General features: G+C 63.3%; 63 protein-coding genes, 1 tRNA gene and 1 riboswitch (2 of these 65 only partly in view). Of the genes, 13 read left to right on the top strand and 51 right to left on the bottom strand.

Translation table 11 applies throughout. The features are described 5' to 3' along the window. Window positions 1–193, top strand: the 3' portion of a protein-coding gene (locus tag CJU94_RS07320; protein WP_095418121.1) for a DODA-type extradiol aromatic ring-opening family dioxygenase. Its footprint begins 593 nt before the window's first position; 193 of the gene's 786 nt are visible here — the last part of the coding sequence; the start codon falls outside the window, past its left edge; the stop codon is at window positions 191–193. Window positions 194–319: 126 nt separating this feature from the next. Here the strand turns inward: CJU94_RS07320 and CJU94_RS07315 are convergent, their stop codons facing one another. Beyond that, a complete protein-coding gene (locus tag CJU94_RS07315) occupies window positions 320–1,915 on the bottom strand; it encodes an APC family permease (RefSeq protein ID WP_095418120.1) in 1,596 nt (531 codons plus the stop codon). Between the two features lie 482 nt (window positions 1,916–2,397). Between CJU94_RS07315 and CJU94_RS07310 the strand changes: the two genes are divergently transcribed. After that, window positions 2,398–2,601 carry a cold-shock protein gene (locus tag CJU94_RS07310; RefSeq protein ID WP_007180251.1) on the top strand — a complete coding sequence of 68 codons (204 nt, stop codon included), beginning with the start codon at window positions 2,398–2,400 and terminating at the stop codon, window positions 2,599–2,601. Window positions 2,602–2,711: 110 nt separating this feature from the next. Here CJU94_RS07310 and CJU94_RS07305 read toward each other — a convergent pair whose 3' ends face one another. Next, complete coding sequence (locus tag CJU94_RS07305; protein WP_095418119.1) at window positions 2,712–3,962, bottom strand: Hsp70 family protein; 1,251 nt, start codon at window positions 3,960–3,962, stop codon at window positions 2,712–2,714. 188 nt (window positions 3,963–4,150) lie between these two features. Here CJU94_RS07305 and CJU94_RS07300 point away from each other — a divergent pair, with 188 nt between their 5' ends. Beyond that, window positions 4,151–5,626, top strand: coding sequence for an MFS transporter (locus tag CJU94_RS07300; protein ID WP_095418118.1), 1,476 nt, complete (start codon window positions 4,151–4,153; stop codon window positions 5,624–5,626). 58 nt (window positions 5,627–5,684) lie between these two features. Here CJU94_RS07300 and CJU94_RS07295 read toward each other — a convergent pair whose 3' ends face one another. The 4 genes from CJU94_RS07295 to istA all read right to left on the bottom strand — a co-directional run bounded on the left by CJU94_RS07295 (window position 5,685) and on the right by istA (window position 10,220). After that, on the bottom strand, window positions 5,685–6,278 hold the full coding sequence (locus CJU94_RS07295; protein WP_208645351.1) for a nitroreductase family protein: 594 nt from the start codon (window positions 6,276–6,278) through the stop codon (window positions 5,685–5,687). A gap of 188 nt (window positions 6,279–6,466) precedes the next feature. Then, entirely contained in the window at window positions 6,467–7,750 is a 1,284-nt protein-coding gene (locus CJU94_RS07290; RefSeq protein WP_095418117.1) for an MFS transporter, read from the bottom strand. 161 nt (window positions 7,751–7,911) lie between these two features. Next, window positions 7,912–8,730, bottom strand: a complete 819-nt coding sequence (gene istB, locus CJU94_RS07285; RefSeq protein ID WP_095418116.1) for an IS21-like element helper ATPase IstB — start codon at window positions 8,728–8,730, stop codon at window positions 7,912–7,914. Then, complete coding sequence (gene istA, locus CJU94_RS07280) at window positions 8,727–10,220, bottom strand: IS21 family transposase (protein ID WP_095418115.1); 1,494 nt, start codon at window positions 10,218–10,220, stop codon at window positions 8,727–8,729. The genes istB and istA overlap by 4 nt, the downstream gene beginning before the upstream one ends. Before the next feature lie 235 nt (window positions 10,221–10,455). On the opposite strand from istA, the gene CJU94_RS07275 reads away from it, so the two are divergent. Further along, window positions 10,456–11,106, top strand: coding sequence for a TetR/AcrR family transcriptional regulator (locus CJU94_RS07275; RefSeq protein ID WP_095418114.1), 651 nt, complete (start codon window positions 10,456–10,458; stop codon window positions 11,104–11,106). A 103-nt stretch (window positions 11,107–11,209) separates the two neighbouring features. Then, complete coding sequence (locus tag CJU94_RS07270) at window positions 11,210–11,764, top strand: DUF1415 domain-containing protein (protein ID WP_095418113.1); 555 nt, start codon at window positions 11,210–11,212, stop codon at window positions 11,762–11,764. A gap of 37 nt (window positions 11,765–11,801) precedes the next feature. Here CJU94_RS07270 and CJU94_RS07265 read toward each other — a convergent pair whose 3' ends face one another. Next, complete coding sequence (locus tag CJU94_RS07265; protein WP_095418112.1) at window positions 11,802–12,644, bottom strand: class I SAM-dependent methyltransferase; 843 nt, start codon at window positions 12,642–12,644, stop codon at window positions 11,802–11,804. 386 nt (window positions 12,645–13,030) lie between these two features. Here CJU94_RS07265 and CJU94_RS07260 point away from each other — a divergent pair, with 386 nt between their 5' ends. Beyond that, window positions 13,031–13,351, top strand: coding sequence for a type II toxin-antitoxin system HicA family toxin (locus tag CJU94_RS07260; RefSeq protein ID WP_007180243.1), 321 nt, complete (start codon window positions 13,031–13,033; stop codon window positions 13,349–13,351). Between the two features lie 82 nt (window positions 13,352–13,433). Here CJU94_RS07260 and CJU94_RS07255 read toward each other — a convergent pair whose 3' ends face one another. Then, window positions 13,434–13,643, bottom strand: coding sequence for a DUF1059 domain-containing protein (locus CJU94_RS07255; protein ID WP_095418111.1), 210 nt, complete (start codon window positions 13,641–13,643; stop codon window positions 13,434–13,436). 384 nt (window positions 13,644–14,027) lie between these two features. On the opposite strand from CJU94_RS07255, the gene CJU94_RS07250 reads away from it, so the two are divergent. Continuing rightward, on the top strand, window positions 14,028–15,320 hold the full coding sequence (locus CJU94_RS07250) for a TIGR03862 family flavoprotein (protein ID WP_095418110.1): 1,293 nt from the start codon (window positions 14,028–14,030) through the stop codon (window positions 15,318–15,320). Between the two features lie 30 nt (window positions 15,321–15,350). Here the strand turns inward: CJU94_RS07250 and CJU94_RS07245 are convergent, their stop codons facing one another. The 8 genes from CJU94_RS07245 to CJU94_RS07210 form a co-directional block, all read right to left on the bottom strand. After that, the gene (locus CJU94_RS07245) at window positions 15,351–16,475 is read right to left on the bottom strand and encodes a methyltransferase (protein ID WP_095420248.1); all 1,125 of its coding nucleotides are present in this window, start codon (window positions 16,473–16,475) and stop codon (window positions 15,351–15,353) included. A gap of 739 nt (window positions 16,476–17,214) precedes the next feature. Beyond that, window positions 17,215–17,290, bottom strand: a tRNA-Thr gene (locus CJU94_RS07240). Window positions 17,291–17,309: 19 nt separating this feature from the next. Beyond that, complete coding sequence (locus CJU94_RS07235; protein ID WP_095418109.1) at window positions 17,310–17,819, bottom strand: ClpXP protease specificity-enhancing factor; 510 nt, start codon at window positions 17,817–17,819, stop codon at window positions 17,310–17,312. Between the two features lie 70 nt (window positions 17,820–17,889). Then, complete coding sequence (locus CJU94_RS07230; protein ID WP_006052302.1) at window positions 17,890–18,501, bottom strand: glutathione S-transferase N-terminal domain-containing protein; 612 nt, start codon at window positions 18,499–18,501, stop codon at window positions 17,890–17,892. 95 nt (window positions 18,502–18,596) lie between these two features. Beyond that, the gene (locus CJU94_RS07225; RefSeq protein WP_095418108.1) at window positions 18,597–19,352 is read right to left on the bottom strand and encodes a cytochrome c1; all 756 of its coding nucleotides are present in this window, start codon (window positions 19,350–19,352) and stop codon (window positions 18,597–18,599) included. Window positions 19,353–19,374: 22 nt separating this feature from the next. Next, on the bottom strand, window positions 19,375–20,754 hold the full coding sequence (locus tag CJU94_RS07220; RefSeq protein ID WP_095418107.1) for a cytochrome b: 1,380 nt from the start codon (window positions 20,752–20,754) through the stop codon (window positions 19,375–19,377). Next, a complete protein-coding gene (gene petA, locus CJU94_RS07215) occupies window positions 20,754–21,374 on the bottom strand; it encodes a ubiquinol-cytochrome c reductase iron-sulfur subunit (RefSeq protein WP_095418106.1) in 621 nt (206 codons plus the stop codon). The genes CJU94_RS07220 and petA overlap by 1 nt, the downstream gene beginning before the upstream one ends. Window positions 21,375–21,605: 231 nt before the next feature. Beyond that, window positions 21,606–22,352 carry a Nif3-like dinuclear metal center hexameric protein gene (locus CJU94_RS07210; RefSeq protein ID WP_095418105.1) on the bottom strand — a complete coding sequence of 249 codons (747 nt, stop codon included), beginning with the start codon at window positions 22,350–22,352 and terminating at the stop codon, window positions 21,606–21,608. A 19-nt stretch (window positions 22,353–22,371) separates the two neighbouring features. On the opposite strand from CJU94_RS07210, the gene CJU94_RS07205 reads away from it, so the two are divergent. Next, window positions 22,372–23,595 (top strand): Do family serine endopeptidase, encoded by a 1,224-nt coding sequence (locus CJU94_RS07205; RefSeq protein ID WP_095418104.1) that lies wholly within the window; start codon window positions 22,372–22,374, stop codon window positions 23,593–23,595. 24 nt (window positions 23,596–23,619) lie between these two features. Here CJU94_RS07205 and CJU94_RS07200 read toward each other — a convergent pair whose 3' ends face one another. The 31 genes from CJU94_RS07200 to CJU94_RS07050 all read right to left on the bottom strand — a co-directional run bounded on the left by CJU94_RS07200 (window position 23,620) and on the right by CJU94_RS07050 (window position 46,768). After that, window positions 23,620–23,970, bottom strand: a complete 351-nt coding sequence (locus tag CJU94_RS07200; RefSeq protein ID WP_095418103.1) for a DUF1493 family protein — start codon at window positions 23,968–23,970, stop codon at window positions 23,620–23,622. A gap of 8 nt (window positions 23,971–23,978) precedes the next feature. Then, on the bottom strand, window positions 23,979–24,398 hold the full coding sequence (locus CJU94_RS07195; protein ID WP_095418102.1) for an STM2901 family protein: 420 nt from the start codon (window positions 24,396–24,398) through the stop codon (window positions 23,979–23,981). Window positions 24,399–24,613: 215 nt separating this feature from the next. Continuing rightward, entirely contained in the window at window positions 24,614–25,393 is a 780-nt protein-coding gene (tatC, locus tag CJU94_RS07190) for a twin-arginine translocase subunit TatC (RefSeq protein ID WP_095418101.1), read from the bottom strand. A 34-nt stretch (window positions 25,394–25,427) separates the two neighbouring features. Beyond that, on the bottom strand, window positions 25,428–25,955 hold the full coding sequence (gene tatB, locus CJU94_RS07185; protein ID WP_095418100.1) for a Sec-independent protein translocase protein TatB: 528 nt from the start codon (window positions 25,953–25,955) through the stop codon (window positions 25,428–25,430). 39 nt (window positions 25,956–25,994) lie between these two features. Then, a complete protein-coding gene (gene tatA, locus CJU94_RS07180) occupies window positions 25,995–26,234 on the bottom strand; it encodes a Sec-independent protein translocase subunit TatA (protein ID WP_095418099.1) in 240 nt (79 codons plus the stop codon). 236 nt (window positions 26,235–26,470) lie between these two features. Continuing rightward, window positions 26,471–26,836: a histidine triad nucleotide-binding protein gene (locus tag CJU94_RS07175; RefSeq protein WP_095418098.1), complete on the bottom strand. Its 366-nt coding sequence runs from the start codon at window positions 26,834–26,836 to the stop codon at window positions 26,471–26,473. Between the two features lie 81 nt (window positions 26,837–26,917). Continuing rightward, window positions 26,918–27,313, bottom strand: coding sequence for a DUF4870 family protein (locus CJU94_RS07170; protein ID WP_095418097.1), 396 nt, complete (start codon window positions 27,311–27,313; stop codon window positions 26,918–26,920). 108 nt (window positions 27,314–27,421) lie between these two features. Next, window positions 27,422–27,817, bottom strand: a complete 396-nt coding sequence (locus tag CJU94_RS07165; protein ID WP_095418096.1) for a phosphoribosyl-ATP diphosphatase — start codon at window positions 27,815–27,817, stop codon at window positions 27,422–27,424. Continuing rightward, window positions 27,814–28,224: a phosphoribosyl-AMP cyclohydrolase gene (hisI, locus tag CJU94_RS07160; protein ID WP_177205060.1), complete on the bottom strand. Its 411-nt coding sequence runs from the start codon at window positions 28,222–28,224 to the stop codon at window positions 27,814–27,816. Before hisI ends, CJU94_RS07165 begins: the two co-directional genes overlap by 4 nt. Before the next feature lies 1 nt (window position 28,225). Next, the gene (gene hisF, locus CJU94_RS07155) at window positions 28,226–28,999 is read right to left on the bottom strand and encodes an imidazole glycerol phosphate synthase subunit HisF (protein WP_095418095.1); all 774 of its coding nucleotides are present in this window, start codon (window positions 28,997–28,999) and stop codon (window positions 28,226–28,228) included. Window positions 29,000–29,219: 220 nt separating this feature from the next. Continuing rightward, on the bottom strand, window positions 29,220–29,972 hold the full coding sequence (hisA, locus tag CJU94_RS07150) for a 1-(5-phosphoribosyl)-5-[(5-phosphoribosylamino)methylideneamino]imidazole-4-carboxamide isomerase (RefSeq protein WP_042329166.1): 753 nt from the start codon (window positions 29,970–29,972) through the stop codon (window positions 29,220–29,222). A gap of 214 nt (window positions 29,973–30,186) precedes the next feature. Continuing rightward, window positions 30,187–30,828, bottom strand: a complete 642-nt coding sequence (hisH, locus tag CJU94_RS07145; RefSeq protein ID WP_095418094.1) for an imidazole glycerol phosphate synthase subunit HisH — start codon at window positions 30,826–30,828, stop codon at window positions 30,187–30,189. Further along, window positions 30,825–31,445, bottom strand: coding sequence for a YchE family NAAT transporter (locus tag CJU94_RS07140; protein WP_007180209.1), 621 nt, complete (start codon window positions 31,443–31,445; stop codon window positions 30,825–30,827). The genes hisH and CJU94_RS07140 overlap by 4 nt, the downstream gene beginning before the upstream one ends. Before the next feature lie 67 nt (window positions 31,446–31,512). Then, window positions 31,513–32,100 (bottom strand): imidazoleglycerol-phosphate dehydratase HisB, encoded by a 588-nt coding sequence (gene hisB / locus CJU94_RS07135; protein ID WP_007180208.1) that lies wholly within the window; start codon window positions 32,098–32,100, stop codon window positions 31,513–31,515. A gap of 114 nt (window positions 32,101–32,214) precedes the next feature. Beyond that, window positions 32,215–33,285 carry a histidinol-phosphate transaminase gene (gene hisC, locus CJU94_RS07130; protein WP_095418093.1) on the bottom strand — a complete coding sequence of 357 codons (1,071 nt, stop codon included), beginning with the start codon at window positions 33,283–33,285 and terminating at the stop codon, window positions 32,215–32,217. A gap of 170 nt (window positions 33,286–33,455) precedes the next feature. After that, complete coding sequence (gene hisD, locus CJU94_RS07125) at window positions 33,456–34,778, bottom strand: histidinol dehydrogenase (RefSeq protein ID WP_095418092.1); 1,323 nt, start codon at window positions 34,776–34,778, stop codon at window positions 33,456–33,458. 53 nt (window positions 34,779–34,831) lie between these two features. After that, a complete protein-coding gene (gene hisG, locus CJU94_RS07120; protein WP_011489996.1) occupies window positions 34,832–35,530 on the bottom strand; it encodes an ATP phosphoribosyltransferase in 699 nt (232 codons plus the stop codon). After that, on the bottom strand, window positions 35,527–36,789 hold the full coding sequence (gene murA, locus CJU94_RS07115; protein WP_095418091.1) for a UDP-N-acetylglucosamine 1-carboxyvinyltransferase: 1,263 nt from the start codon (window positions 36,787–36,789) through the stop codon (window positions 35,527–35,529). The genes hisG and murA overlap by 4 nt, the downstream gene beginning before the upstream one ends. A gap of 111 nt (window positions 36,790–36,900) precedes the next feature. Further along, on the bottom strand, window positions 36,901–37,140 hold the full coding sequence (locus CJU94_RS07110; protein WP_006052280.1) for a BolA family protein: 240 nt from the start codon (window positions 37,138–37,140) through the stop codon (window positions 36,901–36,903). A gap of 15 nt (window positions 37,141–37,155) precedes the next feature. Continuing rightward, window positions 37,156–37,911 (bottom strand): ABC transporter permease, encoded by a 756-nt coding sequence (locus CJU94_RS07105; protein WP_095418090.1) that lies wholly within the window; start codon window positions 37,909–37,911, stop codon window positions 37,156–37,158. Further along, on the bottom strand, window positions 37,908–38,840 hold the full coding sequence (locus CJU94_RS07100; RefSeq protein ID WP_095418089.1) for an ABC transporter ATP-binding protein: 933 nt from the start codon (window positions 38,838–38,840) through the stop codon (window positions 37,908–37,910). Before CJU94_RS07100 ends, CJU94_RS07105 begins: the two co-directional genes overlap by 4 nt. Window positions 38,841–39,011: 171 nt before the next feature. After that, window positions 39,012–39,305 (bottom strand): STAS domain-containing protein, encoded by a 294-nt coding sequence (locus tag CJU94_RS07095; protein ID WP_095418088.1) that lies wholly within the window; start codon window positions 39,303–39,305, stop codon window positions 39,012–39,014. Further along, entirely contained in the window at window positions 39,302–39,934 is a 633-nt protein-coding gene (locus CJU94_RS07090) for an MlaC/ttg2D family ABC transporter substrate-binding protein (protein ID WP_095418087.1), read from the bottom strand. Before CJU94_RS07090 ends, CJU94_RS07095 begins: the two co-directional genes overlap by 4 nt. A 115-nt stretch (window positions 39,935–40,049) precedes the next feature. Then, entirely contained in the window at window positions 40,050–41,093 is a 1,044-nt protein-coding gene (locus CJU94_RS07085; RefSeq protein ID WP_095418086.1) for an MlaA family lipoprotein, read from the bottom strand. Between the two features lie 11 nt (window positions 41,094–41,104). Then, complete coding sequence (gene mlaD, locus CJU94_RS07080; protein WP_095420247.1) at window positions 41,105–41,644, bottom strand: outer membrane lipid asymmetry maintenance protein MlaD; 540 nt, start codon at window positions 41,642–41,644, stop codon at window positions 41,105–41,107. A gap of 90 nt (window positions 41,645–41,734) precedes the next feature. After that, on the bottom strand, window positions 41,735–42,502 hold the full coding sequence (mlaE, locus tag CJU94_RS07075; protein ID WP_095418085.1) for a lipid asymmetry maintenance ABC transporter permease subunit MlaE: 768 nt from the start codon (window positions 42,500–42,502) through the stop codon (window positions 41,735–41,737). Beyond that, a complete protein-coding gene (locus tag CJU94_RS07070) occupies window positions 42,499–43,320 on the bottom strand; it encodes an ABC transporter ATP-binding protein (protein ID WP_095418084.1) in 822 nt (273 codons plus the stop codon). Before CJU94_RS07070 ends, mlaE begins: the two co-directional genes overlap by 4 nt. 95 nt (window positions 43,321–43,415) lie before the next feature. Continuing rightward, the gene (thiE, locus tag CJU94_RS07065) at window positions 43,416–44,519 is read right to left on the bottom strand and encodes a thiamine phosphate synthase (RefSeq protein WP_095418083.1); all 1,104 of its coding nucleotides are present in this window, start codon (window positions 44,517–44,519) and stop codon (window positions 43,416–43,418) included. Further along, window positions 44,516–45,331 (bottom strand): thiazole synthase, encoded by an 816-nt coding sequence (locus CJU94_RS07060; protein WP_095418082.1) that lies wholly within the window; start codon window positions 45,329–45,331, stop codon window positions 44,516–44,518. Before CJU94_RS07060 ends, thiE begins: the two co-directional genes overlap by 4 nt. A 42-nt stretch (window positions 45,332–45,373) precedes the next feature. Then, window positions 45,374–45,571: a sulfur carrier protein ThiS gene (gene thiS / locus CJU94_RS07055; protein WP_095420246.1), complete on the bottom strand. Its 198-nt coding sequence runs from the start codon at window positions 45,569–45,571 to the stop codon at window positions 45,374–45,376. Between the two features lie 66 nt (window positions 45,572–45,637). Next, window positions 45,638–46,768, bottom strand: coding sequence for an FAD-dependent oxidoreductase (locus tag CJU94_RS07050; protein ID WP_095418081.1), 1,131 nt, complete (start codon window positions 46,766–46,768; stop codon window positions 45,638–45,640). A gap of 217 nt (window positions 46,769–46,985) precedes the next feature. Next, window positions 46,986–47,109: riboswitch (TPP riboswitch) on the bottom strand. A gap of 375 nt (window positions 47,110–47,484) precedes the next feature. Between CJU94_RS07050 and CJU94_RS07045 the strand changes: the two genes are divergently transcribed. From CJU94_RS07045 to CJU94_RS07025, 5 genes are all read left to right on the top strand, one after another. Beyond that, window positions 47,485–49,236, top strand: coding sequence for an ABC transporter ATP-binding protein/permease (locus tag CJU94_RS07045; RefSeq protein WP_095420245.1), 1,752 nt, complete (start codon window positions 47,485–47,487; stop codon window positions 49,234–49,236). Beyond that, a complete protein-coding gene (locus CJU94_RS07040; RefSeq protein ID WP_095418080.1) occupies window positions 49,233–50,033 on the top strand; it encodes an SDR family NAD(P)-dependent oxidoreductase in 801 nt (266 codons plus the stop codon). The genes CJU94_RS07045 and CJU94_RS07040 overlap by 4 nt, the downstream gene beginning before the upstream one ends. A gap of 295 nt (window positions 50,034–50,328) precedes the next feature. Next, window positions 50,329–50,796 (top strand): hypothetical protein, encoded by a 468-nt coding sequence (locus CJU94_RS07035; RefSeq protein ID WP_095418079.1) that lies wholly within the window; start codon window positions 50,329–50,331, stop codon window positions 50,794–50,796. Between the two features lie 68 nt (window positions 50,797–50,864). Then, complete coding sequence (locus CJU94_RS07030) at window positions 50,865–51,506, top strand: hypothetical protein (RefSeq protein WP_095418078.1); 642 nt, start codon at window positions 50,865–50,867, stop codon at window positions 51,504–51,506. A gap of 92 nt (window positions 51,507–51,598) precedes the next feature. Further along, a complete protein-coding gene (locus CJU94_RS07025) occupies window positions 51,599–52,336 on the top strand; it encodes a response regulator (RefSeq protein ID WP_095418077.1) in 738 nt (245 codons plus the stop codon). 71 nt (window positions 52,337–52,407) lie between these two features. On the opposite strand, the gene CJU94_RS07020 is transcribed toward CJU94_RS07025, so the two are convergent. The 4 genes from CJU94_RS07020 to CJU94_RS07010 form a co-directional block, all read right to left on the bottom strand. Further along, complete coding sequence (locus tag CJU94_RS07020) at window positions 52,408–53,076, bottom strand: flagellar basal body L-ring protein FlgH (protein ID WP_095420244.1); 669 nt, start codon at window positions 53,074–53,076, stop codon at window positions 52,408–52,410. Between the two features lie 89 nt (window positions 53,077–53,165). Further along, window positions 53,166–53,879: a hypothetical protein gene (locus CJU94_RS07015; RefSeq protein WP_095418076.1), complete on the bottom strand. Its 714-nt coding sequence runs from the start codon at window positions 53,877–53,879 to the stop codon at window positions 53,166–53,168. 3 nt (window positions 53,880–53,882) lie between these two features. After that, complete coding sequence (locus tag CJU94_RS40780) at window positions 53,883–54,050, bottom strand: DUF6726 family protein (protein ID WP_341868369.1); 168 nt, start codon at window positions 54,048–54,050, stop codon at window positions 53,883–53,885. Window positions 54,051–54,095: 45 nt separating this feature from the next. Continuing rightward, window positions 54,096–54,160 carry the 3' end of a hypothetical protein gene (locus tag CJU94_RS07010; protein ID WP_095418075.1) on the bottom strand. Its footprint extends 118 nt past the window's final position, so only the last 65 of its 183 coding nucleotides appear in the window; the start codon falls outside the window, past its right edge; its stop codon occupies window positions 54,096–54,098.

Here is a 54,160-nt window from a genome sequence, read left to right as displayed (position 1 = left end):
CGATATCGATGCGCTGTTCGACTACCGCCGCCAGGCGCCGCACGCAGTGCTGATGCACCCGACCGACGAGCATCTGCTACCCGTCTTCGCGGCATTGGGCGCGGCGGACGACGATTATTCGCTGACCATCCAGTCGCTTGGAACGTATCAGCGCTCGCTTGCCATGACGAACTACGTGTTCGGCACCGCCTGATCCGGCGGGCGCTTCTAGCGCATGACCTCACGGCTGCAAACAAAAACCCCCGCCTGGAGCAATCCAGACGGGGGTTTTCTACAGCGGATCCGGGAGCGATCCCGCTAGCAGACTCAGCGCGGCACCTTAGTGAGCACCGATGCCTTCGAGCACTTCGTCATGCTCCTGGCGCTCATCCAGATATTCCGAGCGATAGCCGCTATTCACGCCCCAGTAGTAAAACACTAGCGAAAACGCGATAACCACCAGCATGTCCCAGCCGTAAGGGATCAGGTCGTGACCGCCGAACTGCTTGCTGCCGATCAGCGACAGAATCGCCATCACCGGCAGATAAGCGACCAGCCACCACGCCGCCTTCAGATCACGTCCCCAGCCGGCAAAACCCGACTTCGCCTGAAAGTAGAAGTACACCGGCAGAGCGACGACCATCAGCAGAATGATCTCGCCGGTCAGCGGCCACTTCGCCCAGTACAGGATCAGCGACGCGCAAACGAACGCGAACGGCGCAATGATCTTCATGCCCGGAATGTGCAACGGACGGTCGAGGTCCGTTGCCGCGCGGCGCAGGGACATCAGGCTGATTGGGCCGGTCAGGTACGAAATCACCGTGGCGACCGAGATCACCGCCGCCAGCGAACTCCAGCCGCGGAAGAAGAACAGGAAAATGAACGACACCAGCAGGTTGAACCACATGGCCTGACGCGGCACGCCGTAGAACGGGTGCACGTTGCCGAACATCTTCGGCATCGTGTTGTTGCGCTCCATCGCGTAGATCATGCGGCTGGTGGTCGCCATATAGGTCGTACCGGTGCCGCTCGGGCTAACGAATGCGTCGACGTAGAGCAGGATTGCCAGCCAGTTCAGGTTCAGCGCGATCGCCAGTTCGGCGAAGGGCGACGCGAAGTTGAAGTGGCTCCAGCCTTTCACCACGTCGCTCGGGTTCACCGCGCCGATATACGCGACTTGCAGCAGCACGTAGATCACCAGGGCGAGCAGGATCGAGCCGATCACCGCGAACGGCACGCTCCTCGCCGGATTGCGCGCTTCGCCGGCAAGGTTGATCGGGCTCTGGAAGCCGTTGAACGCGAACACGATGCCGCTCGTCGCCACGGCGGTCAGCACCGCCGACCAGCCGTACGGTGCGAAGGTGCTCACCTCGCCGAAGTTTTCCTTGTGAAAGCCCGTCAGCATCAGGCCGAGAATCGTCGCGCCGGGGATCAGGAACTTGAAGATCGTGATCGCCGAATTGGCGCGCGCGAACAGCTTCACGCCCCAGTAGTTCAGCAAGAAGTAAATGATCACGAGTGCCGCGGAGAGCAATAACCCGTTGGTGGTTAATGACCCGTCGACGAATAGCGCGTGCGCCCATGGATAGGGCCACGTACTCATATATTGAATGGATGCTTCAGCTTCGATGGGAATAACCGAAACGATTGCGATCCAGTTCGCCCATGCGCTGATGAAGCCGACCAGCGCCCCGTGCGAATAGCGCGCATAACGGACCATGCCGCCGGATTCCGGGAACATCGCGCCGAGCTCGGCGTACGTCAATGCGATCGCGAGAATCACGACCGCGCCGATCACCCATGCACAAATGGCAGCGGGCCCGGCAATTTTTGCAGCCTTCCACGCGCCGAACAGCCAGCCCGATCCGATGATCGAACCCAAGCCGGTGAGCATTAGCGCAAACGGCCCGATGTTCCGTTGTATAGAACTTTTCACATCTTCTCCTGTGTCGGCCAGAGGTAGTGCTTAGCATTTGCTCCGGCCCATGCAAGTTTGCAGCAGAACCATGTCGGCACCGCGTGACAACGCCTGTGGCGTTGGGAGACGGGGTGACGCACATGTTTGCGCGACGTTCCATCCCGATCAGGTGCAACCGACGCGCGGCGCGTAGTTTAACGGTTGCACCCAGGCCCTGCAGCGAAACTAAGGGTTCTCCCTAGCAAAAAACTCGGACGAATAGCAAGGTTTGTAAGCAATTTTTGCGCCTGTTCCCCGAAAGTACGTAAAGTTGTGTGGAGACTGTTGACCTTCTCTCAAAATCGCCGTATAACGTTCGGGCAGGATTTCAAGCGGCGAGTGAATTGGTCTTTCGTAGTTCGCCCATCAACGGTACTCCGGTTGGTCCCATTACCCCCTTCCTTGATTTTCATGCACTCTCTGGGCTTCGGCCTTATTTACCATCTTTAGGAACAAGTAATATGGAAACCGGTACCGTCAAGTGGTTCAATGACGCAAAGGGCTTTGGCTTCATCACGCCGGACGGCGGTGGCGAAGATCTGTTCGCGCATTTCTCGGAAATCCGCACGGAAGGCTTCAAGACGCTGCAAGAAAACCAAAAGGTTACGTTTGAAGTGAAGACGGGCCCGAAGGGCAAGCAAGCTGCTAACATCAAGCCGGTGTAAGCGACACGCTTCCTTCTGGACGCAAAAAACCCCGCCTCGGCGGGGTTTTTTTATATCTGCTGCAACAGCAGAAGCGATTATCTTCGCTAATTGCGATTGGTAATCTTTGGTTATCCGAACAGACGACGCGCGTGAATACCGAGCCCGGTTGCCACACTCGCGAGACGGTCGCCGAATACCGCCTTGGCATCGGGAAACGCCGCCGCCAATGCGCTCGATAAAAACGCCAGACCCGTCGAGCCGCCGGTGAAATAAATCGCGCTGAGTTCGCGTGTCGTGACACCGGCCGACTGCACCGTGTCGCGCGCCGCCTGCACGATGCGCCGCGTTTCCTCCTGCCCGGCCTGGATGAGTTGTGCTTCGTCGAACGCGAGGCGCAGGTCGTCTTCCACTTCGTCGAGATCGATCACGGTCTCGCCGCCCGCCGCCACGCCGATCTTCGCCTCTTCCGCATGCGCCGCCAGCGCGTGGCCCAAACGACGGTCCACGACCCGCATCAGGCGGTCGTGATGCTTGACCTCGGTGAACAGGTGCCGCATCAGCGCGAGTTCGCTGACGCGCTTCGGGGCGTAGACGGTGTTGATCAGATGCCAGGTCGCTAGATCGAAATAGACCCGGTTCGGGATCTCGCGGCCTTCCGGGTCCAGCGTCTGATAGCCCAATTCGCGCAGGATCGTCGCCAGTTCCACGCGACGGTCGAAATCCGTTCCCGCGACGTGCACGCCATGATGGGCCAGCACGTCGTCCTTGCGCTCGACGCGCTTCATGCGTTCCGGTCCGACCCGCACCAGCGAGAAGTCCGAGGTGCCGCCGCCGATGTCGGCCACCAGCACGAGCCCTTCTTCCGTCAGATGCGATTCGTAGTCGAACGCGGCCGCGATCGGCTCATACTGAAAGTGGATCTCCTGCAGACCGACCGAGCGCGCCGCCGCTTCGAGTTGACGCTGCGCCATCTGGTCGGCGCGCGGGTCGTCGTCGACGAAAAACACCGGGCGGCCCAGCACGGCGCGGCTGATCGGGCCGCCGGCGCTTGTTTCGGCCGAGCGCTTGAGGTGATCGATGAAAATCGCGATCACGTCGGTGTACTTGATCGCGGAGCCGTCGCCCAGATCGGTGGAATTCTCGGCGAGCGGCGAGCCGAGAATGCTCTTCATCGAGCGCATCAGGCGGCCGTCGAAGCCGTCAATGTACGCGGCGAGCGCGGCCCGCCCAAATTCGCGGGTGTTTTCGTCGGTGTTGAAAAAGACCGAGGTGGGCAGCGTCGTGTAGGCGCCCTCGACCGGCGCGAGCTTGAGCGCGCCGCCGTCAGGAACGGCCACGGCCGAGTTGGAAGTACCGAAGTCAATCGCGCAATAGTTCATGGCAGGAATCGCCGCTCACGGCTGGCGCGGACAGAAGGGGAGCGGCTTTGTATCACGAAAGGCCAATCAGCATCAACTGACGTTTCGGGTGCGGCCGCAAGAACGGAGAAGCCTGGCTCGACGGAACGAATATTGCTCATTTCGACAGGATACGCCGCCAATTTTCGGAATTCAGGAGACTTCAAGCAATGAGCGCGCCGCCTGCTGCCGCTGTCCACGAAAAAACCGCCGCGGTGGTCGATACGGACCTGCCCTCGCGGCTCGACCGCTTGCCGTGGGCTCGCTTTCACTCCTTGATCGTGGTGGCGCTGGGTGTGACATGGCTGCTCGACGGGCTGGAAGTGACGCTCGCGGGCGCGGTGGCAAGTGCGTTGAAGTCTAGTCCATCGTTGCACTTTACCAACGCCGATGTCGGTCTGGCGGGCAGCGCGTACATAGCCGGCGCGGTGCTGGGCGCACTCGGGTTCGGCTGGCTGACCGACCGGTTCGGCCGTCGCAAGCTGTTTTTCATCACGCTCGCGCTTTATTTGGCGGCGACCGCGGCCACCGCGCTGTCGTGGAATCTGGCCAGCTTTCTGCTGTTCCGCTTCCTGACCGGCGCGGGCATCGGCGGCGAATACACGGCAATCAATTCGACGATCCAGGAGTTCACGCCGGCGCGTGTGCGAGGCTGGACCGATCTGGGCATCAACGGCACGTTCTGGATCGGGGCAGGGCTCGGCGCGGCCGGCTCGCTGGTGCTGCTCGATCCGCATCTGCTGCCGGCCGACTGGGGCTGGCGCGCCTGCTTCTTCATCGGCGCGGTGCTCGCGCTGGGCATTCTGCCGATGCGCATCTGGGTGCCCGAAAGCCCGCGCTGGCTGCTCACGCACGGCAACGAGCGCGACGCGCGCGCAATCGTCGAAGGGATTGAAACGCGCTTTCGCCACGAAGGCCACACGCTATCCGACGACGACCTCATGCGTCTGCGGCTGCGCGCTCGCGGACATACGCCGCTGCGCGAGGTGTTCCATACGCTCTTCAACGTACATCGACGCCGCGCGCTGGTCGGCCTGTCGCTGATGACCGCGCAGGCATTCTTCTACAACGCGATCTTCTTCACGTACGCACTGGTGCTCACCGATTTCTACCACGTGCCGGGCGACCGCATCGGCTGGTATCTGCTGCCCTTCGCGCTTGGCAATTTCCTCGGCCCGCTGCTGCTCGGCCGGCTGTTCGACGTGATCGGCCGACGCAAAATGATCTCGGCAACTTACGCGATGTCCGCCATCCTGCTGACGCTGAGCGGCTACCTGTTCGAGCAGCAAATGCTCACGGTCGTCACGCAGACGATCGCGTGGATGGTGATTTTCTTCTTTGCGTCGGCGGCCGCGAGTTCGGCCTATCTGACCGTTAGCGAATCGTTCCCGCTGGAAATTCGCGCGCTGGCGATCGCGGTCTTCTACGCATTCGGCACGGCGCTCGGCGGCATTGCCGGACCGGCGTTCTTCGGCCGGCTGATCGACACGCATCAGCGCGGCGCAGTGTTTTCAGGCTATCTGGTCGGCTCGGGGCTGATGCTCGCAGCGGCGGTAATCGCGGCGATCTGGGGCGTGGATGCGGAGCGCAAGTCGCTGGAGAGCGTGGCCACGCCGCTGTCGAGCGTCGCGGAGGGCGAAGAATAGAAAAACGCGCGGTTCTCGCCGCGCGTTCTTTCTGCCTCGACGGACGAACTCAAGCTGCTTAGAACGCCTTCTTCCAGCCGCCGCCATAGGCGATTTCCGCGAGCGGCAAACGCTGGCGCACGGACTTCTCGCGCTCGCGCAACACCGGATCCAGCTTGTCGACTTCGCCGTAGTGACCGAGCGAAATAATCGCGATCACGTCGACGTCGCTCGGCAGCTTGAACACCGTGCGGAACGCGTTCGGGTCAAAACCGCTCATCTGGTGCGCGGCCAGACCGAGCGCATGCGCCTGCAACACGAGCGCCATCGCCGCGGCGCCCGCGTCGTAGGGTGCGCAGCGATTCACGTCGCCCTTATTGGTGAGCGTGTGCGTGGTCACCGCGATCAGCACCGGCGCCGACACGTTCCAGCCCTGGTTGAACGGCACCAGCGTGGCAAAGGCCTGCTTGAACGAGACTTCATCGACGCTGCGGTCGAATACGAGAAAACGCCACGGCTGCGCGTTGTACGAAGACGGCGCCCAGCGTGCCGCTTCGAGCACGGATTGCAGATGCTCGCGGCTCACCGGCTCGCTCGAATACGCGCGCGGGCTCCAGCGGCCTGCAATCAGCTCGTGAATGGCGACTGCGGTAGGGGCGGGTTTGTTGGTCATGCGCTTCTCTCGGTCGAAATTCATGATCGACGGGCGGGTGCCCGGGGTCACATAGCATAACCGGGCTTCGGCGCGCATGCTCCATCGAGCGAACAGTTTGTTTGCACGCCGGCATCCCCAGCGAAACGGCCCCATACGGAGCCGCGGTTCCCAACAATCGTGCAGTGCTCCGCTCGCGACGTGCGGCCTCACACCGCCTGCGCTGCCGGCGCTCTGGCGGGCCTGTTGATCCGCAACACGATCACCGCCGCCACGAGGCACAAGCCGCCCGAAATCATCGACGCCACCGTGTAGGTGCCAAGGCTCGCGCGCAGCATGCCCGCGCCAAGGGCCGCGAACGCCGCGCCGAGCTGGTGGCCGGCGACGACCCAGCCGAACACCACCGGCGCCGCTTCCTTGCCGTAGACGTCGGTGGCCAGACGCACCGTGGGTGGCACGGTGGCGATCCAGTCGAGGCCGTAGAACACGGCGAACAGCGGTAGACCGAAGAAGTCGATGCCGAACGCGTGCGGCAGATACATCAGCGACAAGCCGCGCAGGCCGTAGTACCAGAACAGCAGCACGCGGCTATTGAAGCGGTCGGACAACCAGCCTGAGAGCGTCGTGCCGAACAGATCGAAGATGCCCATGGCGGCGAGCAGCGAAGCGCCCTGCACTTCGGTCATGCCGTAGTCGCCGCACATCGCGATCAGATGGGTGCCCACGTAGCCGTTGGTGCTCGCGCCACAGATAAAGAAGCTGAAAAACAGCAGCCAGAAGTCGCGTGTTTTGCTCGCCATGGCGAGTGTGCCGAACGCGATAGCCAGCGGATTCTGTTTGGTGACGGCGCTGTTGATGGGCGTATCGTGCGGCTCGCCGTACGGACGCAGCTTCATGTCGGCCGGCCGTTCGGGCAGCAGAAACGCCACCAGCGGAATCACGATCGCGGCAGCGATGGCGACGACCCACACCACTTGCCGCCAGCCGTAATGCTCGGCGATGGCCGCGAGCATCGGCAGGAACACCAGCTGGCCGGTCGCCGAGCTGGCCGTGAGGATGCCCATGACGAGGCCACGCCGCGTGGTGAACCAGCGCGTCACCACGGTCGCCGACAACGACAGCGCCGCGACGCCCGTCGAGCCGCCGACCATCACGCCCCAGATCAGCACCATTTGCCATGGGTGAGTCATCAACGACGAGAGCGCCACGCCCGCCGCCATCGTGCCGAGTGCGGCCAGCAGCGTGGGACGCACGCCGAACCGCTGCATCGCCGCGGCCGCGAACGGCCCCATCAGACCGTACAACGCGATGTTCACCGAAATCGCCAGTGAGATCGTTGCGCGGCTCCAGCCGAACTGGTGCTCGAGCGGCACCATCATCACACTCGGCGTGGCGCGCGTGCCCGCCGCCGCCAGCAGCACCAGAAACACCACCGCGACGGTCAACCAGCCGTAATGAAAACGCCCGCCAATCAGTTTCGCTGCCCAGTTCATCGGTTCTCCAATCGACGCCTGCCTTGCAGGCCGCGCCGCTCACATTCTTACGACTTCGGTAAAGGACTTGTGACAGATCAGTCACAATCTAGACAGCGTCAAGCAGCACGGCCGGTCAGCGACAACTATTTTGGCCGGTCAACGGGTGTAGTTGTCGCTGGCTAATTCATAGTTGTCGCGCCTCCATCGTAATTGTCGTTGGGTAATTGTCGCCGGCGCGCGCTCTGTTTGTCGCTGGCCTTTCGACGGCGATAGCTTTCTACATTCAGTTCAAAGATCGTCGAGTGATGGACGAGCCGGTCGATGGCTGCGACCGTCATGCCGGGGTCGGGGAACACATCATTCCAGCCAGAGAACGGCTGATTGGCCGTTATTAAAAGACTTTTGCGCTCATACCTCTCGGCGATCAGTTCGAACAGTACGCTGGTTTCGGCCTGGTCCTTGCGCGCGTACGACAGGTCATCCAGGATGATGAGATCGAAGCGATCGAGCTTCGCGAGCGCGGATGGCAGTTGCAGGCTCTGGCGTGCAGCCTGGAGCTTCTGGACGAGTTCGCTGGTGCGCGTGAACAGCACCCGGTAGCCAGCGTCGATCAGCGCGTGTCCGATAGCCGATCCCAGATGACTCTTGCCGGCACCAGGCGGCCCGAACAGGAGAATCGTGGCGCCTTTCTCCAGCCAGGATTCCCCGGTTGCCAGCGCAGTGACATGCGCCTTCGAGACCATCGGCACCATGCCGAAGTCGAAGGTAGCAAGTGTCTTGGTCGGGTCCAGATGCGACTCGGTTCGGTGGCGCTCGATGCGTCGTTTGGCGCGCTCGGCCAGTTCGTGCTCGAGCAATGCGCCGAGCAGCCGTGAAGCCTGCCAGCCTTCCTTGTCAGAGCGTTCCGCGAACTCGGGCCACAACCTGCCGATCGTCGGCAGGCGCAGCTCGTTGAGCATGAGGGCCAGACGACCGTTCTCATAGGCGGGTGCGTTCATGCGGCCGCCTTGTCGAGCAGTTCGTCATAGACTGCGATGGGAGGCATCTCGACCACCACCTCGGGACACAGCGCCTCACGCGGAGCGAATTCGTCGCGCAACTGTTTCAGGTCGGGCAGTTCGCCGACTACGAGCAACGCATCAAGCCGCTGCGCCAGCAACGCTTCAACGCCGTGGTGCCCTGCAAGTTCGAGCAACCCCACCATGGTCTTGCATGCCTGACGTTGCGTCAGTTGCGCCTCCAGCCGCTCCCAGGTCCGGCGGTAGGCATCGCGCGGAAACAGCGCGTCGCGAAACGCAAGTCCCCTGAACGCCTGAGGCTTGCGCTTGAGAGAGTCAATGAAGTGACGGTAATCCAGTGCGTGGCGGTTGTCGGCGGCACGGGAGCCTCGCGGCGTACTGTGCACCAGCGCGCCCGACAGATAGCAGTCGAGCCGGTCACCGTAGAGACGCACCTTCAGGCGGTGGCCGATCAGGCGCGACGGCGCGCTGTACAGGATGCCGCGCACGGTGAACGTGCTGCAACGGGTCACGAGCGCCTCTTCCTCGACGAAGTCAGTGGTACGGCGTTCAGGCAAATCCTGCAACTGTGTGCGCTCAATGCGAAACGCCGCGGCGTTGCGCCGGTTCCGGCGCATCACCACCTCACGGATGAATTCATCGTAAGCCGCCCGGTCAGCGAAGTCGCGATGGCCGCGCAGCATCAGAGCCTGGTCGACCGCTTCCTTCAGATACCGGTGCGAGGATTCCACGCTGCCGTTCTCGTGGCCCAGCCCGCGGTTATTGCGCGTGCCCTCCATGCCGTAATGGTCGAGTAACGCCGCATAACGCGTCGTTAAGTCGTCCTGCTCCTGCAAGTTCTTGAAGGCGGCCGACAGGCTGTCAGAGCGATGTTCGTGCGGGCTGCCGCCCGCCTGCCATAGCGCGTTCTGCAATCCCGCAGCGAGGGCCTCGAAACTCTCGCCACCCTCAACAACGTTCGCATACTCCCAGCGCGAGAACGCCAGTACGAAGTGATACAGGCGGTGGCCAAACGGGGCGCCGCCGATCGTCACGCACAGCTTGCTCATATCGGTGAAGTCCGACAGTCCGCGCACGCCGGGCTGATGCTCCTGGGGGAAGAACACCTCCAGGCTAGGCCCTTCGAGTGCCCGCCACTGGCGGATACGTCGCTCCAGCGTGCGACGCATGCTATCGGGATATCGATCCGGGTGATCATCCTGCAGCTTGCGCAGGACCGTGATGCCCATCAGGTTGGGCGCGTTGCGCAGCAGTGGTACGACTTCGCTGTCCCATACGTCGACGAAGGGATCAGGGCGGGTCCGCCATGATTGACGCGGCTTCTGGGAGGGCAACGTGGCATCGCGCTCGATGCGGCGTGCCGTACGCACGCTGATACCGGTCTTGGCGGCCGCGACTTCCTGCGGATGGTGTTTGCGCTTGTTCATGTAGAGACGAACCTGTTGGTCGGTAATGCGGGTTCCAGACATGAGCTGACCGCTTTTTATTTAAGCTTCGATCAGCCCATCCTAAAGCCCCGTCGACCTGGCGCCGCCGGTGGTTCGTCGTCTCCGGCGGCTACGCCGCCTCCAACTCCTCACCACCGGCCAAAACAATCGTCAACGACCGGCCAAGACAATTGTCGCCGCCCACACAATCGGTGTTGCGATATTAGTTACTGGTCGGTAACATGTCAAGGCATCACGTTTATTCAGGTGGTCACCCATGTCCGACAGAGAAACTCCCAAGCCGGCCGGCGCACGGCGTGCGCGCGGCACGCAGACGGCCGGGCCGCAGGCGCAGCAGAACCTGCTGCGGGCCGCGGACGAGTTGTTCTATCGCGAGGGCGTGCGAGCCGTCGGCGTCGACGCGGTGGTCGAGCGGGCCGGCGTGAACAAGATGAGCCTGTACCGCCAGTTTTCGTCCAAGGACGACCTGGTCATCGCTTATCTGGAGCGCAAGGACGAGCAGTTCTTCGGCTACGTGGAAAGGAGCTTCGCCAAACATCCCGGCGAACCGGCTAAACAGCTTCAGCAATATTTCGAGGACCTCGCGGGACGCGCGTCGATCGACGACTATCGCGGCTGCCCTTTTGTGAACGTGTCGGTGGAGTTTCCGGATGCGGCGCATCCGGCGCGGCAGTTCGTGTTCCGCAACAAGGCGCGGTTGATGGCCCGACTCAGGGAGCTGGCCGCGGCGGCGGGCGCCGACGATCCGGAAGCGCTGGCCGATGCGCTCGCTTTGATGATTGAAGGTGTGTACGCGGCCAGTCAAACGTACGGCCCGGGATGCGGGCCGATTCGGGCCGCGCCGAAAGTCGCCGCGCAATTGATCGCCGCCGCATGCGGCCCGGCAGCCGCGCCTTCTAACGAGTGAGATTTCACCTTCGCGCCGTGTTTGTGCGAGGCTGTGCGCAACGCGCGAATTGCGCCGATCCGCGCCGTTAGAATGGCGTTTATTTTCCGCGCCGCCACCTGCCATGTCTTTGTCCGCCGAATCCCACGATGCAGTCATTGCCGCCACCCGTCACTGGCTAACCGAGGCGGTGATCGGCCTCAACCTGTGTCCGTTTGCAAAAGCGGTGCACGTGAAGGGCCAGATTCGCTACGCAGTCAGCGATGCCGTGGACATGGAAGGCGTGCTGGCCGATCTGGACACCGAGCTTCAGACGCTAATGGCGGCCGACCCCGAAGCTGTGGATACGACACTGTTAATCATGCCGCAAGCACTCAGCGATTTTCTCGATTACAACGACTGCCTGTTTTTCGCCGACCGGATGCTCAAGCAGCTTCGGCTCGAAGGCGTCGTCCAGATCGCCAGCTTTCATCCTCGGTATCAATTCGAAGACAGCAACCCCGACGATATCGAGAACTACACGAATCGGGCGCCCTATCCGATACTGCACTTGCTGCGCGAAGACAGTATCGAACGCGCGGTTCAGGCCTTTCCCGATGCGGAAGAAATCTACGAGCGGAATCAGGAAACGCTGCGGCGAATCGGCCTTGCCGGCTGGAATGCGTTGATGAAGCGGTGATCCACACGCCGGCTTGTCGCCGGTAAAAGCCGCCTAGTCAAGCCGGAACGAAAAACCGCTCTTTGAGTTCCTCGATACCGAGCGTTTCCATCACCTCGTTCAGGCGCTCGGCCGGCCGCCGCCTCGGCAGGTCCTTGTACTGGGCGATGATGAGTTCGTTCTTCATGGAATGCTCCCAGCCCACCAGTTCGGTCACGCTGACCTGATAGCCGTGCGCTTCGAGTTGCAAACACCGCAGCACGTTCGTAATCTGGCTGCCGAACTCCCGCGTATGCAACGGATGCCGCCAGATTTCCGTCAACGCGTTCCCAAGCGACCTGCCCTTGTTCTGCTTTAACACCCCCGCCACCTCCGCCTGACAGCACGGCACGACGACGATGTACTTTGCCTTCTTTTGCAGCGCGAAGCGCAGCGCGTCGTCGGTCGCCGTATTGCAGGCGTGCAGCGCCGTCACGATGTCGATCTGCGCCGGCAAGCGATCCGACGTGATGGAGTCCGCCACCGAGAGATTCAGGAACGACATACCCGTAAAGCCGAGCCGGGCCGCCAGTTCTTCCGACTTCGCGACGAGTTCCTCGCGCGTTTCGATGCCGTATATGTGCGAAGCCCCACCCGCCTGCGCCTGAAACTCCTTGAAGAAAAGGTCGTACAGGATAAAACCTAGATAGGACTTGCCCGCGCCGTGGTCGACGAGGGTGACGGCGCCCTGTTTGTCCTTGAGTTCCTTGAGCAGCGGCTCGATGAACTGGAACAGGTGGTACACCTGTTTCAGCTTGCGACGGCTGTCCTGGTTCATCTTGCCGTCGCGCGTGAGGATGTGGAGCTCCTTCAGCAATTCGACGGACTGGTTCGGACGGATTTCGTGGGATTTGCTGGACATCGGAAGAAACCGTCATCAATTACAGCGCGAACGTGCGACAGGTGACGGAAAAAGGGAAAAGTTGCTGCCAGTTTACCCAAAGTGCGGCCCGCTCACCGAAAGAGCCGCGCGAATCGTGCAAAAAATGGCATCAATCTGGAACACTTCCTGCTCTAAAAGCCGTTACGCGGGGGGCCAGATAGGCGCGAGAAGCAGCGTGCGTACCGGCTCAAGCCTTGTCGGCTTCGGCCGTGCCGCCTACAACAACTGGCTGCGGCCGTGACTTCGATCACGCGAACCGAGTGCATGTGGGGAGGACGGTCCCGGAACACGGGCCGAACGTTACGTAACCAGCAGCGCGCCGGAAATTCCAGCGGACGCGCGCTCGGAAAATAGAAGAGGCAGCAATGGATACGGTACCCAACGGAAATGTCGAACAGAAGTTTCAGGAAATGCTGGCGAAGCTCGTCGCCACTCCGGCCTGGTCGGAGAAGCAGCAGCTCGAGCTGGAAATGGCCCGCGACATCTCCACGGAAATGCTCCGCCTGGCTGAAGTCATGCGCGACGGCAGCGTGGACATGGAAACCTGCCTGACCATGCTCAAGTACGCCAAAGTACTCGACTTCGTCATGACGACGCTCGCTTCGCGGCGCGATATCAAGCCACAGACGCTGCGGGTCATCTTCAAACTCGCCGGGCTGAAGGTGGACGAGGCGTACCCCGGCTAGCACAGCCCAACGACGACGCTACCCGCTCGACGGCACAACGCCGGGCGGGCAGCACGGCCTTTTTCTCTGCCGAAAGACCAGCTCATCCGCGCGGCGCTTCGACGGGCGGCGTGCCATCGTGAAAGAGTGTCTTGAGCTGCGAACGCAATTCCGGCGAATCCGTGTGCTTATGAACAGCGACCGCGTGCTGAACCGCTGCGTCGAGCAATTCGCTCTCGCTGTCGGCCGATAGGGCGACGGTGCAGTTCGTTTCGCTCGGAAACTCGCGGCAATCAATATATTTGCGGGACATGGCAGTCTCCTTGATCCAGACGTTCAGATATCCACGCAGGCAGCAGACGCGCGAGCCACGACAGCGCCTTCGGTGACGCGGCGGCACGGACAGCATGAGGCGCGTCGAGCGGCAAGAAGGCGGGGAGCCTGGTTTGACATGGGAAAGACGCGCGCGGCGTCCGATGGAAGGTGTTTGGAAATTATAGGTCGCGCCGGCCGACAACCAAGCCGCAGGTGCGGGCCTGACCGACGCCAAGCCGCTCGAACCCAGGCTTTGTCGGCGCGCCAGCCTGCCCTTAAGTTTGCCCTGCGCTGGCCGCGATGTGAAAATAGCGCCCTTCGCGCCGCCCGATCATCCGGTCCGGGTGGCGCGCCTCCCCCGCTCGCTCATCCGCAGGTCCGCATGTCATCCTCATTCGATTCCGCCCGCGTCGCCGTGATCGGCGGCGGCCCCGCCGGCTTGATGGCTGCCGAGGCGCTGGCCCGGCAAGGCGTGCGGGTCGACGTCTATGACGCCATGCCGTCGGTCGGCCGCAAGTTCCTGATGGCGGGCAAAGGCGGCATGAACATCACGCATTCGGAACCGCTCGAACCGTTTCTCGGGCGCTACGGCGCGCGCCGCGAGCAACTCGCCCCGCTCGTGCAGGCCTTCGATCCCGACGCCCTGCGTGCATGGTTGCACGGGCTAGGTGTGGAGACCTTTGTCGGCAGTTCGGGGCGAGTTTTCCCCACCGACATGAAAGCCGCGCCGATGCTGCGTGCGTGGCTGCACAGGTTGCGCGAAGCGGGCGTGCGTTTTCACATGCGCCACAAGTGGACTGGCTGGGGCACTGAAGCAGGCGACGCCGCCGCCCATGCGCTCCGGTTCGCCACGCCCGTCGGCGAGCAAACCATGACCTTCGACGCGGTGGTGTTCGCGCTTGGCGGCGCAAGCTGGCCGCGTCTCGGCTCGGACGCCGCCTGGGTGCCGCTCATGGCCTCGCGCGAGGTGCCGGTGGCACCCTTGCTGCCGGCGAACTGCGGCTTCGACGCGGACTGGAGCCCGTATCTACGCGAGCGCTTTGCGGGCCAACCGGTCAAGCCGGTGGCCATCACAATCACCGACATAGACAATAAAGTCCACAATCGACAAGGTGAAATACTTCTGACCGAAACGGGCCTCGAAGGGAGTCTGATTTATGCCTTGTCGGCCGTGATCCGGGATCGAATTCGGGCAGACGGCGCCGCGACTATCGCGCTGGATCTGGCGCCGGGCTTGCCTTTGGAGCGGGTCGTCGCCGAAGTCACGCGTCCGCGCGGTTCACGCTCGATGTCGAGCCATCTGCACGGCCGGATCGGAATCGGCGGGGTCAAACTAGCGCTGTTGCATGAGATTCTGTCGAAAGAAGCCTTCGCCGACGCGAACGGCCTCGCGCACGCCCTCAAGGCGCTGCCGGTGCGTCTCACCCGCGCCAGGCCGATCGCAGAGGCCATCAGCACCGCTGGCGGCATTGCCTTCGAGGCGCTCGACGCGCACTTGATGATCGAGCGCCTGCCCGGCGCATTCTGCGCGGGCGAAATGCTCGACTGGGAAGCGCCGACGGGCGGCTACCTGCTCACCGCCTGCTTTGCGAGCGGCCTCGCAGCCGGACGCGGCGCGGCGGCATACGTGGGCACACACGTCGGCCATCTCAAGGCGCGCGGCGCATCGACGTGACGCACCGCGTGTGCCAACGCAAGCCGCCGCTTATCGCGGCTTCAGACGCCAAAGCGACGTGACTTCGGCCATCCGCGCCGTGTGCAGCGCATCGGTTTCATCGGTCGACTTGGGGTGGCGCGGACGAATGTCCTCGCGCCCGACCACGGTCAACCCGGCCTTGTCGATGGCGCCAAGCAGCCAGTCGCGCGTGCGCAAACCGAGATGCTCGGCGAAATCCGACATGATCAGCCAGCCTTCCCCGCCCGGCGACAGATGCTCCGCGAGGCCATTCAGGAAACCGAGCAGCATGCGGCTGTCCGGATCGTAAATCGCATATTCGATTGGAGAAGCGGGCCTTGCGGGCAGCCACGGCGGGTTGCAGACCACGAGCGGCGCGCGGCCTTCCGGAAACAGATCCGCCTGCACGACCTCGACCTGCTGGCCGTAGCCGAGACGCGTCAGGTTCTCACGCGCGCAAGCGAGCGCACGTGGATCCTGATCGGTGGCGATGATCTTCTTCACACCGCGTTTGGCGAGCAGCGCGGCCAACACGCCCGTCCCTGTGCCGATATCGAATGCCTTGTTCAGCGAAGGCAGCGACGTGCGCGCAACCAGATCCACATACTCGCCACGCACCGGGGAAAACACGCCGTAGTGCGGATGGATCCGCTCGCCGAGCGCGGCGATCTCGACGCCCTTCTTGCGCCACTCGTGCGCGCCGATCATGCCGAGCAGTTCCCGCAGCGACACGACCGAGGCCTCGCCGTTCGCCGGTCCGTACGTTTCGATGCAGGCTTGCTGGACATCGGGCGCGCGGCGCAGCGGAATACCGTAGGCGGCGTCGAGCGGGATCAGAATCATGCCGAGCGTGCGCGCGCGTTGCGACTGTGCCTGGCGATGCAGGTTGAACGCGTCGATCGGCGTTTCGCCCTGCTTGCGAGGCTTGCGCTCCAGCCGTCGCGTGACGGCCTGTAGCAACTGGCGAGCGTTCTGGAAATCGCCGTTCCACAGCAGCGTCGTTCCTTCGCAGGCAAGACGGTAAGCGGAATCGGCCGTCGTACGGTCGTCCGCGACGATCACGCGCTTGGGCGGCGGCACGGCCGCCTCGGAGCGCCAACGCGCGGTGCGGGGGCCGTCGGCTTCGGGCCAGGTAATGGTTGCAGGGCTGGTCATGGTGACGGTGGGGTCGGTGTTGCGGGAGCGACGCGCTGTAAAAAACCGCGTCATCGGGGGCGCTGCCCGCCGGAGTAGTGGATAGCGTGGCCGACTGACGCCCGAATAGTACCTCTGCCGTCCCGGTTCGCGGTGCGCTATCGGTGGCGAGACCCGGGAAAGGCGCTGCCCGCCGACATCGGCGACCAAATCGTGGACTGAAAAGTCCATAATCGACAAGGTGAAAGAGATATGGCAGTTTTGAACCGATTACGGGTTTCACCGAAGCTTTAGGGGGACCGGTTCTTTGGGCTTAGTACCGATAATGATTGGCTCGCATCTATCGGATCGCAGAGCTTTATTCGACTAAAAAATAGGAGAATTGATTATACGAGTGGGCACAATTCGTCTATTCCCAAGCGCAATGCAATGCAGGGTTTTACAGCCAGTAATGGACAGAAAGTAGTATGGCAGGTATAGTTTCCCAATTAATGGAACACAGCCATTCCTAAAAAGAACCTGAGAGACCAGACCATGGGCGGCGCCACATGACGACATTCACGACGTCAGCTCATTAAAAATAAGCCTTCAGTTGCGGGCGCCCGGTAGCGTTCGCAACTGTTTTTTTCATTAATCCGGCTATTCCCGACAACGCCCATTTATTGCGTAGCGATTTAATTGCTCGCGGTATGGAAACGCTTGCGCACGCCCAAAAAGAAAACGGGGCTTCTGAATAAACAGAAACCCCGTTTAATACAACTGGTGCCGGCTGCAGGACTCGAACCCGCCACCTCATGATTACAAGTCAAGCGCTCTACCTGATGAGCTAAGCCGGCATGAGGCCGTGATTCTACTTCATTTTACGATCTTGAGGCGAGCCCTTCCGCCACCTTTCGATCCGTCGTCGTCAGGCTGCGGACCGTCGGTCGCGCTTTCACCCTTCGCGGTCGCCGCGTCCGTCGCCGGCGCCGTCTCGACCGCACGTGGCGCGGGCGCCTCCGTCTCTTCGGTCAGTTCCGCGTCGGCGCCCGAATCCCGCGCCTCACCGCCCGCCGACTCGACCGGGAACGCCATGCCCTGGCCGTTTTCACGCGCGTAGATCGCGAGAATATTGGCGATCGGCACTTCGATCTTGTGCGACTTGCCGGAGAAACGCGCGCTGAACTCGATCCACTCATTGCCCATCTGCAACTGGCTGGTCGCCTCGAAGCTGATGTTCAACACGATTTCGTTGTCGCGCACGAACTGACGCGGCACGCGCGTCTGGTTGTCGACCCGGACCGCGATATGCGGCGTATAGCCGTTATCCGTGCACCACTCATAGAGCGCGCGCAGCAGGTAGGGCTTGGTGGAAATCTCTTGCATCAACAGTCCTCTTACCGGGCGCGGGCCCGCGCTCACTCAGCCGCGCGGCGCCCCCACCCCAAAGCCAAACTCAACGACGCATCACCTTTTCCGACGGCGTCAGCGCTTCGATATAGGCCGGGCGGCTGAAAATGCGCTCGGCGTACTTCATCAGCGGCGCGGCGTTCTTCGACAGTTCGATGCCGTAGTGGTCCAGACGCCACAGCAGCGGAGCAATCGCGACGTCGAGCATCGAGAACTCTTCGCCGAGCATGTACTTGTTCTTCAGGAAGATCGGCGCGAGTTGCGTCAGGCGATCGCGGATCGCGAGACGGGCCTTCTCGTGATTCTTCTCGGCGGCCTTGCCCTTTTCGTTTTCCAGCGTGCCGACGTGCACGAACAACTCTTTCTCGAAGTTCAGCAGGAACAGGCGGGCGCGGGCGCGCTGAACCGGGTCGGCCGGCATCAGTTGCGGGTGCGGGAAGCGCTCGTCGATATACTCGTTGATGATGTTCGATTCGTACAGAATCAGGTCCCGTTCGACGAGAATCGGCACCTGACCGTACGGATTCATCACTGCGATGTCTTCCGGCTTGTTAAACAGGTCGACGTCGCGGATCTCGAAGTCCATGCCCTTTTCGAACAACACCAGCCGGCAGCGCTGGGAGAACGGGCAAGTTGTGCCGGAATACAGAACCATCATGTTTACGTTTCCTCAAAAAGCTGAAAGGCCAGCGCACGGAAAAACCGTTCAGCAGGTTTTTCCTGGCGCCGGCCCCACGCCGGGTGACGGCGTGATTATTTGATATGTTTCCAGTACGCGGCGTTCAGTCGCCAGGCGAAAAAGCTCAGGATACCGAGGAACATCAGCACCCACACGCCAAGCTGCTTGCGGGTTTTCTGGGTCGGTTCGGACATCCATGACAGGTACGACACGAGGTCGGCCACAGCAGAATCATAATCTACCGGCGACATCGTCCCCGGAGTGACCTGCTGGAAGCCAACAAATTTGTGTACCGTTTCGCCAGTTTTTTCGTCGGTTTCATCCCCGAACTTCGCGGTACGTTGCCCCTGAAGCTGCCACAGCACGTGAGGCATGCTCACGTTTTCATACACCAGATTGTTCCAGCCGGTAGGCCGCGTATTGTCGCGGTAAAAGCTGCGTAAATACGTGTACAGCCAGTCTTTGCCGCGCGCCCGCGCTTCCACCGATAAATCCGGCGGACTCGCGCCGAACCACGCTTTCGCGTCTTCAGGGCGTATCGCCACGGTCATGGTGTTACCGATTTTATCCGTGGTGAACAACAGATTCGCCTGAATTTCGTTCGGCGTGATGCCGATGTCGGTCAGCCGGTTGTAGCGCATCAGGTTCGCGCTGTGGCAATTCAGGCAATAGTTTACAAACAATCGCGCGCCGTGCTGCAAAGAAGCGAAATTCTCCGCGTTATCCGGCGCGCGGTCGAGCGGGAAATTCTCGTCCGCGTAGGCCGGGGCGGCCAGCACCGCGAGCAGTGTCGCGCCGATCAGCGCGCACTTCATAAGCAGTTTCTTCATTTCGTGTTCTCCTGGCTCGCGATTAGTGAGGCTTGAACCGCACCCGCTCGGGCGGCTGCTTGAACGTGCCAAGCCTCGTCCAGAACGGCATACCGAGGAAAAACGCGAAGTAGATCAGCGCGCAGATCTGGGCGATCAACGTGGCGACCGGCGACGGCGGTTTCGTGCCGAGGAAAGCGAGGGTCAGGAACGCGGCCACGAAGATACCGTAGAACACCTTGTGAAAAAACGGCCGGTAACGGATCGATTTGACCGGCGAGCGGTCGAGCCAGGGCAGGAAGAACAGCGAAACCACTGCGCTGCCCATCACCACCACGCCCCAGAACTTCGATTCAGTGAACGCCATGGCCAGAATCACCAGCACCGCGAGCACCGGCAGGCCGAGTTTCCACTTGCCGCGCGCGCGCACCAGCGCGAGCAGGCCGAGCAGCGCGATCACGACCATCAGCACGATCTTGAACGGATCGGTGGTGGCGCGCAGCATCGCGTAGAAGGCCGTGAAGTACCACACCGGCGCGATTTCGGGCGGCGTCTGCAACGGGTTGGCCGGCACGAAGTTGTTCGCCTCGAGGAAGTAGCCGCCCATCTCCGGCGCGAAGAAGATGATCGCCGCGAAGATCAGCAGGAACACCGTTACGCCCATGAAGTCGTGCACCGAGTAGTACGGGTGGAACGGGATGCCGTCGAGCGGAATGCCGTCCCGATCCTTCTTCGCCTTGATCTCGATGCCGTCCGGATTGTTCGACCCGACTTCATGCAGCGCGACCAGGTGGGCGACCACCAGACCGATCAGCACCAGCGGAATCGCGATTACGTGAAACGCGAAGAAGCGGTTCAGCGTGACGTCCGAGACCACGTAGTCGCCGCGAATCCACAGCGAGAGATCCGGACCGATGAACGGAATTGCCGAGAACAGGTTCACGATCACCTGCGCGCCCCAGAACGACATCTGGCCCCACGGCAGCAGGTAGCCGAAAAACGCCTCGGCCATCAGGCACAGGAAAATCGCGCAGCCGAAGATCCACACCAGTTCGCGCGGCTTGCGGTATGAGCCGTACATCAGCCCGCGGAACATATGCAGATACACGACGACGAAGAACATCGACGCGCCCGTGGAGTGCATATAGCGGATCAGCCAGCCCCACGGCACCTCGCGCATGATGTACTCGACCGACGAGAACGCGAGCGTCGCGTCGGGCTTGTAGTTCATGGTGAGGAAGATGCCGGTGACGATCTGGTTGACCAGCACCAGCAGCGCGAGCGAACCGAAGAAGTACCAGAAGTTGAAGTTCTTCGGCGCGTAGTACTCGGAAACGTGCTTTTTCCAGGTGGAGGTCAGCGGAAAGCGCCGGTCGATCCAGCCGACCAGCCCGGTCGTCTCTACTTCGTGTTCGATCGCCATTACGCTTCTCCTTTCTCGTCCTTGCCGATCACGAGGCCGGTGGCCGACGTGAACATGTAGGGCGGGATGTCGAGGTTCTGCGGCGCAGGTTTGTTCTTGAAGACGCGGCCGGCCATGTCATAGGTCGAGCCGTGGCAAGGGCAGAGAAAGCCGCCTGGCCAGTCGTCCGGAAGATTGGGCTGCGCGCCCTCCTGGAAGCGCGGCGTCGGCGTACAACCCAGATGGGTGCACACGGCGACGGCGACGAAAAGGTTCTTGTGGTCGGCGCGTGAACGGAACTCGTTATTGCAGTACTCCGGCAACGGCATCGAAAAAGGATTCTTGGTGTGGGGATCCGCCACTTCGTTATCGGCTTTCTGGACATCGGCGAGCATCTTGTCGGTGCGGTTGATGATCCACACCGGCTTTCCACGCCAGGCTACGGTCTTCATGTCGCCGGGCTTGAGATCGCTGATATCGACTTCGACCGGGGCACCTGCTGCCTTGGCCTTTTCAGATGGTGCAAACGAACTAACAAAGGGTACGACAGTGGCAACGCCTCCTATGCCACCTGCTACGGTCGTCGCTATCAGCCAGGTACGGCGGCTGCCGTCGACGCGTTCATCTTCCTTGTCTCGCATCACACGCCCCACTTCTGAGTTGGATTTTTCCTTCACGTCGCTTCTACCGCCGCTAGTTTGCGCGAATGGAGTCGCCATTTACAAGGGCCGATTGCCAAAAACCGTGCGAAGCCCTTGATAAATCAGGGTTACTCCGTACGGATCGCAAACTTTTTCGCACCTCCTTTTAAGTGCCCTCTGCGTTATTCCTGCGTTTTTCTTCTCTAATGCGTTTTACGTCGATCTTGCAATTCAAACGGGATTCGGGATATCGATAAAGAGGTGTTCAATATCGAACTGCTCGGACAGATGCTTGCCCACCGCCTGCACGCCGAAGCGCTCCGTCGCATGATGGCCGGCCGCGAGAAACGCAACGCCGCTCTCCGCCGACGTGTGCATGACCGACTCCGACACTTCGCCGGTCAGGTAGATGTCGGCGCCCGCGTTGATGGCTGCGTCGAACATGCCTTGCGCGGCGCCTGTGCACCAGGCCACGCGGCGCAGCTCACGATCTGCGTCGCCGAAGACGAGCGGCGTACGGCCGAGTGTCTGCTCGACTTGCGCGGTGAAGTGCGCGAGCGTGATCGGCATCGGGAAGGTGGCGAGCCAGCCGAGATCGTTCTCGCCGAAACGCGCGTCGCTGATCCAGCCCATCTTCGCGCCGATCTGCGCGTTGTTGCCGAACTCGGGATGGTCATCGAGCGGCAGGTGATAGGCGAACAGATTCAGTTCGTTGGCGATCAGCAGTTTCAGACGCGCATATTTGCGGCCGGTGATCTGCGGCGCTTCGTTGCGCCAGAAGTAGCCGTGATGGACCAGCACGGCGTCCGCGCCCCAATCGAGCGCCGCCTCCAGGAAGGCCGCCGAAGCGGTCACGCCGGTCGCGAGCTTATTGATCCTGCGACGCCCCTCGACCTGCAGCCCATTGGGGCAATAGTCCTTGAAGCGCGCGGTTTCAAGGAGATTGTTCAAGTACAATTCAAGTTCGATCCGATCCATATAAACCTCTAGTCTTCAGATGCTTAGACGCTTTTGGCTGTTCTTTGCCCAAGCGGTGACCGTGCTGTTGGCGCTCATGTTCATCATTGCGACTCTCAAACCGCAGTGGCTGCAGCGACAGGGGCAATTCGGCAAGCAACTCGCCGAACCGATCGTCGCCCTGCGGGAAGTGGCGCCAAGCATCGGCAGCGGCCCAGCCCAGGCGTCGTATGCGGACGCCGCGCAAAAAGCCATGCCCGCGGTCGTCAATGTGTTCTCCAGCAAGGATGGCTCACTGCCGCCCGACCCGCGCGCGAAAGACCCACTGTTCCGCTACTTCTTCGGCGACAAGAACAATCGCAAGCAGCGGGAGCAGCCCGCGTCGAATCTGGGCTCCGGCGTGATAGTGAGTTCGGAAGGTTACATTCTAACGAACCAGCACGTCGTGGACGGCGCCGACCAGATCGAAATCGCGCTAGCCGACGGCCGCACCACGAATGCGAAAGTGATCGGCGTCGATCCGGAAACGGATCTGGCCGTGCTAAAGGTCAACATGACCCATCTGCCCACCATTACGCTCGGCCGCATGGACCAGACGCGCGTGGGCGACGTGGTGCTGGCGATCGGCAACCCGTTCGGCGTCGGCCAGACGGTGACCATGGGTATCGTCAGCGCGCTCGGGCGCAATCACCTCGGCATCAACACGTTCGAAAACTTCATCCAGACCGACGCGGCCATCAACCCGGGCAACTCGGGCGGCGCACTGGTCGACGTGAACGGCAACCTGCTCGGCATCAACACCGCCATCTATTCGCGCTCGGGCGGCTCGCTCGGCATCGGCTTCGCGATTCCCGTGTCGACGGCGCGCAGCGTGCTGGAGAGCATCATCACCACGGGTTCGGTCACGCGCGGCTGGATTGGCGTGGAGCCGCAGGACGTGACGCCGGAAATCGCCGAATCGTTCGGGCTGGAGCAGAAGTCGGGGGCGATTGTCGCGGGCGTGCTGAAGAACGGCCCCGCGGACCGTGCGGGCATCAAGCCGGGCGACATTCTCGTGAGCGTGAACGGCCAGGAGATCACCGACACCACGCGCCTGTTGAACGTGATCGCGCAGATCAAGCCGGGCACGGCTGCGAAGGTGCATCTCGTGCGCAAGAGCCGTGAGATGGATCTGGACGTCACCATCGGCAAACGTCCGCCCCCGCCGAAGCAACCGGTCGAGGACAACGGCGGTGGTGATCAGCAGGATGATGATGGGGGTTGAGGTGCGCGGGGGTAGGTCGTCGAGCTAAGCTTGCCACCGCCCCGATTTCATTGCTTCTTCGAGCATGCCGAGCGTGAGCGATCTACCGCCGAGGGTGTCGCGCGCACTGGCGCTGAACGGCGACTTGGCCACCGTGGCAAGAAAAGACCCGATAGTCAGCTTTGCTGCGGGGTAGTAATGATGGAGATCAAACTCACTTAGCTCGACGTGAAACTGAACGGCCCACCTTTCCATGAATTCGGAGATGTGGTCGGGGTTCATGTCCAGATCGTGATAGAGGTCGGTTTCTCTCGTGAGTTGGAGTTGGCCGACAATCGGTTTGCCGGCATCTTCCTTAGCGAACGCTTCCAGATTTTTCCAGATATCAGCCGTCATAGGCGGCCCTATGCTTTAACAAGTCCGTTATACGAGATAACCGAGCGATAAATGATTGTAGGCACATCGGAAGCGAGGAGAACCCAGCCGACACCGGGAATTGCGCGTCCGACGAACGCGCCGACGCTGCGGGTGAACTTGATCCGCAGCAAAATAAGACTTTTGAATGATGTCACTGTCGGCAAGAGCCTGTATTTCGGCTCGTAGGGCAACAGACTGAGCGAGACAACCGACGCGATTGACGTTCCCCTCACGGCACCCGAAAACTTGCTGCGCGTCGGAATGAATCGCCGACCCAGCAAGACACTGGCAACACCAACGACATCGTCGACACCAAGCTGCTTACAGGTCTCGTCAATGACGATAAGAAAAAATAGCTCTTCTCGCGTTAGGCCGCCATGTATTCCGTATTTATATTGATTTGACATATCGACGCCCGTCTATCGACAGACGAAATAATATCGATCAATAATTGGATGAACAATTAGACGCCTTAAGATTTTCAAGGCCGACTCTCAGAACGCGCGCCTCTCGTGCAATTGAAAAAATAGCGGAGATCTAGACCAGCAGCGACATCAATCAAAAAAGGCAGCCCGTGATGGGCTGCCTCTTGATCAACTTATGCAGAGAAAACTCGTGCCGCTCAATCCGACGCGCCCGCATCCTCGATCACCACCGGTTGCTTACCCACGATCAACCGCGCCGCGATAATCCCCGCTTCGTAAAGCACGATCAGCGGAATCGCCAGAATCAGTTGCGAGAACACGTCCGGCGGCGTGACCACGGCGGAGATAACAAACGCGCCGACGATCACATACGGACGAATCTCCTTGAGCTTCTTGAGCGTCACCACATTCATGCGAACCAGCAGCACCACCACGATCGGCACTTCGAAAGTCACGCCGAACGCGATGAACATGGTCAGCACGAAACTCAGGTAATTGTCGATGTCCGTGGTCATCTCGGCGCCGAGCGGCGCGTTGTAGTGCGCCATGACGCGGAAAATGGTCGGGAACACCACGAAGTACGCGAACGCCATGCCGCACAGGAATAGCGTGTAGCTGCTGCCGACCAGCGGCCCGACCAGTTTCTTCTCATGCTGATAAAGACCCGGCGCGACGAACGCCCAGATCTGGTACAGCACGATCGGCAGCGCGATCACGAAGGCCACCAGCATGGTCACCTTCATCGGCACGAAGAACGAGCCGGTCACGTCGGTGACGATCATCTTGCCGTCCTTCGGCAAGTTCTGCATCAGAGGCCGCGCCAGCAACCGGAAAATATCCGGCGCCCAATACACGAGTCCCACGAACACCACGATGACGGCAAGGCCGGCGCGAATGATGCGGTCGCGCAATTCTACGAGGTGGGAAATGAAGGTCTCTTCAGTGCCTTCGTCCTGGGTTTGCTGGGGGTCGCTCACACCGGCCCTCGGTTAGAGATTGTCGTTCTGATCATCAGAAGAAGCGCGTCGGACGACGCATGGTGGCCGGCGTATGCCGCGCCACGCGCGCCGCACCAGACTGCACGCGCGTGCGGCGCGTGGTCGCGCGCTTGTACCAGGTGGGCATGGCCGTCTGCTTGACGCGCCAGTTCTTGCGTTTGGGCGCCGCAGCCGGCGTGCTGCTCGGCCACGACGTATTGCCTGCGTTGCCAACGTCTTCGAGCGCGCCGCCCGCAATGCTCGGCGACACCGACGTGCCGCTGTTCCACGCGTCGTTCAGCTCGGTCTCGTGCTTGCGCAGATTGTCCTGAACGGAAGTTTCGACGTTGGTCGCGGCCGCCTCGAACTCGCTTTTCATGCGACGCAGTTCGTCGAGCTCGATTTCGCGCGTGACTTCGGCCTTCACGTCGTTGATATACCGCTGCGCGCGGCCGAACAACGCGCCGGCCGTGCGGGCGACGCGTGGCAGGCGCTCAGGCCCGAGGACGACAAGCGCGACGACGCCGATCAGCGCCATCTTGGTTAGACCGAGGTCCAGCATGAAGTGGAATGTCCGTCAGTAACGCGGGTAAGCCGCGGCTTAGCGGTAATCGCCCGAACGCGGCGCCTTTTCCTTCGCCTCCACATCCACGGCGCCGTTACGCGGCAGTTCGCGCTGTTGCGCTTCGCCTGCCGGCGTTTCGGCTTCCTTCATGCCTTCCTTGAAGCCCTTCACCGCGCCACCGAGATCGGTGCCGATATTGCGCAGCTTCTTCGTGCCGAAGACGAGCGCCACGATCAACAACACGATCAGCCAATGCCAAATGCTCAACGAACCCATGACTACTCTCCTTAACCCCGATGCCGCACCTTGATGCGGAGAAACTCGTGCGCCTTGCGGCGTGAATCGAAGCGCGTACGCTTCATCTATACGTTACCGCGAGCCCTTTCGCTTCAATCCGCAAGAGGAAGGGCCATTTTGGTCAGACGATCGCGTCGGCGTCGTTACAATGCGGTAAAAACAACGGCTGCGCTATTGTCCATGACCAAAACCCGGCGCGCCGCCGCGTTGCCAGGTCAGCCCATGCGCTGCCAGGGGCGCGGTCCCGCGAGAATATGCGCGTGCAGGTGATACACCTCTTGCCCGCCGCCCGGACCAGTATTGATGACAGTGCGAAAACCCGTTTCGCCGCCGGTGTACGCCACGCCTAACTGATCGGCCAGACGCGCGGTCAAGACAAGCATTCTACCAAGCAGCGGCGCATCGCTTTCGGTGCAATTCGACAGCGTGGCGATGTGCTTGCGCGGTATCACCAGCACATGCGTTTCGGCCGCCGGACGAATGTCGCGGAAGGCAATGAACTCGTCGTCTTCGTGGACTTTGGTCGACGGGATCTCGCCGGCGGCGATCTTGCAGAAAAGGCAGTTCGGGTCGTGGCTCATCGTATTCCTGACACAGTAGGGCTGAAACGCGAAGCATGCGTGGCGCGGTTCATGTCAGGCCCGGCAACGGTCGGACGAAACTCAGAACCAGCCACGCGGATTCGCGAGCGGCTTGTTATCGTACAGATACAGCCAGCCTTTGATAATACGGTACAACATCCAGATGCTCACGGCCCACAGTACCGGAATGCCGATCACCACGAACAGCAGCACGCCGCCGATCAGATAACCCAGCAAGGCCATCCAGAAAGAACGGATCTGCCACTCGAAGTGGGCTTCGTAGGGCGTGCCCACCACATCGGGCCGCTTCACGTAGTTGATGATGATCGCGATCAGGATCGTCAGGCCGCCCGTTAGCCAGTGAACCGCGTACAGCGCATACAGAACGTGGGTGAGCGTGCGCAGGCTGCGCTCGCGTTCCGGCTCGATAGCATTGCGGTAGGCCGGCGGCGAATAGCTTTCATGCGACTGTTCCATGCTTGCGTCCTCCCAAGGATGCGATCAGATGCGTTCAGTGCCCGCCACTTCAAGACTGCGGCGCGCCACCGCGGTCCGGCCACCGCCCGGTCGCCGGACCGCCGCCGCTCAATCGCCGTTCTGCTCGCGCTCGCGGCTCTTGCGCAGCGCCTTTTCCTCGATGCCCGACATGCCTTCGCGGCGCTCGAGTTCGGCGAGCACGTCCGCGGGGTTCAGATCGAAGTGCGACAGCATCACGAGGCAGTGAAACCACAGGTCCGCGACTTCCCCGACCAGCGCTTTCGGCGCGCCGCCGTGGCGCGCATCTTTGGCGGCCAGCACGACTTCGGTGGCTTCTTCGCCGATCTTCTTCAGCACCGCGTCGTCGCCCTTGTGGAACAGGCGCGATACGTACGAGACGTCCGGATCGCCGCCCTTGCGGCTGTCGATGATCGCCGCGAGGCGCAGCAGCGTGTCGGTCGTGGACGCGGAGTCAGACGACGTGGTTTGCGTGGATTGCGTCATTTGTAGATGTGTTCGGGGTCTTTCAGCACCGGATCGACGGCGACCCAGTCGCCATCTTCCACCGAGCCTTCGAATTTCTGGAAAAAGCACGAGTGGCGGCCGGTATGGCAGGCAATGCCCGACACCTGCTCCACCTTCAGCAGCACGACGTCTTCGTCGCAATCGAGCCGCAGTTCGTGCACATGCTGCACGTGGCCGGACTCTTCGCCCTTGAACCACAGCCGCTGACGCGATCGCGAGAAATACACCGCACGGCCCGTTTCGACGGTTTTCGCCAACGCTTCGCGGTTCATCCACGCGAACATCAGCACGTCGTTTGTCGACGCTTCCTGCGCGATCACCGGCACGAGGCCGTTCGCGTCCCACCTGACCTTGTCGAGCCAATTGATTGCCGAGGGATTCACCACGTCACAACCTCACCGAAATGCCTTGATCGGCCATGAAGCGCTTGGCCTCGCCCACGGTGTGTTCGCCGTAGTGGAAAATGCTCGCGGCGAGTACAGCGTCCGCGTGGCCCTCCTTGATGCCGTCCGCCAGATGCTGCAGGTTGCCCACGCCGCCCGAGGCGATCACCGGGATCGGCACCGCGTCGGACACCGCGCGCGTGAGCGCGAGGTCGAAGCCGCTCTTGGTGCCGTCGCGATCCATGCTGGTCAGCAGGATTTCGCCGGCGCCGAGTTCGGCCATCTTGCGCGCCCATTCGACCGCATCCAGCCCGGTGGCCTTGCGTCCGCCGTGCGTGAAAACTTCCCAGCGCGGCGTTTCGCCTTGCGCGGAGACGCGCTTCGCGTCGATCGCGACCACGATGCATTGCGAGCCGTATTTGTCCGTTGCGTCTTTCACGAGCTGCGGATTCGCCACTGCCGACGAATTCATGCTGATCTTGTCCGCGCCCGCGTTCAGCAGACGCCGCACGTCTTCGACGGCGCGCACGCCGCCGCCGACCGTCAGCGGAATGAACACCTGCGAGGCGACCGCTTCGATGATCGGCAGAATCAGGTCGCGCTGATCCGAAGTCGCCGTGATGTCGAGGAAGGTGAGTTCGTCGGCGCCCTGATCGTCGTAACGGCGGGCGATTTCGACCGGGTCGCCCGCATCGCGCAGTTCGACGAAGTTGACGCCCTTGACCACACGGCCAGCCGTGACGTCGAGACAGGGGATGATGCGTTTAGCTAGAGCCATGATCTTGCAATTCTGCCAATACCGCTGATGAGGCCGCTCGCCTGGGCGAGCGGCACAGTGCCGGCGCGGTCAGTCGCGCCGCCGGTGAGTTCCGCGCAACCGGCTCGAGACGGTGGTATGCCGGTGTCAGGCCGCAGCGCTCGGACGCCGACGATTCGCTCACCGCGACGCCGAACGCACGAGGCGCGAGCGGCAAGCCTGCCGGCCCCGCCTCACCGTGTTAAGCGTCGTCCGATTCGCGCAGCCGGTCCGCGAGGGTTTGCGCCGCCGCGAAGTCGAGGTCGCCCGAGTAGATGGCCCGGCCGCAGATCACGCCTTCAATGCCTTCGTCTTCGACTTCGCACAGCGATTCGATGTCCGCGAGGTTCGACAACCCGCCGCTCGCGATCACCGGAATCTTCACCGCGCGCGCGAGACGCACCGTCGCTTCGATGTTGATGCCCTGCAGCATGCCGTCTCGGCCGATGTCGGTGTAGATGATCGACTCGCAGCCGTAGTCCTCGAACTTGCGCGCGAGATCGGCCACTTCGTGACCGGTCAGCTTGCTCCAGCCGTCGGTTGCGACCTTGCCGTCTTTCGCATCCAGCCCGACGATGATATGGCCGCCGAACGCCGTGCAGGCATCCTGCAAAAAGCCGGGATTCTTCACCGCCGCCGTGCCGATGATCACGTACGACAAACCGTCGTCCAGATAGCGCTCGATCGTATTCAGGTCGCGAATGCCGCCGCCCAGTTGAACGGGAATCTCGCCGCCCACCTCCTCGATGATCGCGCGAATCGCGTCTTCGTTCTTCGGCTTGCCGGCGAACGCGCCATTCAGGTCGACGAGGTGCAGACGCCGGGCTCCGCGATCGACCCAGTGTCGGGCCATCGCCGCCGGTTCCTCGGAAAATATCGTCGCCTGGTCCATATCGCCCTGTTTGAGGCGTACACACTGACCGTCTTTCAGGTCGATGGCGGGGATCAGCAGCATAGCAATCGGGTGTTGTCTGGGAATGGGTTGGAGGTCGGCGCGAGCGACTGATGGTTCAGCCCGCCGGGACGCCGTTTCGCTAGTTTAGTACAACTCTTTCGACGCCCTTGCGCGGCGTCGTGGGCAAGCGAAATCGCGATGCCGCCATTGCGGCGCGCGGCGCACGTTTCGCTTGTGGCGAAACGACGCGCGGCAACAGGATGAAGAAAGGCGCTCACGGGTTCCAGTGCACGAAGTTGCGATACACGCGCAGCCCCGCTTCGGCGCTCTTTTCAGGGTGGAATTGGGTCGCGAAGATGTTATCCCGCGCCACCGCCGAGGTAAAGGGCACGCCATACACCGTTTCGCCCGCCGTATGGGCGGCATTGTCCGGCACCACGTAATAACTGTGCACGAAGTAGAAGAACGCGTTGTCCGCGACGCCGTCCCAGAGCGGATGCGGCTGCGTCTGGCGCACGCGGTTCCAGCCCATTTGCGGCACCTTGAAACGCGAGCCGTCGTCCTGCAGTTGGCCTTCAAGGTCGAAGCGCAGCACCTTGCCGGGCAACAGGCCGAGGCCGGGCGTGTCGCCCTCCGCGCTCCAGTCGAACAGCATCTGCTCGCCGACGCACACGCCCATCAACGGCTTGGTGCGCGACGCTTCGATCACCGCTTCCTGCAAGCCGGACTCGCCGAGACTGCGCATGCAGTCGGGCATCGCACCTTGGCCTGGCAGCACCACGCGGTCGGCGGCACGGATCGCTTCCGGCCGGTCGACGATCGCCACATCCGCTTCCGGCGCGGCTTTGCGCAGTGCCTGGGCAACCGAGCGCAGGTTGCCCATTCCGTAATCCACAATCGCTATCGAAGTTTTCATTTCAAATTAGGCAGCAATGCCTTCAATCCATCGACGATGAATTCCACCGCCAGCGCCGATAACATCAAACCCATGAGCCGCGTGCCGATGTTGATACCCGTGCGACCGACCCAGCGGGCAATCGGTTCGGCGAGGCGCAGCGAAAAAAAACAGATCGCCGCCAACACCGCGCCGATCGCGACGAGGCTGATCCGGTCGTACCAGTGCGCCGAACCGGCCGCATAGATGATCGTGGTGCTGATCGCGCCCGGACCGGTCAACAGCGGAATCGCCAGCGGCACGACCGCGATGTTGTCCTTCTGCTCCGCTTCGTGGCGTTCTTCCGGCGTCGACCGGCTGTTGCCGATCTGCGCGTTCAACATGTTGATCGCCATCAGCAGCATGATGATCCCGCCGCCCACTTCGAGCGAGCCGACCGAAATGCCGAAGAAGCTGATGATCTGCTGCCCGAGCAGCGTGGTCACCGCAATCACGCAGAACACCGAAATGGCCGCGATCCGGATGGTCCTCCGCCGCTCGGCGTCGCTCTGATGCGCCGTCAGGCTCATGAAGAACGGGATGGCGCCGACCGGGTTGATCAACGCCAGCAGCGAAATAAACGACTTCAGAATGTCCATCGCACACCGGGTGCGAGCGCAATCGGCGCCGGTCCCGGTCCAGGTAAATGAGCCAGCTAACGAGCGCTTAAAGGCTGCCCTTGGTCGACGGAATCTGCCCCGCCGCGCGTTCGTCCAGTTCGGTGGCCATGCGCAATGCACGCCCGAACGCCTTGAACACCGTTTCCATCTGGTGATGGGCGTTCAGGCCGCGCAGGTTGTCGATATGCAGCGTCACGCCGGCGTGATTCACGAAGCCGCGGAAAAATTCGATGGATAGATCGACGTCGAACGTGCCGATCCGCGCGCGCGTAAACGGCACATGGAATTCGAGCCCCGGACGACCGGAAAAATCGATCACGACGCGCGAGAGCGCTTCGTCGAGCGGCACGTAAGAATGACCGTAACGGCGAATGCCCTTCTTGTCGCCGATCGCTTTCGCGACGGCCTGGCCGAGCGTGATGCCGGTATCTTCGACCGTGTGGTGGTCGTCGATATGCAAATCGCCATGCGCTTCGATCTCGAGGTCGAACAATCCATGCCGCGCGATCTGGTCGAGCATGTGGTCCAGAAACGGCACGCCGGTGGCCAGCTTCTGCTGACCGGTGCCGTCCAGATTGATCTTCACACGGATCTGCGTTTCGCTGGTGTTGCGAACGACTTCCGCAAGGCGCATGGTAATTCCTCGAATCTAGCTAGAAAGCGATAAGTAGGTGGGATGGGAAAACGGCGGGCCGCGAGTGCTTTCCCGTTGTCGGGAAACGCGCTTGCGCGGCCATTCGGCACGCCTTCAGTGCAATACGAGCTTCAGTGCGGCGAGCAATTGCGCGTTTTCTTCCGGCGAACCGACGGTCAAACGCACGCAATTGGCCAGCAATGGATGCATTTTACTCACGTTTTTGATCAGAACCCGCGCCGCCAGTAGCGTTTCGAACAGGACCGACGCATCCGGCACGCGCACCAGCAGGAAGTTGCCGGCGCTCGGGAACACTTCGGCGCCCGGCAACCCGGCCACTGCGTGCGCGAGTTTCGTCCGTTCTTCACGCAATTGCGCGGCTTGCGAATCGAGCACGTCGACGTGATCGAGCAGAAAATCGGCGGCGGCTTGTGTGAGCACGTTGGTGTTGTACGGAGGCCGCACTTTGTCGAATTCGGTCAGCCAGGCCGGCTTGCCGACCAGATACCCGAGACGGATGCCGGCCAGACCGAGCTTGGACACCGTGCGCATGACTACGACATTGTCGAACGCGTCGGCGCGCGGCAGCCAGCTTTGCTGCGCGAACGGCTGGTAGGCCTCGTCGATCACCACGAGGCTCTTACTGGCCGCGGCGATGATGCGCTCCATGTCGGCGTCGTCGAACAGCGTGCCGGTCGGGTTGTTCGGATAGGCGAGGTAGATGATCGCCGGCTGGTGCTCGGCGATCGCGGCCAGCATCGCTTCGGTGTCGAGCGTGAAGTCCGCTTTCAGCGGCACGCCGACGAACTCGAGATTCGCCAGTTTCGCCGACATCTGATACATCACGAAACCCGGCACAGGCGCGAGCACCTTGGCGCCCGGCTGCGAGCATGCGACCGACACCATGCTGATGATCTCGTCCGAGCCGTTGCCGAGCAGCACGTCGCAGCCGGCCGGCACCTGCATCACACGCTTGATCTTCTCGATCAGCGCATCCGGACGCGGCGCCGGATAGCGGTTCAGCGCGACCCCCGCCAGGTGCTCGCCCAGATGCGCGGCCAGCACCGGCGGCAGCGGGAACGGATTTTCCATCGCGTCGAGCTTGATGTAGCCCGTCGCGTCCGGAACCGGATAGCTCGTCATCGCGAGCACGTCGCGGCGGATGATGTCTTGAGGTGTCGTCATAGGTCGGTGGAGCGGGCCGCGAGGAAACGCCGGCCCGGCGTCGGCGGCATGCGGGCCGCCCCAGCTTGGTCTCTGATGTCGTTATTGAACGTGGAACCGCGCGCAATCCGTCGCCGGCGTTCGCGGGCATCGGTTCGATGCCCGCGGCTTGAGCGTCGGACTCAACGCACTCAGCCGTTTTGCCGCATCCGGTATTCGGCGCTTCGGGCATGCGCCTGCAGGCCTTCGCCGTAAGCGAGTTCGGCGGCGATCTCGCCAAGCGTCTGCGCACCTTCCGCGCTGACCTCGATCACGCTCGAACGCTTGAAGAAATCATAGACGCCCAAGGGAGACGAGAACCGTGCGGTACGAGACGTAGGCAAAACGTGATTTGGCCCCGCGCAGTAGTCGCCGAGGCTTTCGCTGGTGTAGCGGCCGAGGAAGATCGCGCCGGCATGGCGGATCAGCTGGCCCCATTGATGCGGCTCCAGCGCGGAGATTTCGAGGTGCTCCGGGGCGATGTCGTTGGCGATCGCGCAGGCTTCGGCCATGTCGCGCACCTTGACCAGCGCGCCGCGCCCTTCCAGCGACGCGCTGATCACGTCGCGGCGCGGCATGGTGGGCAGCAGTTCGTCGATCGCATCTCTTACCCGGCCGATGAACGCGTCGTCCGGGCACAGCAGGATGGACTGCGCGAGTTCGTCGTGCTCGGCTTGCGAGAACAGGTCCATCGCCACCCAGCGCGGGTCCGTGGTGCCGTCGCACAGCACGAGAATTTCCGACGGCCCGGCGATCATGTCGATGCCGACCGTGCCGAACACCCGGCGCTTGGCCGAGGCGACATACGCGTTGCCCGGACCGCAGATCTTGTCGACCGCGGGAATGGTCGCCGTGCCGTACGCCAGCGCGCCCACCGCCTGGGCGCCGCCGATCGTGAATACGCGATCCACGCCGCCGAGCAACGCGGCCGCGAGCACCAGCGGATTCTTCACGCCGTCCGGCGTCGGCACCACCATGACGATTTCGCGCACGCCGGCCACTCGCGCCGGAATCGCGTTCATCAGCACCGACGACGGATACGCCGCCTTGCCGCCCGGCACGTAGATACCGGCGCGATCGAGCGGCGTAACCTTCTGGCCCAGCACGGTGCCGTCGGCTTCCGTGTACTGCCAGCTATGGCTGCCGCATTCGATCTTCTGCTTCTCGTGGTAGCCGCGCACCCGCGCCGCCGCCGCTTCGAGCGCCGCGCGGCGCTTCGGCTCGAGGCCTTCCAGCGCCGCTTCCAGCTCCGACATCGGCAGCTCGAGCGCGTCGACGCTGTTTGCCTCGACACGGTCGAAGCGGCGCGTGTACTCGAGCACCGCGGCGTCGCCGCGCGCCTTCACGTCGTTCAGAATCTGCGCGACCGAGCGCTCGATTGCTTCGTCTTCGCTCGCCTCGAACGCGAGCACCGCGTGCAGCGACTTCTGGAAGTCGGGAGCGGTGGAATCGAGTTTGCGAATCTTGATAGACATACGGGTATCCGTTTCGGTAAGGCGCGCTTTAGAGCGTGGTCACACTAGCGCGATCAGGCCGTCGTGGAGCCGGCTTTCGACGCGCGTTCGAACGCGTCGAGGATCGGCCGCAATGCGGCGCGCTTGAGCTTGAGCGCCGCCTGGTTCACAACGAGGCGCGACGAAATCTGCATGATCTCCTCCACCTCGACAAGATTGTTGGCGCGCAAGGTGTTGCCCGAGCTCACCAGGTCGACGATCGCATCGGCGAGGCCCACCAGCGGCGCCAGTTCCATCGAACCGTACAGCTTGATCAGGTCGACGTGCACGCCCTTGGCGGCGAAATGCTCACGCGCGGTTTCCACGTACTTGGTCGCCACGCGCAAGCGGGCGCCCTGGCGCACCGCGTTCGCATAATCGAAACCGGCCGCGACCGCGACCGACATGCGGCAACGCGCAATATCCAGGTCGACCGGCTGATACAGGCCGCTGCCGCCGTGCTCGAGCAGCACGTCTTTACCCGCCACGCCGAAGTCGGCCGCGCCGTATTCGACGTAGGTGGGCACGTCGGTGGCGCGCACGATGATCACGCGCAGGTTCGCGTCCGTGGTCGGCAGAATGAGCTTGCGCGAGGTTTCCGGATCTTCGGCCACTTCGATGCCCGCCGCCGCGAGCAGCGGCAGCGTTTCCTCGAAGATACGCCCTTTCGACAACGCCAGCGTGAGCGGTGCGCTCACCGCCGGCGACGACGAAGTCTGCGGCATTGCGCTCATGCCTGGCTCCCCGAGATACGGCGCACCTTCGCGCCGATAGCGGTGAGCTTGATTTCCATCCGGTCGTAACCGCGGTCGAGGTGATAGATCCGGTCGATCAGCGTTTCACCGTCGGCGCGCAAGGCGGCGATTACGAGACTCGCGGACGCGCGCAGGTCCGTCGCCATGACTTTCGCGCCGGAAAGTTGCTCGACGCCGGTCACGAGCGCGGTGTTGCCGTCGATCGTGATGTTCGCGCCGAGCCGGTTCAATTCCTGCACGTGCATGAAGCGGTTTTCGAAAATCGTCTCGACGACCTGCGAGGTGCCGGTCGCGATCGTGTTCAGCGCCATGAACTGCGCCTGCATGTCGGTCGGGAACGCCGGGTATTCGGAGGTGCGGAACGTGACCGCGCTGGGACGCTTGTCCATGCGCACGCGCATCCAGTCTTCGCCTTCTTCGATCGTGACGCCGGCTTCGCGCAGCTTTTCGGTCACCGCTTCGAGAATCAGCGGACGGACCTTGCGCAGCGTGACGTCGCCACCGGCTGCCGCCACCGCGCACAGGAACGTGCCGGCTTCGATCCGGTCAGGAATCACCGTGTGCTTGGCGCCATGCAGCTTGTCGACGCCCTGGATCACGAGACGATCCGTGCCGATGCCTTCGATCTTCGCGCCCATCTCGACCAGCAGATGCGCGAGATCGCCGACTTCCGGCTCACGCGCCGCGTTCTCGATCACGGTCTCGCCTTCGGCGAGCACGGCTGCCATCAGCAGATTTTCGGTGCCGGTCACGGTGATCATGTCGGTGACGATGCGTGCGCCCTTCAGACGCTTCGCGCGCGCTTCGATGAAGCCGTGCTCGATCGTGATCTCCGCGCCCATCGCCTGCAGGCCCTTGATATGCTGATCCACCGGCCGCGCGCCGATCGCGCAGCCACCCGGCAGCGAGACGCGCGCATGACCGAAGCGCGCAACCAGCGGGCCGAGCACGAGAATCGACGCGCGCATGGTCTTGACCATTTCGTACGGCGCGACGAGGTTATCCACCTTCGACGCGTTCAGCGACACACGCCCTTCGCCGCTCTCGATCTGCACGCCCATCTGGCCGAGCAGCTTGAGCATCGTGCGCACGTCCTGCAGGTCGGGCACGTTTTCCAGATGCACCGGCTCCGCGCTGAGCAGACCCGCGCACAGAATCGGCAACGCCGCGTTCTTCGCACCCGAGACGACGACTTCACCCGACAGCGGGTAGCCACCTTCAATGACGAGTTTATCCATGCCTGTCAGTTCCTGATTGACCCGGACTTCGGCCGGGGCTGCTTTGACTGTGTTCGGCGCGCCGCTACCGGCGTCGCGCCCTTCTTGAGTAATTCGCACTAAAGTTCCAGATTACGCGTTCTGCCATTCGGCGGGCGTCAGCGTCTTCATGCTGAGCGCGTGGATTTCTTCGCGCATGCGGTCGCCGAGCGCCGCGTACACGAGTTGATGGCGTTGGATCAGACGCTTGCCTTCGAAGCTCGGCGAAACGATGGTCGCAAAGAAATGCTGGCCGTCGCCTTCGACTTCGAGATGCTGGCAGGCGAGCCCAGCGGCGATGTATTGCTTGACCTGTTCGGGAGTCGGCAACATGAGAGAAGCTCCTGATCAGTGGCGCAGTTTGTAGCCGGAAGCGAGCATGCGCATCGCCACCACGGCCAGCACCACAAAGAAACCGGCGACGATCGCGAGGCTCACGAGCGGATTGACATCCGACATCCCGAAGAAACCGTAGCGAAAGCCGTCGATCATGTAGAAAAAGGGATTGAGCCGCGACACTTCGCGCCACACGGGTGGCAGCGTGTGAGTGGAGTAGAACACGCCCGAGAGAAACGTGAGCGGCATGATCAGAAAATTTTGAAACGCCGCGAGCTGGTCGAATTTGTCGGCCCAGATACCCGCGATCAAGCCCAGCGTGCCGAGAATCGCCGCGCCGAAAATCGCGAACAGAACGATGTAGAGCGGCGCGGTGAAGCTGACCGGCACGAACCAGATCGTCACGATGAACACGCCGAAACCCACGGCGAGGCCGCGCACCACCGCGGCGAGCACATAGGCGCCGAACATCTCGTAGTGCGACAGCGGCGGCAACAGCACGAACACCAGATTGCCGGTGATCTTCGACTGGATCAGCGAGGACGAACTGTTCGCGAAGGCATTTTGCAGCACGCTCATCATCACGAGACCCGGAATCAGGAAACTCGTGTATTCGACACCCGGATAGACCTGCACATGACCGCGCAGAGCGTGGCCGAAAATCGTCAGATACAGGAGCGCGGTGATGACCGGCGCCAGCACCGTCTGGAACGCCACCTTCCAGAACCGCAGGAGCTCCTTGTAAAACAGCGTACGGAAACCGCTCATGCAAGCCCCTCGATCACTTCCGGGCCGTTCATTACCTGAACGAACACATCTTCGAGGTCGGCTTTGCGGACCTCGATTTCTTCGAATGTGCAGCCCGCCGTGCGGCACTGCGCGAGAATCTTTTCGACGTCGTCGTAACTGGCGAGACGCAGCAGATGCTGGCGGCCATTGCCGTTGCCCGCGCCGCTTTCCACTTCGAGCGGACGCAGATCGGCCGGCAACACGCCTTGCGCGAAACGCAAGAACAGTTGCATGCCGGCAAAGCGTTGCAGCAGCGTGCTGGTGCGTTCGAGCGCCACGACCTCACCGCGCCGCAGCATGGCGATGCGGTCGCACAGCGACTCGGCTTCTTCCAGGTAGTGCGTGGTCAGCACGATGGTGTGGCCTTCGCGGTTCAGACGCGAGATGAATTTCCACAGCGTTTGCCGCAATTCGACGTCGACGCCCGCGGTCGGCTCGTCGAGCACGATCACCGGCGGCCGGTGCACCAGCGCCTGCGCGACCAGCACGCGGCGCTTCATACCGCCCGACAGCGCGCGCATGTTGGCGTCGGCTTTGTCGGTAAGGTCGAGATTGGCCATGATCTCGTCGATCCACGCGTCGTTGTTGCGCAGACCGTAGTAGCCGGACTGGATGCGCAAAGTCTCGCGCACCGTGAAAAACGGATCGAACACGAGTTCCTGCGGCACCACGCCGAGCGCGCGGCGCGCGGCGCGGAAATCACTGACCACGTCGTGGCCACGCACCGCGATACTGCCTTCATCGGCGCGCGCGAGCCCGGCGAGGATGCTGATGAGCGTTGTCTTGCCCGCGCCGTTCGGACCGAGCAGTCCGAAGAACTCGCCTTCTTCAACTGTGAGGCTGACGCCCTTGAGCGCCTGCAAGTCCTTGTAGCGCTTCTTGACGTTACGAATTTCTATGGCTGACATTGACTGTGGGCCGCGTGCGTCGCAGCGCCTAAAGGAGCCCTGAGTGGGCGCACAAATGCTGGAAGGAACGGAATTGGGGCCGGTTATAGGCCCCGAAAAACGTTTGATTATAGGGCAAAAATCGGTGGCCCTATCTCAGCCGGGGGGTTTGGAAGTGACGCGCCGGGGGCGTCAATGTCGCGCCGATAAGAGGGTATCGACGCCGTAGGCTTGCGCAAGGCTGGCGAGACCAGCCGGCAGGTTGACGATCTCGAACGCGCCGCCGCGCGCTTGAGCGGCGCGCTGCCACGCAAGGAGGACGGCCAGCGCGGACGAATCGAATTGCGCGAGCGGCGCGCAATCCACGCCGTTCGCGCCCGCCGCGATCCGTTGCAAACCCGCCGCGAGCGCGGCGTTCGCGCTCTCGTGGGTCAGCGTCGCGCCGCTTTCAAAGCGGTTCGCGACGGGGCTCAGCACTTCGCTCACGACTGCTTGCCCGCGGCGAGTTGCTGGTTGCGCTGCGTGAGGAACTGGATCAGTCCGTCCACGCCCTTCTGCTGAATCTGCTCGTTGAACTGCTGCTGATATGCCTGGATCAGCCATGCGCCGAGCACGTTGATGTCATAGACGCGCCAGCCTTGCGGCGTCTTGTAAAGACGGTAGTCCAGTTCGATCGGCGAGCCATTGTTCATCACGACCGAGCGCACCACCGTGTCGGTGTCGTCCGGGTTCATGCGGAACGGCTTGTACTGGATCTGCTGATCGCGCACCTGCGCCAAGGCGCCCGAATATGTACGGATCAGCAGCATCTTGAACTGCTCGACCACCTGGTTTTGCTGCTCCGGCGTGGCCGTGCGCCAGTTGCGGCCCATGGCCAGTTGCGTGGTGCGGCGAAAATCGGTGTACGGCAGGATCTTTTCGTTGACCAGCCGGGTGATATGCGAGATGTCGCCTTGCTGGATCGACTTGTCGGCGCGCACTGCGTCGATCACTTCCTGCGTGACCGTCTTGATCATGCCGTCGGGTGAATTGGCGTCGACCGTTTGTGCTGATGCACCGGCACTGGCAAACGAGAACAGCGCGGCGAACAGCGGAATCAAGAACAATTTTTTCATTTGGAGCCCTGCCTTAAAAAATAGTGCAACCGTTTGAGCCGACATTAGCACGCGAGTTCAGCAGCAATCCATGCGCAAACTGCGAGAGTCGTATCGATCTGTTACGGCCGCACGATCAACGCAATTTGAATGACGGAAAGTTGAAACGCGTAGGCGGCACCAGTTGGCCGGCCGGAATCTGCGTCGTTTCAGGGCCGCCATTCAGGTCCAGCGGCGGCGTTTCGGTGCTGCCCGACGCGGCTTCCGGCGCTGCCGCGGTGCCCGACGCCGCTTGCGGCGGCGTGGCCGCGGCCGCCCCGGAGGCCGGCGCCGGCTTCGCGGCGGCAGCACCCGGCGTGCCCGCCGCGCCGGCCGTACCGGTTACGGCGCCAGCCGGCGCACCGGCCGCGCTGCCGTCGACGTCGTCGTATTTCGGCAGCGGCGCTTCTTCGCCATAGTTCGGTAGCGCCTGCGACTGCTTGTTGTCCGACAACAAGTACTGACGGCGTTGCAGATACGCATTGCGCACGAACGAGTATTTATCCAGTGCGGCGCCTTCCAACACATCGCTCGCGCTCAGCAGATTGGCGCGCGTGTTGACCACGTTCAGGCCGTACAGCGCCCAGCTCAGCCCCGCCGGATCGATATAGCTGAGCGGGTTCACATAATAGTTGCCGATCGAGCCGACCGCATCGCGCACGGTGCTCGGCCCGAACAGCGGCAGCACGAGGTACGGGCCCGCCGGCACGCCATAGTGACCGAGCGTCAGGCCGAGGTCGTTGTCGTGCTTGGGCAGCTTGGCGAGCGTTGCCACGTCGAACAGACCGCCGACACCGAACACCGTGTTGATCACGATCCGCATGATGTCTTCGACACCGTCGGTGATCTTCAACTGCAGCAGGTTGTTCGCCGCAATGTAGACGTCGCCGATGTTCGAAAAGAAATTCGTCACGCTGTCGCGCACCGGCTGCGGAGTCGCCCACACGTAGCCCTTCGCGACCGGCTTGAGCGCGTACTGGTCGATCTTGTCGTTGACGGTGAACATCGTGCGGTTCAAACCTTCGAGCGGATCGCCCTTGGTCGGCGTCTGCACGGTCGTACAGCCGGCGAGCAGCATGGCGACGACCGCCAGCTTACCGAGCGGGAAAGCGCGTGCGGTCTTGATGCGCGTGGTCTGCATTCTTGTTCTCCTTATTGAGCCGCCGCGCCGGAGGCGGGCAGGCTCGGCGCCGCGGGCGCGGGTGTGCTCGCAACCGCGCCCGGCTTGGACGCACCCGAATCGGCAGCCTTGCTATACAGAAACTGTCCGATGAGGTTTTCCAGCACGATCGCCGACTGCGTCATGGAGATGGTGTCGCCCGCTTTGAGCATCTCGCTGTCGCCGCCCGGTTCGAGCCCGATGTACTGTTCACCCAGCAGACCCGAGGTCAGAATCTTCGCCGACGTGTCTTTCGGAAACTGGTATTGCTTGTCCAGATCGATCGTGACGACGGCCTGGTACGCGTTGCTGTCGAAGCCGATCGACCCGACGCGACCGACCGTCACACCCGCGCTCTTCACGGGCGCGCGCGCCTTCAGTCCGCCGATATTGTCGAACTTGAGCTTGACCGGATACGTTGCCTGGAACGACAACGAGCTCATGTTGCCGGCCTTCAGCGCGAGAAACAGCAACGCCACGAAACCCAACACCACGAACAGGCCGACCCAGAAGTCGAGAGCAGTCTTTTTCATCGTCATCCCAAAGTGAATCCGCCACGCCGTCGACACTTCCGCCGCGCGCGTCGAATGACGCGCCGCCGGCGAAAAAAGTGTGGCGCGGACTTAGCTGAACATCAGTGCGGTCAGCAGAAAATCGAGCCCGAGCACCGCAAGCGACGCGTACACGACAGTCTTGGTCGTGGCGCGCGACACGCCTTCCGGCGTCGGCTTGGCTTCATAGCCCTGAAACAGCGCAACGAACGTCACCGCAAGGCCGAACACCACGCTCTTGACGACCCCCGCGCCGACATCGCGCCAGACATCGACGCCGCCTTGCATCTGCGACCAGAACGCGCCGGCGTCGACGCCGATCAGCAGCACGCCGACCACGTAGCCGCCGAGCACGCCGACCGCGCTGAAAATCGCCGCGAGGATCGGCATCGAAATAATGCCGGCCCACAGGCGCGGTGCGACCACGACCTTCACCGGGTCCACCGCCATCATTTCCATCGCGGTCAATTGCTCGCCCGCTTTCATCAAGCCGATCTCTGCCGTGAGCGACGTGCCGGCGCGCCCGGCGAACAGCAGCGCCGTGATCACCGGGCCGAGTTCGCGCACGAGCGACAGCGCCACCAGCAACCCGAGCGCCTGCTCCGAGCCGTACCGGTTCAGCGTGTAATAGCCCTGAAGGCCGAGCACGAAGCCGACGAACAGGCCCGACACGGCAATGATCACCAGCGAATAGTTACCCACGAAGTGGATCTGCTTCGTGACAAGACGCGGACGGCGCAGCAACGGGAAAAATTCGAGCACCAGCCGCAAGAAAAAGCGCGTGGCATAGCCGGCCGTGCCCAGCCCGTCGAGCACCGAGCGGCCGATCGCACTGATCATGACTGACCTCCGCCGATGCCGAAGTCCGCCGCGAGCGGCGTCTTGCCGGGGTAGTGAAATTTGAAGGGACCGTCCGGCGCGCCGTCGATGAACTGGCGCACCGTGGGGTCGGTCGACTCCCGCAATTCGGCGGGCGTGCCTTCGGCATGGACTCCGCCATTGGCGAGGAAGTAGACGTAATCCGCAATCGCGAACGATTCCGGCACGTCGTGCGTGACGAGGATCGAGGTGGCGCCGAGCGCCTGATTCAGCGCGCGAATCAGGTTCGCGGTGATGCCGAGCGAGATCGGATCGAGACCGGCGAACGGCTCGTCGTACATCATCAGTTCGGGATCGAGCGCGATGGCGCGCGCGAGCGCCACGCGCCGCGCCATGCCGCCGGAGATCTCCGACGGCAGCAGGTCGCGAGCGCCGCGCAAGCCGACCGCGTTGAGCTTCATCAGCACGAGGTCGCGGATCAGTTGTTCGGGAAGGTCGGTATGCTCACGCAGCGCGAAGGCGACGTTTTCGAACACGGACATATCGGTGAAAAGCGCGCCAAACTGGAACAGCATGCCCATTTTGCGGCGCAGCGCGTAGAGGCCGTCGCGCGTTTGCCGGCCGACGTCCTGGCCGTCGAACAGAATCTCGCCGCGCTGCGCGCGCACGAGACCGCCGATCAGGCGCAGCACCGTGGTCTTGCCACAGCCCGAGCCGCCCATGACCGCGACCACCTGGCCGCGCTTGAAGCGCAGATTCAGGTTCGACAGAACGAGCCGGTCGCCGTAACCGAAGTCGACGTCGCGCAGCTCGAGTAAGGTCTCGGGTGAGGAAGACACGAAACTGACAGTCCTTTTACACGGAAGGCCGAATTATAGGGCCATCGTGCAAAAGTTGCCCTGAGCGCGCCCTGTCCCTTAATCAATCATGACGATTATTGCGTAAACGCTTGTTGCAGTGCAGAAAGGGCCGCGGCCGGATCCGCCGCTTCCGTCACCGCCCGCACCACGGCCGCGCAGCCGACGCCCGTCGCCAGCACGTCGGGCAGCACCTGCAGGTCGATCCCGCCGATCGCCACCAGCGGCACGACGCCGTCGAGCAGCCGCACGTAGCGGGCGAGGCGCCGCAGGCCCTGCGGCTCGGTCGGCATGACCTTGGTGGTGGTCGGAAACACCGCGCCCAGTGCAATGTAACTTGGCCGGAAATGCAGCGCCTTCAGAATCTCGTAGAAACCGTGAGTCGACAGGCCGAGCCGCACGCCTGCGGCCGCGAGCGCGGCGAGGTCCGCCGTATGCACGTCTTCCTGCCCGAGGTGGACGCCGTACGCGCCGGCTTCGAGCGCGGCCTGCCAATGGTCGTTGATGAACACCTGAGCGTCGTACTCACGGCCGACGGCCACGCAGCGGGCGATTTCGCGCTTCAGTTCGGCGGCGGGTTCGGCCGATTTGCGGCGCAGCTGCACGGTCTTCACGCCGAAGCCCACCACCCGTTCGACCCATTCCGCGCTCGGCAGCACCGGATACAGGCCCAGCTGCTCGGGGCAGCGCGCGAATGCCTGCGACGGCGCCTCGGGCAAGCCGGCAAGACGCGGGAAGTGGCTGATGTCGGCGGGAAAAGCGTCGTCGGCCCGGGTTTCGTCGCCGTCGCGCCAGGCGAGCGCCAGCACCAGCGCGTCATGCGGATCGAAGCCGCAGTCGAGGAACGCCGCCAGCGCGGCAACCCAATCTTCCGCCAGATGACCTTCCAGGCGGTATTTGTCGCCGCCCAGATGCAGCGTGGCCTTGTCCTCGGCGGCTTCGATCACGCCGGCGCCGCGCACCAGCCAGCGCGCCATCTGCTCGCCGTGCTGCTGCGCGTCGGCGATCAGGATCAGGTCGCCGCCGTTCGGTTCGTCCGGCGCGGTCAGGCAGATGCGCCATGGCGCGTGCGTCGGCGGCCAGTCGCCCAGCCGGGCGCGGATGCGCTCGGCGGCTTCGGTGAGTTCGTCGGCGGGCGGCCAGAAGAGGTCGCGGTCTTTCAATGTCAAACTCTTCGTCATGCGGCGCTCCCGTCTTGATGCCAGAACGGCATGCCAACCACCGGCGTGCTCGCGTGCGCGCTTTCGCGCTCGGCCATCGGTCCCGCCAGAAAGGCCTGGCGACCCGCTTCGACACCCAGCGCGAAGGCGCGCGCCATCGCGTCGGGGTGCGTGGCCTGCGAGACGGCCGTGTTCAGCAGCACGCCGTCGAAACCCCATTCCATCACCTGCGCCGCATGCGACGGCACGCCGAGTCCGGCGTCGACGATCAGCGGCACGTCCGGCAACCGCTCCCGCAGCACGCGCAAGCCGTATGGATTGATCACGCCCTTGCCGGTGCCGATCGGCGCACCCCACGGCATCAGCGCTTCACAGCCGGCGTCCAGCAGACGGCGGCCGATCACGAGGTCCTCCGTGCAATAAGGCAGCACCTTGAAGCCGTCCTTGATCAGTTGCGCGGCCGCTTCGATCAGGCCGACCGGGTCGGGCTGCAGCGTGTAGTCGTCGCCGATCAGTTCGAGCTTGATCCACTCGGTTTCAAAGATTTCGCGCGCCATATGCGCGGTCGTGACCGCCTCGCCGACGGTCAGGCAGCCGGCCGTGTTCGGCAAGAGCGGCACGCCGTGGCGCTTGAGCAGGTCGAAGAAGCTGGCTTGCGCGCCGCCTTCGTTCATCTGCCGGCGCAGCGCGACGGTCACCATGCCGGGCCGCGCCGCGTCGATGGAATCGGACAGCGATTGCAGCGACGGATAGCGCGAGGTGCCGAGCAGCACACGGCTTGCGAAGGTCTGGCCGTACAGCGTAAGTGCGTCGGCGGTCTGGGGGGAGGTCATCTGCATCATCCTTTGGGTCTGCGGCAAGACGTGGCGAGAGGCTCAGCCGCCGGCCACGGGTTGCACGACGTCGAGCTTGTCGCCCGCCTGCAGCGCGCGCGCCGCATGCTGGGCGCGCGCCACGAAATCGCCGTTCAGCGCGACCGCGAACGGCGGACGGGCGCCGTACGCGGCGAGCGCGTCGGCAACGGTCGCGCCTTCGGGCAGCGACAACGGCTTCTGATTGATATGAATGTCCATGGTGTTCGAATACGGTTCAATCGATGGCGAAAGCGGCGTGGCCTGCAGCGACAGTTCGCGCAACGCTCATGCCGGCTCCCGCGCGGAGTCCAGTTGAAAGAGCTCGCTCCAGCGCGCGGCGCGCTGCCAGTCGGCGAAGGCATCGGCGTCGCCGATGCGGCCGTCGAGCAGCGCCGCGGCGAAGCGCACGGCCTCGTCGGCGACTTCGGGCACGATCATGTAGCCGTGCCGGTACAGGCCGTTCACGCGCAGCGTCTGCGCGCCGTCCCACAGCAAGGCCGGACGGTGGTCCGGCAACGTTGGGCGGCACTGCGAATTCAGTTCGAGGATGCGTGCCTCGCCGAAGCCGGGGTGCACGGAAAACGCCGCGCTCAACAGTTCGAGCGCCGAGCGCACGCTCACCGGCGACATGTCCTCGCCTTCCACCTCGGTCGCGCCGATCACGTAGAGGTCGTCCTGCTTCGGCGCGATATAGAGCGGATAGCGCGGATGCAGCAGCCGCACCGGACGCGTCAGCCCGATGCCGGGCGCATGCACGCGCGCCACTTCGCCGCGAATGCCGCGCAGCGTGGGCAGCGCGGGCTTCGCGCCGAGGCCGCGGCAGTCGATCGTGATATGGGCGGGCGGCAGCGCGGCGTCGTCGACCGGCGTATTCCAGTGCGTTTCGACACCGCGTTGAACAAGGCCCGCGGCCAGCGCGCCCAGCACCTGCCGGTTATCGAGCTGGCCTTCGCGCGGCAACAGCCAGCCCTGATTGAAACGTCCCGCCAGGGCGGGCTCGGCAGCGCCGAGTTGCGCGCCCGCCAGCGTGACGAAGCCGCCGTCCAGCAATTCCGCCGGGGCATTCGAGCGCACCCGGCGCTCGAACAGCGGCGCTTCGGTGCGGTCGGCGTGATGCCAGACGACGAGCGTGCCATTGCGTTGAAAGAACACTGGCTCGGGCAGTTCGGCCAGCACTTGCGGCCAGGTATCCAGCGAACTCGCGCCGAGGCGCGTGATCAGCATTTCGGCGCTGGCCGCTTCCGCGAGCGGCGCCAGCATGGCTGCGGCAACCCACGCGGCGGCCTGCGAACCGGCGGCATCGCCACGCTCATAAAGCGCCACGCGATGTCCCTGGCCGGCGAGCCGCCACGCGACGAGGCGCCCACACAGGCCGCCGCCGAGGACAGCGAAATCGGGTTGCGCAGAACGCGTCATTGTGCGCACTCCGTTTCAGAACGGCGAGCAAAGCCGAAGCGGCACGGCGCGCCGGCGGCGTGACGAAGAGCAAAACACATATCTGAAGAATAGGCGGTCATCGAGTCCTTTCCGTACGGCCAACAAAACGCACGTACCCAGGACGAAACCGGCGGGTGAGGCCGGCCGGGCAATGCGCGTTCCAACGACTAACGCCGCCCGGCGGGGAATGGAAGACTGGCTGCTTCCGGAAACTTCCCGCGCCGGTATTACCCGGATCGGGTGCAAAGGGTCTCTCTCAGCCTCGCCGCCGCGGCATGAAAATCACGCCGCCAGTGCGCGAAGCACCCCTGTTTCGTCGAAGTCCATTAGACCATAAAAGACGCGGCCCCCGCAAACCAGCGCCCCGCCGCACGCGGTTTGATCCGACACCATCTTTTGCTTTATCAATACGGCCGAACGCAGTGCTCTGGCACAATGCCAGCACAGGATGCCGCACGAACGCGGCGCGGGCGGCCCGCCGGCCCGCCATGTTCGCAGCGGCACCGGCGCAGGGCCTCGCGGCGCAAATTAATTTCCGCTTAAGGGCTGCGCGCCAGAATCGGACGCTCACCCGGGCCTGCGTTAGTCGAGCACGACGCCCGGGCATGTACCGCAAACCCGCCGCAGGGCAGCCCGCAGACGGCGCTGCCCCGTTGGGTCAGCCCCGAATGGGCCAGCACTACTTCAGGATGCTCATGACACCGAATACCTCTGCCAGCCCCGTGCTGCCGCCCGACGAAAAAGTCTCCGCCTGGAGCCTGATCAAACCCTACTGGGTCTCCGAAGAACGAAACACGGCATGGGGCCTGCTCGTCGCGATCATCGTGATGAATCTGCTCGTGGTGTGGATCAACGTGAGGCTGAACCGCTGGAGCGCCGACTTCTACAACGCGCTGCAAACCAAGAACGTGCACGACTTCCCGCACCTGCTGATGGTGTTCTCGGGGCTCGCGTTCGGTTTCATCATCCTCGCGGTGTACGGCCGTTACCTGCGCCAGATGCTCGGCTTCCGCTGGCGCCAGTGGCTGACCACGCGCTACCTGAACGAGTGGCTGAAAGACAGCGCGTTCTACCGGATCGAGCGCGACCGCCTCGCCGACAACCCCGACCAGCGGATCAGCGACGACCTGCAATCGTTCGCCACGAGCACCCTTTCGCTAACGCTCGACCTGTTGTCCACGGTGGTCACGCTGGTGTCGTTCATCACGATCCTGTGGTCGCTCGCCGGCGCGCTGACCATTTCGCTCGGCGGCATGCCGATCGAGATTCCCGGCTACATGGTGTGGGCCGCGGCGCTTTACGCGGTGGTCGGTTCGCTGATCATCCAGAAGGTCGGCCATCCGCTCGTGCCGATCAACTACCAGGCGCAGAAAGTCGAGGCGGATTTCCGTTTCGGCCTGATCCGTCTGCGAGAAAACGCCGAGCAGATCGCCTTCTACAACGGCATGGACACCGAGAAGAAGAACGCGCACTCGCTGTTCGGCCGCATCCGCGACAACTGGTGGCAGGTGATGAAGTACACCAAGCGCCTCACGTTCGTACTGAGCTTCTACGGCCAGATCGCGATCATCTTTCCGCTGGTGGTCGCCGCGCCCCGCTACTTTGCCGGCGCCTTCACGTTCGGCGTGCTGATGCAGATTTCCAGCGCGTTCGGCACCGTCAGCGATTCGTTCTCGTGGTTCATCAACAGTTACGGCACCCTGGTCGAATGGCGCGCCACCGTGAACCGGTTGCGTGAATTCAAGCGCGTCGTGCACGCGCCGCACCTGAAGGAATCGGTTTCGCCGGCTACCGCGCATGGCGGCATCAATCTGCATTTCGTCGACGAAGACAAGCTCTCCACCGACGGTCTCAAACTCGCGCTGCCCAACGGCAACCCGCTGTCGCGCATTCGCGACGTCGCGATCCGGCCAGGCTCGCGCTGGCTGGTGCGCGGCCCGTCGGGTTCGGGCAAGAGCACGCTGATGCGCGCCCTCGCCGGTTTGTGGCCGTTCGGCGACGGCTCGATCGACGCCCCGGTCAACGCGCGCATGATGTTCATCCCGCAGGTGAGCTATATGCCGATCGGCCCCCTCAAGGCGGCGCTCACCTACCCCTCCGCCGCGGATACCTATACCGACGAGGAATGCCGCGAAGCGCTCGTGGTCTGCCATCTGTCGGAATACGCCGACCGCCTGCAGGAATCGGGGCACTGGACCCGCATTCTGTCGCCGGGCGAGCAGCAGCGCCTCGCCGCCGCGCGCGTGCTGTTGCACAAGCCTGACTATCTGTTCCTCGACGAAGCGACCAGCGCGCTCGACGCGGAAAACGAGGCGCGCCTCTATCGCCTGTTCACGGAACGGCTACCGAAGGCGGCGATTGTGAGTGTCGCGCATCGCGAGTCGCTGGCTGCGTTCCATGACGAAACGCTCGATGTCGAGCGCTCGGACGAAGCGATCGCAGCATGAGCGACGTCGGCGACCTGGCCGCGCTGCGCAGCGGCGGATTCGAGCGTGTCGTGCTGATCACCGGCGCCGGCTCCGGCATTGGCGCCGCGTTGGCCCGGCGCATCGCCGCACCGCGCTCGGCCTTGATGTTGCACGCGCGCGGCGCCGATCACGAAGCGCGTCAACGACTCGCGCAAGTCGCCGCCGACTGCAGCGCGAACGGCGCACGCTGCGCCACGGTGTACGGCGATCTCGCCGAACGCGGCGCCGCGGAGCACGTGATCCATCAAACGCTGGCGAGCTTCGGCGCACTCGATCAACTGGTCGCCAACGCCGGGCACGCGCAGCGCCAAACGCTGAACGCGCTCGAGCCCGATGCGTTGGGCGCGGCCTTCGCGGCCATGCCGGCAGCGTTCGCCGCGCTCGTCAAACGCGCGACGCCCGCGCTGGAGACGTCCAGGCGCGGCCGCGTGGTCGCGCTCAGTTCGTTCGTCGCGCACCGCTACCGCGCGGATGCGCCGTTCGCCGCGACGGCGGCCGCGAAAGCGGCGCTCGAATCGCTGGCGAAAACCGCCGCCGCGGAACTTGCGCCGCACGGCGTGACGGTCAATTGCGTGGCGCCCGGCTATACGCGTAAAGATCGCGGCCCCAGTGCCGATAATGCATCGGTCTGGACCCGCGCCGCCGAAGCGACGCCGCTCGGCCATGTCGCCGAACCCGCGGATATCGCCGCGCTCATCGCGTTCCTGCTTTCCGACGAGGCGCGTTACATCACCGGCCAGGTGATCCACGTCGACGGCGGCCTCACGCTCGGCTGAGCCGCACACGACACTCGCGACGCAAGCGGAACGAGTGACATCTGCGGCTCCGCGTCGATACCTCGGCCGCAACGCCGCGCCCGCAACCAAGCCGACATGCGGCGCGCCAGCCGCCAACCCCCGGCGGCGCCAGGCAAGACCTGGCAACATCCCGAAACACGCGAGAAGAGTTCGGAAGCATTTGCGAAGCGGGCAGGCTGTTCCGCGCTTTGAAAATGACCTCCGGCGGCGACGATAGTCGTGCGGGCCGTGCCACGTCCCGCCCCACGTCATTCACCGCTACTGGATTCCCGACATGTCATTCGATCGCCGCTCCCATCCTTTGACCCAGCGTCTCGCGCTTGCTTTGGGCGCGCTGCTTGTCGCGAGCGCCGCACACGCGGCCCAAGCGAACCAGGCCAACCTCGCTAACGAGCCCGCCGACGTTTGCCCCGCGCTCAAACACATCGTCGATGCCACCGATTTCCGGCAGTTGCCGACCCAAAGCGCCGCGCAATTGCCGGGCACGGAAAGCGCCGACGACTGCCGCGCCAACTCGCATGCGTACGATTGCCACTGGCGCGCGCACTGGCAAGCCGACGGTGTCGTCTCCGATCCGCTCGAAGAATTCGGCGCCGATATCGCCGCCTGTTTCCCGAACGTCGTGCACGACATCAATACACCGACGCGCCAGCATTTCATCGTGACCACCGCCGCGCGGCGCGTCAGTGTCACCGCAAGCGTGCAAGGGCAGAACGAATTGCGCCTGCGCGTCACGCGCTGAGCGTGGACCCGATCGCCGTCGTTCGCTGTCATTTACGGAATTCACCGACCGCCGCCAGGCAGCGCCTCATGACCTTCATGCCGAGCATACCCGCCGACGCCGTCACGCGAGTCCCACGGGCCGCGTGGGTGAGGATGCGGCGGCCGTGCGCGTGGCTCGCCGTCTCCGCCACGCTGGCGGTCGGCCTGAACGGCTGCGCATGGACGCTGATTCAGGCCGCCGACGCCACCGGTTCGGTGATTCAGGCGGGCTACGCGATCGCGGCAAACTACTCGTCGCCGACGTTCGTCAACGGCCGCCCGGCGGACGTGCGCCACGTCTGCGTCGAAGTGAATCAGAACGTGTCGGTCGGCGATTTCGTGCCGGCGCTGCAGCTCGCGCTCGAGCGGCGCGGGATTCGTTCGGACGTCTACAATCCGGGCACCTCGCCCGCCGGTTGCGAGGCGCGCCTCGTCTACAACGCCGCGATCGATTACGGACGCCGCTCGTTCAGTGACGAGACGATCCAGTATCTGTCGATCATCGATCTGACGCTGATTCAGAACGGCCGGATTCTCGTCACGGCCCGCTATCAGACCGGCGGCCTGAACACCGACCGCTTCTCTTCGGCATCGACCAAACTCAATGGCCTGGTCCAGCGAATGGTCGTGGATCGATCCGACCTCGCGCGCGAGCGGCCGCAGACCATTCAGACTTCGCAGGCGAACTAGGCGCGCGGACCGCTTGCTTTCTCTTACACGGGAAAGGGTTCGAAAGCCTGACGCGCTTTGCTCGGCTCATGTGGTTCTCTAAGATGACCTGAATGAACCCATCCATTCTGGTCGTCGACGACGACCCAGTCGTGCGCGAGCTCGTCGGCAGCTATCTGCAAGGGCGCGGCTTCAAGGTTGACATGCTCGAACACGGCCTCGCGCTGCAGCGAAAACTGCAGGACGACCGGCCCGCCTTGATCGTGCTCGACATCATGATGCCGCAGCTCGACGGCATCAGCGCGTTGCGCGCCTTGCGCGTAGCCGGCGACGACATTCCCGTGATTCTGCTGACCGCGCGCGCCGATCCGATCGACCGTGTGATCGGCCTCGAACTCGGCGCGGACGACTATCTCGGCAAACCCTTCGAACCGAGCGAACTGGTCGCGCGGATTCGCACCGTGCTGCGCCGTCGCGGCGCGATTGCACCGAGCGCGCCGGAGCAGCGCGCACCGTATCGCTTCGGCCGTTTCGAAGTGAATTTCCCGGCGCGCGAATTGCGCCGCGAAGGCGAGCGCATTGCATTGCGTTCGAGCGAATTCGCCATGCTCAAGATATTCGTCACCCACGCGATGACCGTGCTCACGCGCGCGCAGTTGCTGGAGAAACTGCACGGCCACAGCGACATGCATCGCAATCGCAGCCTGGATGTCTCGATCTGGCGTTTGCGCCGGCTGATCGAAGTCGATCCGTCCGAGCCGCGCTACGTGCAAACCGTGTGGGGACGCGGCTACGTGTTCGTGCCGGACGGTGAAATCGGCGCGGCCGAACGCGCCGCGCCGCCTGCCTGACGTGGGACGCGAGGTGCGAGGTGCAATGGAACGCGCACCTCGACCATCCCGGGATCAAACGCGGCGACGGCTCAGAACGTCAGCACGCTCAAGAACATTCTCTGCAGCCAGCCCATTGTCGTGGCGTCGGAAACCATCCCCACGCCGGCCTGTTCGATTCGCGCGTTGGCGACCTTGCTCGACGCCACGTAATTGCCCGCTTCGATATCCTTAGGATTGACGATGCCCGATAGGCGCAGCCGGTCGCGGTTACCGCTCATCGCAATGACTTTTTCGCCCGACACCACGAGGTTGCCGGTCGACATCGTGCCGATCACGGTGACGGCCAGCGTGCCGCTCATGCCGCTCACATCGGTGAGACTGCCCTGCCCCTTGTAGTCGGTGCTCGCCGAGCCGATGTTGAAGAGCCGCGCAAGCCGCGCGGCAGCGTTGGTGGAATGGTCGGCGGCGTCGGCGGTAATGCTGCTCGAACGGCTCGCCGCCGCGGTCGCGCTGTTGTTGCCGCTATACGATTCCGCGAGACGGATCGTCAGCACGTCGCCGATATGTTGGGCGCGCGGCGTTTCGTACAACAGCAGCGGGCTGCCGGCCTGATAGATCGCGCCTTGCGTGTTGACGTTCAGCGGCGCCGAGGCGAGCGGCGGCGCCATCGGCGTATCGACGATCGAGTTTTGCTGGCTCGCGCAAGCCGCGAGGCCGATCGCGGCGCCGAGCGCGACAGTCAAACGTAGCGCAGTCATGCATGCTCCTAGGCCAGGCCGGCCGGGTTCGAAACGGTCCTCGCGGCCGCCCTCCATGCCGCCATGAATGTCGCAGTGGGCGCCGCTCATCAACCTGCCTCCGCCCCGCTCGCCTGCCATTGGCGCACGACCGACTTCACCCATGCATCCGAGCCCTTCAGCAAGTAGGTGAGCGTGCCGTTGCGCGTGCCCGGCAGAAAGCACAACGTGATCGAACTCACCGCGTTTTCCCAGACATACGTGGGCATCGCGCCCGACGCCGGGACGGTTTGCGTGGCGAGACGCGGCGGCCCGTATCGGTCCGCGAGCGCGTCGCGCAAGTCGTCGGCGGTGACCTCGTCGATCACGAATGAAATCTCGTACAGACGCAGCGCGCTTTGCCCGTCCACCCGCGCGAAGCGCAGCACGTGCTCCACCGCGGGCGCACCGTCGACCACCGCTTGCGACACCGCCCAGCCGTTGTCCCCGCGATGCGCCCAACGGCATGCCACCGTCAGGCTGTCATGCGACTTCAGCCGCATGCCGAGCGCGCCCGCCTGCACGTCCGTCTCGCAGACCGGCACGCTGCCGAGCGGCGTGGCCCGCACGCTCGAGCCCGCGCGGAATTCGTCGAGCGTGATGCCGAGCGCCACGCCGCGGAACGCGAACGGCGCGTCCTGCGAACGCCGCCGCGCATCGGCGGCAGGCTCTTTCGATGCGGCACTCGCCGCACTCGCTTCGCGCACGGGCGGCTGCGCCGCGGCAGTCAGCGAGAACACGCCGCCCAGTAAAGCCAGCGCGCAGGCAATCCGTTTGAGGGTCATGATTCAGTCGATGGCGGATGAACACATGTCGAACGGCGAGGCCGCGGCATGGCCGACGACCGGGATGATTTTCAGCGTGGCCGAAGTCAGCCGGCACGGCAGCGCGGCGACGCCGCAGCCACCGAGGGGCAGCAGCGCCGCGCCGAGCGTCAACCACGCGGCAACACGCATGAAGCGATGAAGGATTCTTGGGGTCGACACGTGGGCCTCGGTACGTCAGGCGGTCGTATTGACGTGATGACCGACAAGCCCGGTCGGCAGCGACGGCTGCGCCTGGCCGG

It is taken from the genome of Paraburkholderia aromaticivorans (genome assembly GCF_002278075.1).
GTDB classification, from domain to species: domain Bacteria; phylum Pseudomonadota; class Gammaproteobacteria; order Burkholderiales; family Burkholderiaceae; genus Paraburkholderia; species Paraburkholderia aromaticivorans.
Note: the sequence above shows the minus strand (reverse complement) of the source record. Positions and strands in the feature narration are given on the sequence as shown.

Bases quoted from the DNA above. Each gene is read 5' to 3' on its own strand.
- tatB (WP_095418100.1), bottom strand. From the start codon at position 25,955: ATGCTGGACCTCGGTCTAACCAAGATGGCGCTGATCGGCGTCGTCGCG.
- CJU94_RS07050 (WP_095418081.1), bottom strand. From the start codon at position 46,768: ATGACGCGTTCTGCGCAACCCGATTTCGCTGTCCTCGGCGGCGGCCTG.
- CJU94_RS07255 (WP_095418111.1), bottom strand. From the start codon at position 13,643: ATGTCCCGCAAATATATTGATTGCCGCGAGTTTCCGAGCGAAACGAAC.
- CJU94_RS07040 (WP_095418080.1), top strand. From the start codon at position 49,233: ATGAGCGACGTCGGCGACCTGGCCGCGCTGCGCAGCGGCGGATTCGAG.
- istA (WP_095418115.1), bottom strand. From the start codon at position 10,220: ATGTCTGGAACCCGCATTACCGACCAACAGGTTCGTCTCTACATGAAC.
- petA (WP_095418106.1), bottom strand. From the start codon at position 21,374: ATGCGAGACAAGGAAGATGAACGCGTCGACGGCAGCCGCCGTACCTGG.
- hisH (WP_095418094.1), bottom strand. From the start codon at position 30,828: ATGAAAACTTCGATAGCGATTGTGGATTACGGAATGGGCAACCTGCGC.
- hisB (WP_007180208.1), bottom strand. From the start codon at position 32,100: ATGCGCCTTGCGGAAGTCGTTCGCAACACCAGCGAAACGCAGATCCGT.
- CJU94_RS07020 (WP_095420244.1), bottom strand. From the start codon at position 53,076: ATGACTGCGCTACGTTTGACTGTCGCGCTCGGCGCCGCGATCGGCCTC.
- CJU94_RS07175 (WP_095418098.1), bottom strand. From the start codon at position 26,836: ATGAGCCACGACCCGAACTGCCTTTTCTGCAAGATCGCCGCCGGCGAG.
- hisF (WP_095418095.1), bottom strand. From the start codon at position 28,999: ATGGCTCTAGCTAAACGCATCATCCCCTGTCTCGACGTCACGGCTGGC.
- CJU94_RS07090 (WP_095418087.1), bottom strand. From the start codon at position 39,934: ATGAAAAAATTGTTCTTGATTCCGCTGTTCGCCGCGCTGTTCTCGTTT.
- CJU94_RS07275 (WP_095418114.1), top strand. From the start codon at position 10,456: ATGTCCGACAGAGAAACTCCCAAGCCGGCCGGCGCACGGCGTGCGCGC.
- hisD (WP_095418092.1), bottom strand. From the start codon at position 34,778: ATGTCTATCAAGATTCGCAAACTCGATTCCACCGCTCCCGACTTCCAG.
- mlaE (WP_095418085.1), bottom strand. From the start codon at position 42,502: ATGATCAGTGCGATCGGCCGCTCGGTGCTCGACGGGCTGGGCACGGCC.
- CJU94_RS07015 (WP_095418076.1), bottom strand. From the start codon at position 53,879: ATGACCCTCAAACGGATTGCCTGCGCGCTGGCTTTACTGGGCGGCGTG.
- CJU94_RS07245 (WP_095420248.1), bottom strand. From the start codon at position 16,475: ATGACCAGCCCTGCAACCATTACCTGGCCCGAAGCCGACGGCCCCCGC.
- CJU94_RS07200 (WP_095418103.1), bottom strand. From the start codon at position 23,970: ATGACGGCTGATATCTGGAAAAATCTGGAAGCGTTCGCTAAGGAAGAT.
- CJU94_RS07025 (WP_095418077.1), top strand. From the start codon at position 51,599: ATGAACCCATCCATTCTGGTCGTCGACGACGACCCAGTCGTGCGCGAG.
- CJU94_RS07165 (WP_095418096.1), bottom strand. From the start codon at position 27,817: ATGACGCAATCCACGCAAACCACGTCGTCTGACTCCGCGTCCACGACC.
- CJU94_RS07195 (WP_095418102.1), bottom strand. From the start codon at position 24,398: ATGTCAAATCAATATAAATACGGAATACATGGCGGCCTAACGCGAGAA.
- murA (WP_095418091.1), bottom strand. From the start codon at position 36,789: ATGGATAAACTCGTCATTGAAGGTGGCTACCCGCTGTCGGGTGAAGTC.
- thiE (WP_095418083.1), bottom strand. From the start codon at position 44,519: ATGACGAAGAGTTTGACATTGAAAGACCGCGACCTCTTCTGGCCGCCC.
- hisG (WP_011489996.1), bottom strand. From the start codon at position 35,530: ATGAGCGCAATGCCGCAGACTTCGTCGTCGCCGGCGGTGAGCGCACCG.
- CJU94_RS07290 (WP_095418117.1), bottom strand. From the start codon at position 7,750: ATGAACTGGGCAGCGAAACTGATTGGCGGGCGTTTTCATTACGGCTGG.
- CJU94_RS07220 (WP_095418107.1), bottom strand. From the start codon at position 20,754: ATGGCGATCGAACACGAAGTAGAGACGACCGGGCTGGTCGGCTGGATC.
- CJU94_RS07270 (WP_095418113.1), top strand. From the start codon at position 11,210: ATGTCTTTGTCCGCCGAATCCCACGATGCAGTCATTGCCGCCACCCGT.
- CJU94_RS07100 (WP_095418089.1), bottom strand. From the start codon at position 38,840: ATGTCAGCCATAGAAATTCGTAACGTCAAGAAGCGCTACAAGGACTTG.
- CJU94_RS07110 (WP_006052280.1), bottom strand. From the start codon at position 37,140: ATGTTGCCGACTCCCGAACAGGTCAAGCAATACATCGCCGCTGGGCTC.
- CJU94_RS40780 (WP_341868369.1), bottom strand. From the start codon at position 54,050: ATGCGTGTTGCCGCGTGGTTGACGCTCGGCGCGGCGCTGCTGCCCCTC.
- istB (WP_095418116.1), bottom strand. From the start codon at position 8,730: ATGAACGCACCCGCCTATGAGAACGGTCGTCTGGCCCTCATGCTCAAC.
- CJU94_RS07045 (WP_095420245.1), top strand. From the start codon at position 47,485: ATGACACCGAATACCTCTGCCAGCCCCGTGCTGCCGCCCGACGAAAAA.
- CJU94_RS07230 (WP_006052302.1), bottom strand. From the start codon at position 18,501: ATGATGGTTCTGTATTCCGGCACAACTTGCCCGTTCTCCCAGCGCTGC.
- CJU94_RS07210 (WP_095418105.1), bottom strand. From the start codon at position 22,352: ATGGATCGGATCGAACTTGAATTGTACTTGAACAATCTCCTTGAAACC.
- CJU94_RS07260 (WP_007180243.1), top strand. From the start codon at position 13,031: ATGGATACGGTACCCAACGGAAATGTCGAACAGAAGTTTCAGGAAATG.
- CJU94_RS07305 (WP_095418119.1), bottom strand. From the start codon at position 3,962: ATGAACTATTGCGCGATTGACTTCGGTACTTCCAACTCGGCCGTGGCC.
- CJU94_RS07295 (WP_208645351.1), bottom strand. From the start codon at position 6,278: ATGACCAACAAACCCGCCCCTACCGCAGTCGCCATTCACGAGCTGATT.
- mlaD (WP_095420247.1), bottom strand. From the start codon at position 41,644: ATGAAAAAGACTGCTCTCGACTTCTGGGTCGGCCTGTTCGTGGTGTTG.
- CJU94_RS07310 (WP_007180251.1), top strand. From the start codon at position 2,398: ATGGAAACCGGTACCGTCAAGTGGTTCAATGACGCAAAGGGCTTTGGC.
- CJU94_RS07085 (WP_095418086.1), bottom strand. From the start codon at position 41,093: ATGCAGACCACGCGCATCAAGACCGCACGCGCTTTCCCGCTCGGTAAG.
- CJU94_RS07030 (WP_095418078.1), top strand. From the start codon at position 50,865: ATGACCTTCATGCCGAGCATACCCGCCGACGCCGTCACGCGAGTCCCA.
- CJU94_RS07265 (WP_095418112.1), bottom strand. From the start codon at position 12,644: ATGTCCAGCAAATCCCACGAAATCCGTCCGAACCAGTCCGTCGAATTG.
- hisC (WP_095418093.1), bottom strand. From the start codon at position 33,285: ATGACGACACCTCAAGACATCATCCGCCGCGACGTGCTCGCGATGACG.
- hisA (WP_042329166.1), bottom strand. From the start codon at position 29,972: ATGCTGCTGATCCCCGCCATCGACCTGAAAGACGGTCAGTGTGTACGC.
- CJU94_RS07035 (WP_095418079.1), top strand. From the start codon at position 50,329: ATGTCATTCGATCGCCGCTCCCATCCTTTGACCCAGCGTCTCGCGCTT.
- CJU94_RS07170 (WP_095418097.1), bottom strand. From the start codon at position 27,313: ATGGAACAGTCGCATGAAAGCTATTCGCCGCCGGCCTACCGCAATGCT.
- tatA (WP_095418099.1), bottom strand. From the start codon at position 26,234: ATGGGTTCGTTGAGCATTTGGCATTGGCTGATCGTGTTGTTGATCGTG.
- CJU94_RS07235 (WP_095418109.1), bottom strand. From the start codon at position 17,819: ATGCAAGAGATTTCCACCAAGCCCTACCTGCTGCGCGCGCTCTATGAG.
- thiS (WP_095420246.1), bottom strand. From the start codon at position 45,571: ATGGACATTCATATCAATCAGAAGCCGTTGTCGCTGCCCGAAGGCGCG.
- CJU94_RS07060 (WP_095418082.1), bottom strand. From the start codon at position 45,331: ATGACCTCCCCCCAGACCGCCGACGCACTTACGCTGTACGGCCAGACC.
- CJU94_RS07205 (WP_095418104.1), top strand. From the start codon at position 22,372: ATGCTTAGACGCTTTTGGCTGTTCTTTGCCCAAGCGGTGACCGTGCTG.
- CJU94_RS07140 (WP_007180209.1), bottom strand. From the start codon at position 31,445: ATGGACATTCTGAAGTCGTTTATTTCGCTGCTGGCGTTGATCAACCCG.
- CJU94_RS07105 (WP_095418090.1), bottom strand. From the start codon at position 37,911: ATGAGCGGTTTCCGTACGCTGTTTTACAAGGAGCTCCTGCGGTTCTGG.
- CJU94_RS07225 (WP_095418108.1), bottom strand. From the start codon at position 19,352: ATGAAGAAACTGCTTATGAAGTGCGCGCTGATCGGCGCGACACTGCTC.
- CJU94_RS07250 (WP_095418110.1), top strand. From the start codon at position 14,028: ATGTCATCCTCATTCGATTCCGCCCGCGTCGCCGTGATCGGCGGCGGC.
- CJU94_RS07300 (WP_095418118.1), top strand. From the start codon at position 4,151: ATGAGCGCGCCGCCTGCTGCCGCTGTCCACGAAAAAACCGCCGCGGTG.